Here is a 55154-nt window from a genome sequence, read left to right as displayed (position 1 = left end):
AGATGACGCTCGTGCTCAGAACCACCGACCACACCACCGAGCCGGCACCCGTCCTGCCCGCCCTCCTGGCCGGTACCGACCCCCTGCTGCACCTCCAGAACGAGACAGAGCCGGCCGACGGCCCCGGCGCGACCCGCTGCCTCAGCCACCCGCACGAGCTGGCCCTCGGCGGCATCCCCGCGATGTGCCCGGGCTGTCAGGCCCGACGCGACTGGCTGCTCATCAATCACGGCCGCAACGTCTGGGTCTGCTGCCGGTGTGGCGACCAGTGGCTCGAACCCGAGATCAGCCGCGTCGGGTGCTCTTCGGCAGTCCGCCCCGGAAGTCGCATCCGGGGCACTCGTCCTCACCTTGGATGTGGCCCTCGTACCAGCCGTGGACCGTCGCATCCCGTTCAGGACCCGGCGGTCGACGAGCCGCTTCCGCCCCCGTAACGGCTCGGGCAGCAACGGCCGGACGCACTCCCACTCGGCATCGGACAGTTCATGGCGACGTATCACCCCACCGTGATCTACCAGGCAAGATCATGTGAAGACACCGCCTAGCGGCGCTGTCCGGCGACGTTTTGGGAGACGCCGAGGGGTTTCTGGAGCATCTCCAGGGAGACGGCGTACATGTCCGGATGAAAGCGCTCAGTTTTCCGTGCGGTTGAGCGTGTTGCCGATCTTGCGTGGTGCGGCGAGTGCTCCGTAGGCCGCTCCGAGGGCGAGTGTGAGAAGCAGGACTGAGGCGATAGCCGTCCAGTCCATGACGACGGGAATACTGCCCGGCCAGTTCCTCGCGGCGGTCAGTCCCCAGCCTGCTGCGATGCCGAGGACGGCGGCGAGGGCGGCGACGGTGACCGACTGCCAGATGACTACGTTGCGCAAGGATCCCGGGGACAGGCCGATGCGGTGGAGGCGTACGAGGTCGGGCCGTAGCTCGCTGGCGGACGCTGTGATGGTGATGCCGAGGACGGTTACGACGGCTGCGAGCGCAAGGCCGAGCATCAGGTACCACAGCGAGGGCGGGGTGAGTTCGGGGCCGGTCTCGATGCGGACGTCTGCCATCACGATGTCTGCGGCTTCCAGAGCTTTGGTGAGCCGCTCTGTCGTGCCGGGGTCCATGCTGGTGGTGGGGGAGGCGATGACCGAGTAGTCGACAGTTTTCGCGCCGAGGGAGTGCGCCGTCCTGGTCGTGAGGTAGGCGGAAGCGCGGGTGAGCGTGGTGGCGTCGACCGGGTCGGAGCGGACGGCGCCCCCGACAGCCCAGCGGGTTTCGGACTGGTCGGTGCTGGTGGGAAGGCCGTTGGGCTTGGAGAGGATGACGCGGTCGCCCCTGATGTATTCGGGGTCCAGGACCAGAATGCGGCCGTCTTCCAGGGCCTTGCGTTCCTGCTCGGACCAGGTGCGGCCGGTGAGCGACTTGAACGTCTTCTCGTCGTCGACGACCTGGATCGTCTGCTTCCGGTTGTCGGTCTGGCTGCCTGCCAGCCAGGCGATGCTCCAGGAAGGCGTCAGCGCGGGGGAAGGGGATGCCTTCAGGAGCTTTTCGTCGACCGGGTACGTGCCTTTGACGATCGGTGTTCCTGCGGGCAGGACGCTGGCCAGGGCCTGCTCCACGGTGCGCGGGTCGCTTCCGCTGTAGAGGAGTGCTTCCACCTGATCGAGGTGGCGGTTACCCACGTAGGTGGCACGGTCCTGAGCGGTGACGCTGGACAGCGTGCCGAGGATGCCGACTGTCAGGGCGAGAGAGACGGATCCGATGACGATCGCGGAGACCGGGCGGCGGGGGTCTCGGGCGAATGCCCGCAGCGCGATGCGTGCGCTGAGGCTCCTGTCGGCCAGGCGTGCCATGTGTTGCAGAACGTCCGCGATTCGGGTGAGTGCGGCCGCGGCCAAGGACACGATCGCCGTGACGGCGGCGATGGAGGAGATGAGTTCGTCGTCCTGGAAGGCCATGGCGACGGCGATGCCGACGGCGGCCAGGCCGCAGAGCACCGGAGTCCACAGGCGGGCCCGCTTGTCGCTGCGGGCGGGCGTGCGTGCGCGTTCGCGTGCGGGCACGCCCGCCGGGTAACGCGTGGTCAGCACTGCGGCGAGCGATGCCGCGGCGACCGAGAGCAGGATGGTGAGAGCGCCGCCGACCAGGAGCGGGTCGTAGGGGGCGTTGTCCTTGTCGGTGATGCTCGGCAGGATCGGGCGTGCGGCGATGACGAGCAGGCTTCCGGCGAGCCAGCCAGCGGGGACGGCGATGATGCTGGCCCATACCGCGCCGGAGATTGCCGCGTACCTCAGGTCGCGGTCGGGCAGGCCAATGCCGGCGAGAATCGCGAACTCGGCCCGGGTGCGCCGCATGCGCAGGGCGAACGCGCCGGCGGCGATGACGCCCAGGATGAGGATGCCGGGCGCCAGCAGCAGCGCGGGTTCCCGTTCAATCATGGTCCGGGAGCTGGCGATGCCCGTTTTCGTCAGAAGCTGCAGTCCCTTGGTGCCTGCGACCTCCTGTGCCGCGCCGATCTGCTCGGGGTTACCTGCGAGGAGGAGGCCGAATGAGGAGGGCAGGACGTTGGTCGTGTCGGTTCCGGTCTTCGGCCAGGCACGCAGCTGCCCCGGGGCGGCAAGGTAGTCGTAGGCGGCGTGGGCCTGGGGGCTCTCGATCAGGCCGACGATCTGAGCGGGCGCGTCACGCTTCCATCGGTAGGGAAGGCTGTCACCGAGTTTCAGGCCCTCGGCGTCGGCCAGGGCCCGGCTCACCGCGATCTCTCCCAGGTCCGAGGGGAAGCGCCCCTCCAGCACCCGGTACCGGCCCTCCAGCAGGGGTGAGGACCAGTCGGTGTCTACGTAGCGCACTGTGACCGTGCGGTCTTTCGACCAGACGGGGAACTGGCTGTTCTCATCGGCCGGCAGCACTGTCATTCCCGGTGCCCGCTGCTTCAGCTCGGCTGCGAGCTTGTCGGTCAGCAAGGGGTCGGACTGCGAGATGTACCCATCAGCGCCGCGGCCGATGGTGCTGGTGCCTCGTTGCTCGGCCGAAGGAGCCGCGGAGGAGAACAGGCCGGCCGCGAGGGTGGCGAGCAAGACGGGCAGGGCCAGCAGGATTAGGAGGCCGGTGCGCCTTCTTCCGCGTCCGACGACCGTGCGCCTGCCGATGAGGTGGGCGTATCCCTTGCTCACGCTGCGTCTCCCCCGGCGGTGTCGAAGGAGAGGAGTGTGCCGTCGTGCAGTACCGCGACCAGGTCGGCGTGGGAGAGGTTGGCCGGGTTGTGTGTGCTGAGGACGACGGTGACGCCCTCGTCGCGCAACTGGCCCAGTACGTCCATGATCTCGGAGCCCGTCTTGGAGTCGAGGGAGCCCGTGGGTTCGTCCGCCAGAACCAGCGTGCGATCACCGACGATGGCCCGGGCGATCGCGGCTCGTTGCTGCTGCCCTCCGGAGACTTCGGCGGGGAAACGCTCTTCCAGGCCCTTCAGCCCTACCCGTGCCATCGCCTCGGTCGCTGCTTTCATCGCCTCGCGGCGTGACGTCCCGGTGGCTTCGAGGGGAAGGCGGACGTTCTCCGCGAGGGTGAGGTCTGCGAGAAGACTGAAGTCCTGATGGACGAAACCGATCTCCCGCAGCCGCAGCGCGGCCAGTTCGGCCGGACCGCAGTCGTGCACCTGGTGACCCAGCACGTTCAGGTTCCCGGAGTCGACACGCTCCAGGCCGGCGATCAGGTGGAGCAGCGTGCTTTTGCCTGAGCCGCTGGGTCCGGTGAGTGCGGTCAGTGTGCCGGCGGGCAGGGACAGTGAGACGTCCCGCAGGGCCGTCACGGTCTGTTTGCCCATGGCAAAAGTCTTGCCGATCCGGGTAGCGACGATCGCCGCGCTGTTGCCCATGTGAGTGGTTGTTCCTCTCGTACGCGAAGGGGCGGCCGAAAATGCCGGCCGCCCCTGGGGTTATCTCACGTCTGCTGTCAGCACGCGGTGGCGCTGGTGAACTTCTTCGCAGAACTGGCCTCGTCGGAGTCCTGGAAGCTGAAGCTGTGGTTGTTGCTGTTCTGGTTGATGCAGACGCGGCGGCCGTTGTAGCTGTTGTCGGTCCACCAGGCGGCGTCGTAGCCGTAGTTGCTCCAGTACGAGTCGGCCTGGTCGTTGAAGCCGTAGGAGCCCAGGATCGGTATGGCGGTGGTGCTGTTGTCCAGGGTGACCTGGCCGCCCGCGTAGTCGTCGCTGCGGTAGAGGCAGACCCAGCCTCCAGTGGTGCAGCCGGACGGTGCCGCGCTCGCGACGCCGGTGCCACCGATGATCACTGCCGCTCCGAAGAGCGCTGCCCCCAGCAGGTTCCGCTTCATTTCAGATCCCCTCCTCATAGGCGAAGTCATGGCCTTCGCGCATGGCGGATCGGGGCATGAAAAAGGCCGCGAAAGCGTAGAACGCCCTCCCCCGATACGCGGTTCAACGGTTAACGAACCTATCCGTGGGACGGCGTGCATTTTCCTTCGGCATGAAGGATGGCCAGAACCCTGCACAGGCAAAGCGCAACAACAATCACGATCCGTTCAATAGTGGACATTAATAGACTCTGTTCAGGCCACAAGAATGTCAGGTCTGAATGTAGAGATGACAGGCGGTCACAGCAGTCGGTAACCCCCGTAAACCCCACCACAGGCTGACGGCCGTCCGCCGCGTCTGCCGCCAACGACCCTCTGAGTCGCCACCTGCACGATCACGAGCGTCGACAGGTCAGCCAGCTTGACGTGCCGGACGAAGACCAAGATCGCCCGCGAGCGACTCGACGGGCCGACGGGGCGATTCCCGGAGTCGGCGAAGGACAGCACGATCGGTCGCGGAGTCCTGTGACCGACTGATCAGCACAGCGCTGATGGCGCCGGCCGCGACGGTGAGCAAGGCGGCGGCGCAAAGGGCGAAGTTGTCCTGGGCAGCGGCGACGGCGGCAGTGGCCGCGCCAGCGGCGGTGACCGCGAAGGTTCCGGTGAGAAGGTGCTTCATGGTGCTTCCGGAGCGGAGTGTGAGGCTGGGGAGCCGGTGTGTTGCGCAGGTCGCTGCGGAAGCCCCGGCCGACCGGCTGCCATCCATGGAACGTGGCTGGCTTCCAGCGCGGCCGGTCCGGCACGGTTGTGTCGTCGGGAGCGGGCAGGCTGCCCCGGCTATTGCGGCTGCGGGCGGCCTGGACGCTGATGCCCAGGTGGGCGGCGACCTCCGAGTACCCCCAGAGCGGCTGTTCGGCCACGATGTCCTCCTTGTTCGTCGGGGATGAGCGTACGCACGCGCGGGCGGGACGGTATGACGAAGCCGCCCCTGCCTGGTCGGCGAGAGGCGGCCTGGTGCGCTTGTCGGTCAGACCTCGGCGAGGCGGTTCGAGAGGTCGAGGGCGTCGGTCGCGAGGGTGAGGGCGGCGCAGAGGCCGGTCACCTCGTGGAGGGTCGGGCGGACCAGGTGCGGCCAGTCGTCCGGGGCGGCGGGCCAGGAGGCGAGGTGCACCTCCGCGGTGGCCAGGCCCAGGTAGGCGCTGACGTTCCAGCCGGCGCGGGAAGCGGGCTCCCAGTGGAGACGGATGCGGCCGAGGGGGAGCTTCGGGGCGTCGGCGGGGAGCCAGGTGACGTCGAGAGGGCCGTCGTACCGGGGAGAGACGCGCTGAATGAGCGCGCCGCAGACACCGCCCGGCATGGGGCGGTCGGCGAGGCCGTGCAGCGGGTGTATGTGCGGCGAGATGGAAGTCTCCGGGGCGTAGGGGAAGAGGAGGTCAGGACCAGGCGAGGGCGTCGCGGACCGACGGGGTGAGGTAGCCCTCCTGGCCGTCGTCGACGATGAACGCCTTGCCGTCCCGGACGGTGACCTCGGCCGCCAGGTAGTGGGCGAAGGGCCAGTCGGGGTTGACGGCGAGGCGGATCGGCAGGGTGGGGTCGAGGTCCTGGAGCTGGCGGAGCAGATGGCCGACGGTCAGGTACTGGGGCATGGAAGCCTCCGGGAGGGGCGGGGCGGACGGGCGGGAGCGTCAGGAGGCGTCGAGACGGAGCAGGTCCCGGAGGATCTTCGGCCCCTGGGTGTGACTGGCGAGGTGCCGCTTGCGGCATTCGGCGACGTAGCCCTTGCCGCGCTGCTTCATCTCCCAGCCGCACGAGCAGACGGCCTGGGTGTATGCGCGGCCTGAACAGTCGTCGTGAAGCGGCTTGCCGGAACTGGTGTGCTTGTGGCCCGCCGGGCACAGGGTGCCGTCGGCGTGGTGGTTGGTGAGCGGGGCACGGAAGACCATGGTGAAGCCCTTGTGTTGAGGTGGAGGCCGGGAGCTTGCTCATGCGAAGAGGCTGTGCTGCCATCGGCGTTGTTCGGCTCGGCGGGCGACCCGGCGGCGAAGACGCCTGGCCCGGCGGCCGTACTGGCCGGGGAGTTAGTAGCAGGTGCAGCGCCGGGCGAAGGCGCACTTGCGGCGGTAGCCGGGACGCGTGGCCAGCAACATGCGTGCGATCGGGACCTCCTGTTGAGCCGGTGGGAGCGGAGAGGCCGGGCGGCTTTGAGCAGGCGACGTCAGAGGGCCAGCCGGTAGGAACGGACATCAGAGGACCGGCCCCCCTTGGGGGCGACCAGGCCGTCGGAGATCAGATTCCGGAGGGAGCTGACAACGCGTGCCTCGCGGAGGCCGGTGGCGGCGCTGATCGCGGGGAGAGACGCGTCGGGGTTGTTCGCGAGGTAAGCGACGACCCGACCGTCGCGACGGCGGAGGCGGTCCTGGAAGAGACCCGCGGTGTAGGCCAGTCCCACCCCGCAGCAGGCGAGGGGAAGGCCGAGCAAGGCCGAGCCGGGACCGGTGAAAGAGTCGTAGCCCGCGAGCACGCTGGCTCCCATGCCCGTGATGACGCCGGAGGCTCGGACGAGGTCGTCTGAAGAAATAGACATCTTTGGTGCCTTTCGTTCGTGAACGGGGATCGTGCGGATCCCGGGTGTGGGCTTGGACGGATCCCGGTGGTCGGCGCGGGGGGGGGGGGGGGCGCCCCCCCCCCCCCCCCCCGACCACCGGTTCAGCGGGAGGAGTGGGCGACGAGAGCCGAGATGAACCCGGCCACCGCTTCGGCGGGGGTGTGGGTGCCGAACTCCTGGACCCACGCGTCGCCTTCGGTAGGCAGTACCTGGACCCGCCAGACGATGTCGCGCGTCCAGGCGGAGGGGTCCTCGGGGAGCCAGCCGACGTAGACGCGGCCGTCCGGGCTCGTCGCGTGAACGTTGGCCTCCGGGGTCGAGACGACCACCCAGTCGAGGCTGGCGAGGAGTTCGAGGACCGGAGTGGCGCAGTGGTCCGAGGAGAGCCAGCGGCGGTCCTCCACGGAGGGGCGGACGACGGCGGGCAGGAGGGTGGCGGAGACGTTCACGGCTAGACGATCCCTTCGTTGACCTGCGGTTTTTCCCAACATCCGTACGTTGACATGTGTCATGCCGAAGTCCGTAGTCGTTTCCGGGGACGGTCCGTCTGCCGTGGGCGAACTGGCCGAGGACGGACCGCCAGGACGCCGTCGGCGGGAATGGAACGGCGGCCGGGGGTGTCGTAACCGAGTTACGGCGGTGAGCCGTACCGAGCCGGAGGGGGAGCAGGGATGACGGAGCCGAGCAGACACTGGTACGGGGCCGGGCGGGAGAGCAAGAGCAGGGCGGCCGGGCGGCCGTGGACGGTCGGCGACATCGCGATGGTCGCCGACGGTCAGTGGGGCGTCGGAGCGCAGTCCGACCGGTGGCCGGACGAGGAGATGGTGGTGGAGCACCGGGTCGCGGACGGCCGGAGCGTCGAGCTGACGGTGGAGGAGTTGGCCCGCGCGGTGGGCGTCCGTACCGAGGACGCCGACCGCGACGAGGACCTCGCCTGACTGGTCAGCGACGCGGCCCCGAGGCGGGCGCCGACGGCCCGACGGCAGCCGCAGGAACGGGCTGGTCGGGCAGCCGGCCCGGGGCGTGCGGGGCGAGCCCCGAGCGGGCGATGGCGGCCCGGGACAGGCTCGCTGCCGGGCCACGGTCCGCCGTCGAGGAGGCTTCACGTGCCTCGACCACGCGCCGGATCGCCTGCACGTGCGCACCGCTCTCCGCGAGCGCGACGCGAAGGTCGGCCGCCGAGCTGACGACCCGGTCCAGCTCGTAGTACGCCGGCACGTACCCGGGCCGGGTCAGGGCGTGCAGACGGTCCTGGTGGACGGCCGCCGCGTTGTCGGTGATGGCCAGGGCCGTACGGATGTGCATGGCAGAGCGCAGGAGCGGGTCCTCGCAGGGGCGGCGGACCGCGAGGACCTCCAGGACTTCGATGGGCTGTGCCCAGGCTTTCTCGATCATGGAGGTGGCCTGGTCGAGCGCGGTGGTGTCGGGCATGAGAGGACTCCTGGCGTACGGAGGGGCGAAGGGGCGTCTGGGTGGGGCCGGGCGGGAGTCAGCGGCTGTGCCGGCGCGGCGGCGAAGCGACCGGCGGCCGGGCTGCGGCGGCGGGCGCAAGGGTGGAGGACCGCATGCGGGCCGAGGACGTGGTACGGCTCTGAGCCGCCATCACGCGGAGGTCGGCGGCTGTCCGCGGAGCGCGCGCGGCACGGCGGACGGCCTCGGTGACGGCGGTACGTCGCACGTCGAGCGGGGTCGGGGCACGAGAGCCCTGAGGAGCGGCAGCCGGGGTGACCGGGGTCAGCGTGACCAGGTGTTCCACTTCGCGGTGGATCATGTGCCGCTCGCGGACCACCGGGGCCGAACTCGCCATGACGGCGGCCGTCGCGGCGATCAGATGGGACGGGGTACGGGCGGTGAACACCGCCTCCGCCCGCGTGCCCCAGCCCCGAGGGCCGGCCCACAGGGTGACGGCCTCGTCGTCCCAGGGAGGGAGGTCGTTTCGGATCAGGGCGCCTGCTTGGCCGTCGGGAGCCCTGACGCTGACGGTTCCGTGCATGGCCGGCTCAAGGCGCCAGCTGGCGTCGAGCAGCGGCCGGACGGCGTCGGCCCGGTAGAGCGAAGGGTCCGCCAGGAAGCGCCCGTTGTTCTCGTACGGGTCGGACGCGGCGTAGTCCTGGGCCAGGGCAGTGGTGAGGCCGGCGACGATCTCGGCGGGGGTGACGTGGTTGAAGGTTGCCGTCCAGCGGGGCGGGGCGACGGCGTCCTCGGCGGCGGTGATTTTCCACAGGTCGAAGTCGTCGCCGAACCAGCCAATCCGGATGCGCTGGTCGGGCGAGGTGACGAGGAGCTGGCAGGGGCCGTCGTCGAGGTGGTGGTGCGGCCAGTGGGCCACGGGGGCGAAGCCGGCGTCACCGGCCCCGTTGGAGCCGGCAAGGTACAGGGGACTGACCAGTACCTCTTCATTGCGGGACGGGTCGGAAGAGGGGGACATGTTCGAAGCTCCAGGCGTGGAGGGAGAAGGGGAGGGGCCCGCGCGCGCAGCGAGTTGGACGGCAGGAGCGCGCGGACGCCGTGTCGACGGAGGGGCGCCGCGGTTCTCGGCACCACCCGGCTCACCGTGACCGCCCCGGAGTGGACTGGGTGGTCACGTAGGACGGCACCCGCGGTTGCGGCTGGGGGGCGTGGCTGAACAGGGAGGCCGGCACAGCGGTGCTCCGGCGCAGGGCCGCTGCGGTCCGGGCACCGTCCGCCCCCAACGGGACGCCGGGGTGGGTTCGCTGGGTTGCTGCGACGGGGCGGGAGGCGGCGGGGTCCATCGCGTGGGCAGGGCGGCGCTCCAGTGGTCGACGACCGCGTAGACGGGGCCCAGTGCCCGGCCTGCTTCGGTCAGGACGTAGGGGGCGCCGTGGCGCGGGTCCGTGCGGGTGACCAGGCCGTCGGCCTGGAGTCGGAGCAGGCGCTGCTGGGTGTGGCTGTAGTCCAGGCCGGTCTGCTCGGCGACGTGGACGAACCGCATCGGGCCGTTCACGTCGAGAGCCTGGACCATGGCGGTGGTGTGCCGCAGCCGTAGGCGCTGTACGGCGTTCTCGACGCGCTCGGCTTCGGCCATGGCGCCGGGTGGCAGGTAGGCGCGGGACCAGTCGGCCAGGGTGCGGTAGACCGGCGTCAGGGACTCGCCGAGCGCGCTGAGCCGGTACGGGGCTCCACGACGTTCGTCGGCCCGGACGACCAGTCCGTCGGAGTGCATCGTGGCCAGCCGCCTGCCGACGTACTGCTCGCTGATGAAGGGGAGCCGGGCGGCGGCATCCCGTACACGCAGGGGGCTGCGCTCCTGGGCCAGGGTCATCACCATCCAGGTGGTCCAGTTCGGCCCCATCAGGGCGAGTGCGTCCTCGACGCGCTGCGCGTCGATCGATTCGAAGGAGAAGGTGGGGGGCTGAGCGGGGTTGGGCATGGAAGCGTCCTGTCGGGATGGAGTCAGCGGGAGCGGGAGGCCGTGTTGGCCGTCCCGGCGACGGGCGCGGCGGTCGAGTCGGCGACGGGACCGGGGCCGGCCGGGGCGTTGCTGCGGATGAGGGCGGCGTTCACGCGCGGTGCCGCCGTACGCGCTTCCCGCAGGGCGACTTCGCCTCGCGGAGTGAGTGAGAGGAGCTGTCCGGGCCGGTACAGGCTCTCGCTGGTGTCCTGGTGCAGCAGTCCGTCGGCGACCAGCCGCTGAACGGTCTCGGGCCAGACCTGAGGGGCGGCGCTCGGGCGTCGGCTGTCCGAGAGGTAGGCGTAGCCGTAGAGCGCGCTCTGGTGGAATCGGAGGCCGCCGGCCTCGGCGGCTTCGAGAGCCCTGAGCCGGCGATCACCCACGATGGCCCAGTCGTCGTCCCGGGCGGGATCCTGCTCCTGGTCCGCCTCACGGGCCTTCGCCGTCGAGTGCTCGGTGCTGGCCTCGGGCAGAAGACGCCGGTATGCGGAGACGGCCTCGACGAGACGGTCGTAGGCCCGATCCTGCTGAGTGAGGAGGTCTCCGAGCTTCGGGATCGAACTCCGCAGGATCGCGTACGAGACGCGTGCACCGCCGAGCTTGCCGTCCCCGACGGGTCCGAGCAGCCGGAGAGCGTCCTTGGCAGCGTCCGTCACCTGGTCGTGCCGGGCATCAAGTTCGTACGCGGCCCCGATCACCCGTGTCGCAGCCTGGTACAGCGGACTGCCGGGGCGGTACGTGGTGTTGAGCGCGGTGACTTCCGAGACGCCGAGCGTCTCGGCGACGAGGTGAAGACCGGGCTGCTCGTTCGGGTCGTAGGAGTTCACCGGGCCGTCTCCATCCGGGCGAGCAGGGAACGGACCAGGGTGGGCAGGTTGTTCGGTCCGTCGTCGGTCCGGACGTGGTCGCTCGCCTCGTCCAGGACGTACGCGGCGTCTTCGAGCAGTCCGCTGGAGATCTCCATGCAGGCGTCGGTGATCCGGGAGGCGGCGAGCAGCGACTGGGAGAGGACCTCGACGTAGTCGTTCGGTGAGAGGCCGGCGGCCTCGGCGGCGGTCCGGATCGCCGCCAGCTCCAGCGCGTTGAACGCGAGATCGAACTCGCCGTCCTGGCCGGCATCGCCGGACAGGGTGAAGGCCGGGTCCCGGGGCTCGGAGGGGATGCCCACGCGGGTGCAGATCTGGTCGACCGAGGCGGTCAGCTCGGTGAAGGACTCGGTGAGCCAGCCCAGCGCGGCAGCGTAGGAGGCGAGAGTGAACAGGCCCGCCGGCGTGGCCGGGCGGGGCACGGCGGCCACCAGCCCTTCGAGCCGGTCGTTCAGCTCGCCGACCACCCGGGGTCCGGCGGACAGCGGGCCCAGCACGGGGTGCAGGTAGGAGCGGCTGGCGGCCGTCGGGTACTCGGCGGCCACGATGCCCGAGACGCTCTGCGCGGCCTCGGTGAGAAGGCCCGCGAGTTCGGTACGGGACAGGGGGGCGCGGTCGTCGGTCATCGCGAGGGGGCCTTTCGGGAGGCGGCGGCCTTGGTGGGGACTGCCGGGACGGAAGTTGCCGGGGTGGCCGGCGGGCGGCCGGAGGTGAGGGAGGAGCGGGACCGGGCAGCCTGGACGCGGGCCTCGGCGGCGGAGGCCGCCGCGGTGTCCTGCGTCGGGGCGGTGCGCAGGTGGGCCGTGCGGTAGACCGCGTAGTCCTTCCGGCTCCCGGCGGCGACCAGGTAGATCTCGCGCTTGTGGTTCGAGGCCGGAGGGGCCGGGCGGAACTGGATGACCAGCCGGTAGGACACGGACGGGTCGACGTAGACCTTGTGGTAGCCGGCGAGGCGGTCCTTCAACGGCAGGCAGTCGTCGCTTCCGTGGACCAGGTTCTGCAGTTCCAGCAGCGCCAGGTCGCGGATGTTGTCCGGGAGTTCGCGCAGGTCCGCGATGGCGTCGGGGTGCGCGGCGAAGGCGAAGCGGGCCCGGCTCACAGCAGCCGTCCTTGGGCCGGGCGGCGGCCTGCTGCGGCTGGCGGTGTGCGGGGGGCGTTGACACCGGCCTTCGGTATCGCGGGGATGCCGGCCGACCGGGAGAGGGCGGCGCGGGCCCGGAGTACGGCGCCGTCTGCGTAGCGGTACTCCGGTGGCTCGGGCAGCGGGCCGTCTCGGTCGTCCAGCCAGGCGTGGGCGGCGTCCTCGTCTGCGAACGCGCCCTCGCGCATCGTGTACGTGCCGGCGGCGTGGTCCCACATTTCGTGGAAGACCCGGATCGGCGCCTCGGAAGGCTGGGTGTCCCGGGTCAGTGTCCACGTCTCGCTTGGGTCGAAGTCCGAGGTGTGGGTGTCAAGGACCTCGTACCGGGTGCCCGATCCCCGGATCTGTTGCTCGACCTGGAGAGTGAGATCGTCGGCGGGCTCCAGGAGGCCGTCGCGGATCTTGGCGATCTTCTCGGGCGGACAGCCGCGCTCGACCAGCCACGCCTGGGCGAAGGACACCGTGGCGTGGTAGCTCGTCTCCAGGGTGAACGTGAACCTGCTCAGGTCTCGCGCGACCGCGATCGCCATGATCTGTGGCTCGCCGGGCACCCCCCACGTAACGGACTGATCGTGGGCGACGACGAAGCTGTGGGAGCCGTTGGGCGTGGTGTGGTGCTGGGACAGCGCCCTCAGGTCGCCGGACCAGAATCGCTCCACTGCGTCCGCGGAGGCGGGATCGGCGGGGGCGAGTTCGTCGAGATCGAAGTCGAAGTCGTCGTTCACGCCGCCACCTCCGCGTACTCGGGGGCGGGAGTGGACAGGACCCGGTGGTTGGGCCGGGTCGGGCTCGTCGTGCACGCGGCGAACGGACCGTCCGGGGCGCGCAGGTGCACCAGGGCCTGGTCCAGGTGGTCGCGGTGCCACGTGGAGGGGCCCGCCAGACCGGCCTGCTTGTCGGTGAGCTGCTGCCATGCGAGCCAGAGCGCGTGGAGGCGGGCGACGGCCTCGGGGTGGTCGTGCCACTGCGCGCACCACGGGCGCGTTGTGCTGATCTCCCGGCCGTACACCGGCAGGAGGAGGTGGTTCACCCAGTTGCTGAGGGCGGCGAGTTCGACGGCGTACGCCTCGCCGCCCAGGGCGACGATGAACACCGAGGCAGGGCCGTCGGTCTGTTCCGGGTCGTCCGCCCCGGCTTCCGCAGCCCCGTCCTCCTGCTGGTCGGCAGGAGGCAAGGGGTCGGGTTCGGAGCCGAGGCGGTCGAGGATGACGCCGTGCCGCTTGACCTCCGCGATGGTCTTGGCGAGGGCGCTGGCGAGGTCGTCGAGGTCTTCATCGGAGACCCGGAACGGCACGGGGCCGGGGGTGGAGGCGGTCGGGCTTGTGTCGGACATCGGGGCGTGCTCCATCTGTGAGACGGCGACATGCCCGACAGGATCCGGAGAAACCGCGGTTTGACCCGGCCGGAAAAACCCGGTAGGAGAGCGCTACCCGGCCACGCAGCGTGGACAGCGCGGGAACGGTGGCGCGAGCAACTGCAGAGCCCGAGAAGCTTGTTGGGGGACGACGCCGTTGCCGAGGGCGGTGAGCTGCGCAGGTCGGCCGAGACCCGGGGTGGCGGTGACCCAGCCGGCGTCGAGGCCCTGCATCCACTCGACGAAGTCGGCGCGCAGCCGACCGGCCGTGTCGGTGGGCGCCGGCGCGGGGCGGGTGAGCCTCTCCCATCGGGTGATGGCGGCGGCGTACGGTCCCCACTGCCCGTCTCCGCCCCGGCTTCCGGTCCCGTCTCCGCCCACAGCGGCAGGGCCGTCGCCGGCAGGGGAGGGTGCCGATCCCTGCCCGAGCGGGTGCTCGCGTTTCCGGTCCGCCGGGCGGGGGAGAGCGAGGCCGCCGCACTGGGCAGGGTCATGTCCCCGTTGCCGTGCCGCTGGTTGGGCGAGCCCTTGATGCCGTCCGTCGCCTTCGGGGTTGGCAGGAGCCACTCGACCTCGTCGGCCAGGTTCGGCCCGTGGCCCCCGCTCTTCCTCTTGGCCGGGTGCTGCGAGCCGCCGTTCTTCCCGATGTTGCTGGTCGGCGTCTTGAGCAGGGTCTCCGGCGGGCCAGGCCGCCAGGAAGGTCCGCTCGCGACGGTGCGGGGCTCCGACGTCGGAGGCGCGAAGCACGAGCCATCGCGCGTCGTACCGGAGGTCGGCCAGGGATCCGAGTACGGCACCGAGTGCCCGCAGAGGAGGCTGACCTGCGGTGTCTCCCAGACACCACGGGCAGGGTTCCACGTCGCCAGGGGAGCCGGCGGGGGAGGTGAGGAGGCCGCGCACATTCTCGATCACTACCAGGCAGGGTCGGAGGGCTTCGACCGCACGGGCGACGTGCAGCCACAGCCCCGAGCGGGTGTGGGAGTTGAGTCCGGCCCGGCGGCCGGCGACCGAGACGTCTTTGACAGGGGAAGCCGGCCGTCAGGACGCACACCCGGGGGACGGCGGACCAGTCGACGGTCGTGATGTCGCCCAGGTTGGGGACGCCGGGCCAGTGGCGGGCCAGAATGCGCGAGGCGTTCGGATCGACCTCCGCGTGCCAGGCCAGGGTGCCGCCGAGAGCGGCCTGCACCCCCAGGTCGAGGCCGCCGTACCCGGAGCAGAGCGACCCGACCAGCGGAGGACGGGAGACGGTGATGGCCACGTCACCGACCTCGTGTCATCCGGTTTTGAGGTCCCGCCGCCGAGACGGCAGCGGGAGGAAGGGAGCGAGGAGGAGACGCCGCTGCCACGGACCGGAGGAGAGCAGCCTGGGTGCGCAGGGACGGGAGGGAGACCGTCGCCGCCGCGACGCGCAGGGACTCGGCGGTCTCACGCAGAGACCCCCTCGCGATGCCGAGTGCGCTGTCGAGGAGCGGCCTTTCCGCCGCGCGCCTGTCCTTGGCTCCGAGCGGGCCGTGAAGGTGCTCTTCCTGGTCCAGGACGGAGAGCCGGAGGGCTACGGCACCGAGAGCGGACGCCGCTTCGCACGCGGGCCGGATGGCGGCGGCGAAGCCCACGGTGGCAGGGACGGAGCGTCCTTCGAGGCCGTGCTCGGCGGACCGCAGGAGCACCTCGTCGGCCAGGTCGGTGATCAGCGCGCTGAGTTCCGTGAGGCGGCGGGCGATGGTGACGGCGTCGGGTGAGGGGTGATGGGGGTCGGTGGACGGGAGGTTGTCTCGCAGGGCGTCGAAGCCCAGTGCTGAGGCACGGAGGGCCAATGCGTCGGAGACGGAGGTGTCGGTCAAGGCGAACTCCGGAGAGGAAGACGTGAGGGAGGACCGGTACAGGGGTGGAGTCAGCGGTGGCTGCGAGAGGGCGTCCGACCGGTGTGCGGTGGGGAGCTGGGACCCGCCCGAGGCAGGGGCGATGGCGTCTCGCGTGTGGTGCTGCGGTTGAGAGCCGCGTGCACCCTCGCCGGTGGCGGCCCGTCCGGAGAAGACGTAGGGGCCGGTGCCGGATAGGCCGTCCGGCCGTGCGCGGTCTGCCAGCGGGCGCGGACCTCGTCGAGCGGACCGAGCGCGTGCAGGGCGTGGTTGATCAGCCGCCCCGGAGCCAGGGCCTCGTCCTCGGCCAGCGCACGGACGGCGCGTGCGGAGACGGCGGCGGCCCGGGTGAGCGAGGAGCGCATTACCTGCTGGCCGAGCCATTCGGCGTTGCCGGCCCCCACGCCGTCGCAGATGAGGGCGAACCGGTCCTTCGACAGCGTGCCGTCGGCCAGCAGGCCGCGCCGCTGGGCCTCCCACAGCAGGGTGATCCGGTCGAGGGGCTCACCCCGGTGGTGCAGCGCCCCGAGGCACCGGTAGAGCTGTCCGTGGACCGGGTCGGCGAAGTCCCCCGGCCGCAGCCAGTCGACCACCTCGCCCATCGCGCCCGGCCGCTCGACGAGGAGGGCCAGGAGGAACACCTCGTCCTCGGCCACCTGATCGGCCTGCGCCGACGGAACGGCGGACGGGGTGACGGCTGGCGGAACGGCGGGCGCGACCGGTCGCGGTTCGGTGCCCCACCGCCGGGCGAGATCCGTGAGCACCCCCGCCAGGACGTCCGCGTAGTGCAGCGTCCCCTCGACCTCGTCGCGCAGCGCACCCGTGCGCGCCTCCTGGTGAAGCCGGATCGCATGCTCGGTGACGGTGCGATGGATCGCCCCTTCCAGCACCATGCGGCCGTACACCGGAGCGTGCCCGGGACGCGGACAGGCCGAGATCAGGACATGGGCGTACGAGGCGGTCAGCCCCCGTACGTGGAGGCCGGCCTCGGCCACCGCATCGGTCACCCACGACAGCGGCACCGGCCGTTCGCCCTCGGCCGCGGGGTGGCCGTCGCCCCGGAGCTTGCGCAGCGCGCCGAACAGGGCCTGGTGGACCGGCCGGTAGAAGTGATCCGGCGCGAGCCACTCCAGGTCCGCGAGCTGCCCCGGGTCGAGCAGTACCGCGCCGAGGAGGGCCTGCTCGGCGTCCATCAGCGGGTTCACCGCCGGCCTCCCGTACGGGGGACGGACGTGGCGGACGGCTCATCCGGTCGGGCACGCAGAGCGGCGACCGTCCGGTCGGCGGCGGACAGCGCCTCGGCGAAGCCGTTCAGCACGGTGATGAACGCGGGGTCGGAGAGCGGAACCGACCCGGCATCACCGACCAGCCACCACCGGCCTGCGCGCAGGACGGCCGGCGACTGCGCCAGCTGCGCGGAGGACGGCGTGGGCGCGTTCATGCCGACAGCCCGAAGTCGTCGTGGCCGGTGGTCTTCGCCAGGGCCCGCTCGGTGATGGCCTTCGTGGCGCGGGCGGAGGCAGGTCCGACCATCTTGGCGGAGGGTTCCTTGTACCAGGGCCGGATGTTGAGCATGGTGATCCGCAGTCCGGTGGCCAGGAGCAGCACCTTGCCCTTGGGTAGGGCACGGATGGCGTCGGGCGGAAGGATCCGCTCGGTGCGCATGCTGACCGAGGTGGACTTGCTGCCCTCGCTCGTGGAGACCGAGACGGTCTGGACGTCGTGTTCGCCGACCTGTCGGCTGAGGCGGTCGGCGAAGTCGGCGTCGTCGATGCCCGATCCGACGATCTTGACGGTGGCGGCGGACCAGAGGGCGTCCATCCCGGCCTCGCCCCAGCAGCGCTGGCCCTGCCGGTAGGACTGCAGGATCGTCATCGGGATGACGCCCCGGCTGCCCAGGTGGGAGTACAGGTCCGGGAGGTCGCTGATGCGGCAGACGTTGGCGGCCTCGTCGAGGACGCACAGGGCGGGCGGGTCGAGCCGTCCGCCGGAGCGCTCGGCGACGATCACGGCCGCGCGCATCACGGCGTCGGCCGCCGCCGCGATGATCGCGGACGCGCTGCCGCCGCCGTCCTTGCTCAGCAGGTACAGCGTGTCGCGGGAGGTGGCGAAGACGAGGGGCTTGAACTCGGGGAGGTCCTCGTTCGGGGTGACCCAGGCGGCGACGTCCGGGTCGAGCAGGCAGCTCGCGTACTGCCTCGCCGTCTCGTAGATGCCGTCGCGGGTTTCGGTCGCGCCGGAGACGGTGCCCTGGAGCTGGGCGGCGACCGCGTCGTGGCCGGCGTCGGTGAGCAGGTCGACCGGGGTCCGGTCGGCGGGGGAGGCGAGCCAGGCCAGCACGTCGGTGATCGGCCGCCGGTGGCTTGCGGCGGCGAGGAACAGGGCGCCGAGCGTGTTGGAGGCGGCGGTGGACCAGAAGTCGGAGCCGCTCGACTCGTCCACGCTCGCCGCGACGAAGTGCCCGGCCAGCCGCTTCGCCCCGGCCAGGTCGCGGGCGTCGGCCAGGATGTCCCACCACATCTCGCGCGGATGGTGGGCGATTTGCTGGGGGTCGAGGGTCCAGACCGTGCCGACCTCGGCGCGGGCGTCCACCGTCGCGGTGAACGCGTCGTTCGCGGCCTTGTTACTGGTGAGCAGGACCGGGCCGGGGGCTGCGAGGATCGCGGGAATCGCCAGGCCGGACGTCTTGCCGGAACGCGGGGCCATGATCGCGACGATCACGTCCTCCCACGAGGCCCGGACCTCGGCACGGCCCGGGTCGAGGGTGCCGAGCAGGATGCCGCGGTCGGCGGGAGCGACCTCCTTGTCGTCCCGGTCGCCGAGGGACGGGCGCAGGCTCTTGGCCTTGGCGGTGATCTCCTTGTCAAGCAGCGGCGCCAGATCGCTCTTGCGGGCGAGACCAGTCCTGGAACCGGCGCGTCGGCGCAGCCAGAGCACCAGGCCGGTGGTGAGCAGGGCCAGGGTGAGCAGGGCGGGAACGACGCGGGCGCCGGTCAGCAGCGCGGTGGTGCTCAGGGCCGGCCACAGCATCTCCGGGTGGAGCAGGGCGTCGATGGCGCGGAACGGGGCCCACGGGCCGCTTCCGACGAGGACGTTGGTGATGTTGCCGGTCAGCCAGGCGAGGGAGCCGAAGGCCATGGCGGCGCCGAGGACGCCGAACAGGAGGTAGAGGAGCGCGTCGGAGCCGGTGGTCGTCGACGGCGCGCTGGTGCGCGGGGAAGGCACGGGCGGTTCCTTGGGGTTGCGAGCGGGCGGGGGCGGGGCGCGCTCGGCTCTCGTGCTCAAGGGGCTACTCCATACGGGTTGAGCAGGAACGTTGCAGCGGGAGCTAGGGGAGGGTGCGGCCCGCGGATGGAGGAGGTGTGGTGGGCGGCGGGGTGCTGGTGCCGGGACGGGCCTTGGCCGCGATTGGTGAGGTCTGGCGGGCGGCGGTCTGACGCCGGGCGTCGGTGTCGACGGTCTCGCCGACGTAGCGGGGTCGCCCGCCAGCGGCAGCACGACCCGCTCGCCGACCTCGCGGAACCAGGTCATCCGGTACAGCCACGGATACGCCAGCCCCGGGACGGCCTCCGGACTTCGAGCGGAAAGGACTCCGCTGGCCGGGGGACAGAGGATCTCGATCGCGTAGGTGGCCGTCGCGCTGGCCAGGGCGTCGGCCGCCCGCATGAGGTACGTGCGCGACAGGCCGGTGGAGGACTCGGTGGAGGAAGGCGCCCCGGTCACCGCCGGGGGCCCGAGAGGTGCGACGGACGGACGGACGGGCGGGGTTCCGCGACATCGTTACCGAAGGCCACGGTGGCGACGTCGGCCTTGGCCACCACGGGCGAGACGGCCAGCACCGCACTCCGGGAGGCAGACGGGTTCGAGGAGCGCGTCGCCGACTCGGCCTCGGACCGGGACGGACCGCCGACACGACGCAGATCGTCCTCCGAGTCGACGAGCTCCGACTGTGCCGAGACGACGAAGTCCGCCGCGAAACCGAACCGGTCGGCCAGCCGGTACGCCTCGTCGTCGAGGTCGTTGATGTGCTCGCCGGCGGCCTCCAGCGCTTCCCGGATGCGCTCCAGGGCTCCGTGCTCGGGGTGGAGGAGCTGGTCGACGGCTCGCCGAAGGCCCTCACCGTTCTCGGCCGACCTGATCTCGTCGGTGATCTGGAGAAGCGCGGCGCCAGCGGCGTAGGGCCCAAGGGGGTTCGCCGGGGGGCTCATCCGGGCCTTGTCCAGGGAGGGAGCGAGATCGACGCCGTAGCGGGCGGCGCGGAGCATGTCGGCGGCGTGGCTGGCGATGGCGACCTGGTCGGCGACCGGCATGGTGGTGGGAAGCCGGTGGCGCCGACCGTGCCAGTCCTGGATCTGCTGGAAGCCGGCGTGCTTGAGGAGCATCGCGGACAGGTCGTCGGAGGCACCCCTGGCCACGACGCTGCCGCTGAACTCGGAGGAGATGGTGATCGAAGGGGTGGGCACACGGGCTCCTGGGCGTGGGGAATCGGATCGACAGGGGAGAGGATCCGCAGAATCCGTGACTTGGCCCGGCCGAGGATCGCTGATAGAGACCGCGAGCCGCACCGGGGCCTCCCTTGGGCGACGGGAAGCGAGAGACCGGTGCCCCGTCGCAGCGGGGCCCCGGACGGCTAGAAGTAAGGGTTCTCGGTGGGGCGGTCGGCGTCGGTGGCAGCCTGGATTAGCTCGGGGAGGTCTTCGGGCTCGAAGGAGCGCTGGTCGATCCACCAGCCGGCGCGGGTGATCGTGCGTGCGGACTCCTCGATGGCCTCCCAGCAGACCTCGCTGGTGTCGCCTTCGACGACCAGGGCGGTGTAGGCGGCGGCCAGGATCTGGTGACGGCAGCGCACACCCCAGGAGACGGCCCGCTCGGTTCCCTCCAGTGGAGGCATCCGGTACTGCTGCGACCAGGCTTCGGACGCGGCATGCTCCTCAGCCCGCTTGGTCTCCAACCAGGCGCGTGGTCGGGGTGCGGGGCGCTCGGGGGCCGCCCGCGGGGCGCGGGTGCACGCCGGTGGGGCACGCCCCCGGGCGCCGCCCGCGCGCCGGGCGGCCGCCCCCCCGGACAGGTCTTGGTCGGAGTGATGGCCGCAGGAGTGATCGATCGGCCAGATGGTCTTCACAGCCATGGGGCATATTCCTTAGGGGAGTTGGGTCAGCGGTTGCGGGAGAAGGCGATGCGCGGATCGACAGGTTGGGCCGCCGTGACGGGGATGGCGGGGGCGGCCACTGGTCGCTTGCCCGGGAGGCCGGCGACGGCTGGGCTGGAGGCGAGCGCGGCGGCGCTGATTGGAGAACGGTGGGCGCCGGCACGCTGGTCGCGGTCGCGGTCGCGGTCGCGGTCTGGGGACGGGTGCGGCGCGGCTGCGCGACGGTTCGCGACCTCCTGGGCGAGGCGAGGGTGCACCGCGACCCGGACATCCGAGCGGTACAGATCCAGCGTGGCGTCGGCGACCTTCCCCAGGGCCTCGTTCCGGCCGGTGGAGGCGGACAGCGTGTAGATGTCCAGGCGGGGGTCGTGCCGCCAGCCGTGGTCGAGGAGGGCGAGTCCGGTGATTCCGGAGGCGCGATCGTCGAGGGCCGCGACGATGCCGAGCTGCGGATGCTCGGCGAAGGCGACCTCGGGCTCGCCGAGCGGGACTCGGCTCGGGGCAGGGCCCGCGCCGGGTGCGAGGGAGGGCTCGAACACGGCGTCCGCATCGACCCTGAAGCCGGCGTTGCGCAGCAGCTCGACGGCCCGGGTTGCGCGGACCTGCCCGTCACGCTGCTGGTCGGTCAGGGCGTACAGGGTGGGCTCGCCCGGGACGGGGCGGAAGTCGAGCCGTTCCAGCATCCAGGTGCCGGCGGGGAGGTTCTTGGGGTTCGCGGCGACGATGCCGTAATCGGGGTGGCGGCCGACGGTGACGTCGGCGAGCAGATCTTCGGCGGAGTTGGGCAACACGGCTGATCCATCCGGTGCGGGCTCGATGACGGGAGAGAGCGAGGGTCGGAACGGTTCTGTTGGTGCGAGGCATACGGCGTGCTCCGAGACGGGAAGAGGTCGGCGACCAGGGGCGGTGGACGAGCGCGAGGGAGTCAGCGCGGCGCGAGGGGGTGATTCCGCCGCCAGAGGTGTGCGGACCGTGCGCGATCCGGCCGACGGGGACGGCGAGAGAGCGGCGCTCACCCTGGGTGGAACGGGGTCGGCGGCGTGCTCCTGTGAGGAGCGGTACTGCTCGCGGCGTGGCGGTACGCCGAGCTGGTCCAGGCGCGTGTCGACGGCGGCGAGCAGGCTTGAGACGCTGCCGCCGTGCCGGGCGTCCGGACCGTCGGGCTCGGAGTCGTAGATCACCTCGTACACCGGGGGTCCGGCCTCCCGGTGGCGGACCACCGTCCAGCTCTCGGGGAAGTCGGGGTTCTCGGACGGCGGTTCCTGCGGCGGTGAGATGATCATCGAACTGCCGTCGGGGAGGGTGACGTCGACGACGTAGTCGCTCAGGCCGTACTCGACGGTGACCTCCAGGCCCCGTCGGCGGAGGGGGCCGGTGAGGTAGCCGTACCCACGATCCTGCTTCGGATCCGCGTCGACGAGGGGCGAGAAGGACGCGGTCCGTGCGGTGACCAGGGGGTGGTCTGGGTTCATGGGTCTTCTCCGTGGTGAGACGTCCCGGCGGCCGACGCCGCGGTGAGCGCAGACCGGACCGCGTGGGGCGGGCGGTGGTCCACGAGGATCTGGTGATCGGGCGGTTTGGTCCGGCCGGGACTTGGTGCTACGGGTGTCAGCGGGAGCGGCCTGGAACCGGTGTGCCGGGTGCCGGCGGCGCTGGGGGAGAGGCGGGCGGGGTTCCGCGAATTCCGGATGCGGAGCGGGCGAGAGCCGCACGCGCCCGCGTCGTGTGCGCGGAGTGCTCGGCGTCCGCCCGGCGGGACAGGTGGTCGGCGGCCCGGACGAGGGCGGGGCCGCGGATGGCCAGTTCGTCGGCGTAGTGCCAGCCGTCGGCGTTCCGTTCCTCCTTCGCCCGGTTTTCGTAGAGCTTCCGGGAGCCGGGCATGGAGGCGTCCATGAGGGCCAGGATCTGGTCCCACTCGTGCTGGAGCTGCCCTGCGTGTTCCAGGGTGGCGTCGATGCCGCGCAGCCAGCGGAGGTCTTCGCTGATGGGCCCCTCGGCGTAGTCGGCGCTCCGGGCGGTCGTGCGGACGCCGGCCAGGACCTCGGGGCCGTGGTCGAGGAAGACCTCGACGTGCTGCCACGCCTCGGCGTCGCGTTTCACTTTCCCGTCCTCGTACCCGTCGTCGTCGACGGGCCAGCCGTCGGTGTCGCAGAAGGAGTCCGAGACCGAGTCCCAGGCGTCGGACGCCTGCCGGATCCCGGCGACGGCAGCAGCCAGCGCCGGGATGTGCCTCCGCCACGCCAGGTCCACACTGGCCGCCGCCGGCTGGTTCTCGGCAGGGGCGGGAGAGCTGGGGGAAACGGACATGATCGTTCCTCCGGCCATGGTCTAGGCCGACATTCGGGCGTCGGTGTCGAAGAGTTCGCGTTCGGCCGGGTGGAGGATGTGCTGCGTGATGAAGGACCGGCCCGCGACCTTCCACAGGCCCCGGCCCTTGGTGAGGGCGGACACCGCCTGGGTCTCGACTCCGGTCAGGCCGAGCAGGGACGCGGCGGCGTCGAGTTGGTCGGGCTCCTGCCGGTAGATGATGCGTGTGGAGCAGTCGGCGAGGAGGCCCTCGGCCAGGACCCGGCCGCGCGAGCCGGCGTCGCCCGCCGAGAGCAGGTCGCTGAGACGGTGGATGACCATCAGGTTCGCGATGCCGAGACCACGGCTCAGCTTCCACTGGGACTGCATCCGCTCCAGCAGGCCGACGTGGCGCATCACCCGCCACGCTTCGTCGTAGATCACCCAGCGCCGGCCGCCGGCGGGGTCGGCGAGGGCGGACTCCATCCACGCGCTCGCGCACGTCATGGCGAGGACCAGTGCGGTGTCGTCGCCGGCGCCGCCGAGGCGGGAGAGGTCGATGGACAGCATCGGCGCGGTCGGGTCGAACGCCACGGTGCTCGGGGCGTCGAACATGCCGCTCAGGTCGCCGTGCACCAGGCGGCGCAGGGCGTGTGCGAGGTCCTGGGCGGCCGTCCCCAGGTGCCCGGAGGAGTTGCCGAGGGCCTGGTCGAGGCGGTCGGGGGAGCCGAGGACGTGCGCGATCTCGCCGAGCCGCGGCACCGTGCCGCGGGCGGCGGCCTCGGCGACGACCAGGTCGAGGGTGAGGTCCAGGGCGGTGTGTTCCATCGGCAGCAGATCGCGCTTGAGGACGGTGCGCGCCAGGCCGGCCAGGAGCAGCAGACGGCGCTTTCGGACCTCGCTCGCCCAGTCGTCCTCGCTGACGGAGACGGGCCGGGCCGGTGCGTCCAGCGGGTTCAGCCGTCCCGGGAGGCCGGGGCCGAGCGCGATGCTGTAGCCGCCGAGGGCCTGCGCGACGCCGGTCCACTCGCCCTTCGGGTCGCAGGGAATGTAGATCCGGTAGCCGTGGGCGATCGACCGGGTGGCGATGGACTTCGCCAGCGCGGACTTGCCCATGCCGATGATCCCCGCGAGGACGGCGTTGGGGTTGGTGAAGCCCTCGATCCGGCCGCTGCCGTACAGCGAGAAGGGATCGAAGCAGAAGGCGGCCTCGGCGTGGACGTCACGGCCGATGAAGACGCCCTCCGCCCCCAGACCCCCCTCGGCGACGAAGGGATAGGCGCCGGAGGCGGTGGCGGTGGTCATCCGGTGGGCGGGCAGCCGGAGCTTGCCGCCTCGGGCCGAAGCCGGTCCGGGCCGCCCGGCTGGCGGGTAGACCGGCCGCAGCTCCGGATCGGCGGTCTCCTGAGCACGGTGCCTCGGTCGCGCTTCGGCGCGGCGGGCCTGCCGGTGGGCGTCGGCGAAACCGGCGCGGGCGGCCCTGCGCTCGGTGCGCGATGCCTTGCGAGGCACGAACAGGTGGGAGGCGCTGGCGCGGGTACGGGGCATGAACGTTTATCCAGGTAGGGAGGAGTGGGTCAGCGGCGGGTAAGGCCGGTGAACGGGGAGTGCAGATGGGCCGGGGTCGTCCGGCGGCGGACCAGGCGCGCGGTGCGCTGATGGCGCTGGCAGACGGTCAGCTCCGGCGCCCCTTCGGGCAGGCCGGCCAGGCACGCCTCGCGCTCGGGCACCTCGCCGGAGTCCGGGCGAGGAGCTGAGTGGTAGGCGGTGTGCAGGTGCTCGGCCGCCTGCCAGATCCGGGTACGGGCGGCACGCAGGTAGTCGCCCTCCGCCGGGAGGAGCCGGCCGACACGTACGGCGTGGGCGTCGAGCAGCCCGTGCAGCGAGACGAGATGGGAGTGAAGGGCATCCAGCTCGGCGCGGGTGGTGACGAGGGGACCGCCGGGGAGGTTGAGCGCGCGGTGGAAGTCGAGCGCGGCGGTGGCGAAGGGAACGAAGTCCTGCGCGGTCGTGCTGGGAGTGCGGGACACGGGAGTGCTCTTTCAGCGATGCGGGGAGTGCCGGGGCTACGCGGCAAGCGCGAGCGGCAGGGCGGCGGCGGTGAACGCCTCGGCCTGCTGCCAGGTCAGCGGCCGGAGGTCGAGTTGGGCGCCGACGGCGGCGGTCTCCACGACCGTGCACGCGGTGCGCAGTTCCTCCTCGGAGTCGGCCGAGACGGTCAGCAGACCGGTCAGGGCGACGTCCGCGTGGCCGGCGATGAGCTGCCGCTCGCGGGACTTGATGTCCTGGTACTCGATCGAGTCCGCCTCGGAGTCGACCTGGCCGCGCCGGGCCCGCTCGGCGGCATCGGCGATCACGCTGGCCTTCTTGCGCTGGACGTCTCGCAGGGCGGCGTCCAGGCCCTTCGGCTCGTAGGACAGCGACAGCGTGCGCCGGACGCCCCCGGTGAACAGGAGCTGGTGCAGGAAGCCGGCCGAGGTTTCGGTCCTGGGCCAGTTCTCCACCCAGTAGGTGGCGTGGACGGCGGAGTCGGTCGCGATGTGGTCCGCCTTCTCGACGACCACCACCGGACCGGCAGCGGCAGGCTCGGCCTCGGGGCGGCCGGTGGCCGACCAGCGGTCCAGGGATGCGAGGGCCTTGGGGTCGTAGGCAGTGCGGACGACGGCGGCGATCTCGCGGGCGGTCAGCCAGCCGGTCGGGTTGAGGCCGGCGGTGCGCGCGGCCTGCTCGAAGGTCGAGGTCAGCTGTGCCAGGACATTGAAGGCCCCGGTCAGGCCGCCGCCGGCCTGGTTGATCAGCCGGCGTGCCGCCTTGGTGTCCAGCGACAGCGCGACGTACGCCTCGTGTGGGGCGGCGGCCGGACCGGCGCTCTGGATCAGCTCGTTGTAGATCGCTCCGGCCACCGGGGTGTCGGGGCGGCCGTGCTCCTCCCAGTAGCGGCGAAGGCTGTCGCCGGAGTCCGGGACGGTGCGCTCGATCACCTGGATGCGGGCGATCTGCCCGGTCCGGGCGAGCGCGGCCAGGGCCCGTCCCCAGCCGGAGACATTGGCGTGCTGGGTGCCCGGGTCGAGCAGGGCGTAGGCGCGGGAGGAGACCTTGACCACGGCGGTCAGCGTGCCGTTGTGCGGGTCGTGGACCGCGCCGTACCGGCCGTCCGGGGCGGTGGCCACGCGCAGGCTGGCGGCGGTGCCGGGCAGGTGGAGCAGTCCCTCGCGGGTCGGCCGGCGCGAGGGGCGGGTGAGCCAGAGGAGCTGGCCGCGCATCCGGCGCAGTGCGTACCGGACGACGATCGGGGTCCAGTCGGCCAGGGCGCGGCCCCGGTGGCGGACGAAGACGAACAGGGCGATGACGGCCCACAGGGGGATGAGCGCGAGGGCCCCGACCACGCCGCGGGCGAGGATCACGGCGAGCAGGAGAAGGCCGGTGAGTCCGGCGGCGAGGAGCTGCGGGGCGGTCAGGCCGAGCAGGACGCCGCGCCTGCTGCGGTGGGGAAACTTCACGGTGGCCGAGGGGACTTCGGCGTGGTGCTTGCCGGACATGCTGATTCCAGACGGTGAGAGCGGGCGGAAGAGGACGGGGTGTGCGGCGTCTTCTGGAGGTCATGGCAGAGCCTTCCTGGTGGTCGGGCGGGGTGGGAGCGGGCTGCGGAGGGGCAGCCCGCCCCCGGGGTGCGGTGGGTCAGGAGCCCTCGGGTGGCTGGGTGGGGAACACCCAGGTCGTCGGCGTCGGTGTAGGTGTCGGCGAGCCGGTGGCTGCCGCCGAGGGCCCGGCGGGCGGCGTGGTGCCGAGGTGGCTCACGCCGCTGCCCGGAGCCGACGTGCTGGTGGGACGACCGGAGCTGCCGCTGACGACCTGGGCACCCGGCTGGGAACCTTCCGCTTCCTCTTCGCCGGGTCGGGTGATGAGCGGCGGGATGCCGGGGCGCTGGATCAGGGCCCGGCCCTTGTCGCCGGTCGCGTTCGGGGCCTCGCCGTAGCGGAAGAGTGTCTGCGGCTTGGGCGGGCCGGCGTCGATGCCCTCCTTGCTGAGGGTGCCGCCGGCAGGATTGATGCCGGAGGCGACACCGTCGGCGCCCGCGCCGGGAACCTGGCTCGGCCCCTGCGGAGCGGGGGTTCCGGTCCCGACCCGCATCGCCAGGCTGCCGGCGGTCTTCGCCGCCCCGGCGGCGACGGCCATGCCCGCGACGCCGGTGCGGTGCAGGTCGTCGTGGCCACCGCCGTCGCTCGCCCAGTGGACGAACTTGTACGTCGCGTACGGGCAGAGCAGCACCAGGACCATGACGACGATGCCGGCCATCGCGTCCGACAGGGCGGACAGGCCGTCGTTGGCGTCGCTCTTGCCCATGGCGGAGACGCCGATCAGGAAGACGATGGTCATCAGGAGTTTCGAGACGATCAGGGTGGCGGTGGCCTCGATCCAGCCCCGGCGCCAGCGCTTGGCGACCTCCCAGCCGCCGCCCGCGCCGGCGAACACGGCGAGGGCGACCATGATCAGGACGCCGACCTTCCGGGCGACCATGACGCCCCAGTACAGGAAGGCGCCGATCGCACACCCGAAGGCGACCAGGGCGGGAACGCCCCAGCCCAGGCCGTACATCGCACCGAGTTGGTTGATCTTCACGACGCGGCGGATCGCGTCGTCGACCGAGGTGTTGGCGGCTTGGAACAGTCCGTCGGACAGGGCGTCGACCACGGTGATGGCGACGGTGGTGAAGGCGATGGCGGAGAAGCTGAACAGGACGCCGGTCATGGTGCCGAACGCGGCCTGGGCCAGGGCCCGCTCGTCGCGCCGCCAGGCCGCGAACATGAGCTGAATGCAGAAGATGCCGACGGTCAGCGCGAGCCCGATGGGCAGCAGAAGCTGGTAGTTGTCCCGGAACCAGCCGGCGTTGAGGTCGATGGCGGTCGTCTCGTTGACGGCCTTGGCGGCGAGGTCCGCCGCGCTGGCCGCCAGCTCTCCTGCCGACTTCGCGATCCACGCGCCGATGCCGTCGGTGACGGCCCCGGCTGGGTTGGTGACGAAGTCGACGGCGGTGCACACCTTGTCCATCATCGGAAGGCCGCAGACGTCCATGGGGGTACCTCCTTTCGTGAACGGGACTCAGGGCGCGACGGACGGCATGACGCCGGCCAGGGTGCAGGGCTGGTTGGGGCGGCACTGGACCGCGAGGGTGGTGGAGCGGCTCTCCGCGCCGCCGGCGGGCGAGCCCTTCCAGGCGATCGTCTGCTTGCCCGAGACCGTGACGGCGTAGATGTACGCCTGGGTGATCGCGCCGGGGTTCTCCTGAAGGGCCCGGGTGAAGGCGTTCGGGAAGTGCCCTTCGTTCACGGTGGCCGTGGCGAACTGGCCGTTGGCGGCCATCTCCTTCCACAGCACCGCCGAGGGGATACCCCGGGCGACGGAGGCCGCGTCGGCGTACTTGGCCTCCGGGGTCAGCCACGCGTGCAGAGCGCGCCGCAGTTCGGCCTGCGGGTACGCCCGGGTGTCGTACGACCACAGCGCCGCTGCGGCCGCCTTCCCGAAGGCGATCGGGTCGGTGGTCCTCGGAGGAACCGGCAGGGCGCGGGGACGGGTGATCACCGTGGGCGGCCCGGACGGCGTGACGGCCGAGGAGGAAGCCGGCGGCGAACTCGGACGCGGGACAGGGGCCTTGGCGGGTGCCCTGCTGTCGCGGGTGAGGTAGGCGGCCAGGCTGGCGAGGGCGAGGAGCACTGCCAGGACGACGGTGCCGAGCAGCGCCCGGCGGCGCACGCGAGATGCGCCGCCGGGGTTGGACGAGTGGGAAGACATCAGCGGACCTGCGTCCCCAGCGTGCTGAAGAACGCCACCACGCCGTTCGCGGCGCCGAGCAGGAGGGCCGCGCCGGCGGACACCAGGACGCCCTTCTTGCCGTTGGCCTCGGCCTGGTGGCCGCCGGAGTGGTGGCCCCAGGCCCACACTCCCGCGCTGACGGCGAGGGCACCGACCACGGCGATGAGCCCGAAGAGGTTGATGGAGCCCATCACCTGCTTGAGGACGTTCAGGCCCGGCAGGCCGCCCTCGTTCGGCTTGATCCCGGGGTCGTAGGCGAGCTGTATGACCTGTTCGGCGAGATACATGGGAACTCCAGTTCGGTAAAGGCGCGCCAAAGCCCGTGAAGGTGGAGCGGCGGTGCGAGAAAGGGGAGAGGGGGAGAGATGCCGGTCAGACGACTCGGCGGACCGCGAGAATCCCGGACTTCCAGGCGGCGACGGTCGTGATGCGGACGACGTCGCCGGTGCGCGGGGCGTGCACGACCAGGCCCTGACCGATGGCCATGCCGACGTGCTCGGGTACGGCGGCCGTTCCCTCGGTGAAGATCAGGTCACCCGGCCGAAGGGCGTCGGCCGAGACCGGCTTGCCCTCCTTGACCTGCGTGTACGTCGTCCGCGTCAGGGTGACCCCGGCGGCCTTGTACGCCTGCTGCATCAGGGAGGAGCAGTCACACCAGCGCATCGCCTTGTCGCCGTGGGAGTCGGTGCAGGTCCCGCCCCACTGGTACGGCGTGCCGAGCTGGCCGAGCGCCCACCGGATCGCCGTCTGGACCTCCTGCGGAGCGGTCGCGGGGATGCTGTACTCCTTGGGGAGCGCGCCGGCCGGGATGGTGCCGAAGTCGGTCCCGTCCCCCTCAGCGGTACAGCCGCCCACCGCACCGAGCGGAGGACCGATGGCACCGTCCTCCGCCGGGGCCGGCGACTCGCCACCACCACCGGCCTTCGGCAGCAGGGGCGCGATGGCCTTCTGCAGAGCGGTGGCCAGCGGTTCCCACTTGGCGTACGCCTCCGGGAAGCCCGAGCGCTGCACGGCCTGGGCGGCCTGCGTGATCGACAGGGACTCCCAGCCCGAGACCTTCTTGAGCCCCTCGTAGAACTTCGTCGAGGCGTGTACGGGGTCGAGGATCTCGTTCGCCGTGCCCCAGCCCATCGACGGACGCTGCTGGAACAGGCCCAGCGAGTCGCGGTCGCCCCAGGTCAGGTTGCGTAGGCCGCTCTCCTGCAGGGCGGTCGCCAGGGCCACGACCTGCCCCCGGGCCGAGACGTTCATCGCGACGCCGGTGGCCTGGATCGTCTTGGCGAAGGGGATCTGCTCGGCCGGATTGTCCAGCCCCGGCACGGAGACCGCCGCCTTGCCGCCGCCTGCCAGGATGGCCTTCACCTGGTCGGCGACCGCCGCGGTGTCCACGGACTGCGCGCCGCCGGTCGGGCAGGAGGCCGAAGCGGTTCCGGCGCCGAAGGCGAGGACCGGCACGACCAACAGCATCGAGCTGGCCGTGAACAGGCCGACGGCACCCTTGGTGGTCCTCTTCATCATCGCCGCCGTTCACCAGGGCGGCGGGGACGACCGGGCGACGGCGACGGGGCGGGGCGTGGAGGTATCAGGGCATGCTGCATCGCAGCGGCTCCTCGGTGCTCGTAGGAGGCGCGGCGCCGGCTTCTCGTGCAAAGCCGCCGGCACCGCGCCGATGTGCATCCGCCTCTTGGGCGGGCCCGGTCAGAGGAGTTGGTAGCTCCTGGACGCCGGTCTCAGGTCATGCGCGGCAGCCGGCCGCGCTCGTAATCTCAGGCGGCGGAACACGAGGGCCTCCGGACGGCATCGGAAAACGCGTGGGCAACGTGCTTTCCGTCTGGCTCGATTGGACGAGACAGCACGGATAAGCGCAGGTCAGCGGGGTGAAGCGAGGCTCGGTTCCGGTGACACGGCGAGACAGTAGACCGGGATTCCGGCCGCACCAAACGAGTCCCGGCGCCCATGTCGGCCCGTTGGGCCCGGCCGGAGAACGCCACTAACCTTCGGCACAACCCCACCCCGGAAGACCGCCGTTGAGTGCTGCCCGGAGCGGGGAGAGACCCGCTACGCTCTGAAAGAGGCCCTCCATGAGCTACACGCTGCACCGAGGCGACGCCCTGACCGTCCTGAAGTCCCTCCCGGACGAGAGCGTCAACGCCGTCATCACCGACCCGCCGTACAACTCCGGCGGCCGTACGAGCTCGGAACGCACCGGACGCACCGCGCGCGCGAAGTACGTCACGAGCAACAGCGCCCACGACCTCGCCAACTTCCCGGGCGAGAACCGCGACCAGCGCTCCTACCGCTCCTGGCTGACTGAACTGCTCACCGAGGCATACCGGGCCTCGACCGAGCACGCGGTGGCCATGGTCTTCACCGACTGGCGTCAGGAACCGACCACGACGGATGCCCTGCAGATGGCCGGGTGGACCTGGAGCGGCACCATCCCGTGGATCAAGCCCGCCAGTCGGCCCCGCAAGGGCGGGCCGAAGCAGGACTCCGAGTTCATCGTCTGGGGCGTCAAGGGATCCCTCGACCACACCCGCGACCTCTACCTGCCCGGCCACTACATCGCCTCCCAGCCCCGCAAGGGCCGGGTCCACATCACCCAGAAGCCCGTCGAGATCATGCAGCAGCTCGTCCAGGTCTGCCCCGAAGGCGGCACAGTCCTCGACCCCTTCACCGGCAGCGGCTCCACCGGCGTCGCCGCCCTCCGAGAAGGCCGGAACTTTGTCGGCGTCGAGCTCTCCCCGCACTACGCCGACGTCGCCGAACAGCGGCTTCGCGACGAACTCGTCCAGGACGACTTCGACCTCGCCGGACCGGAGAGCTGATCATGAGAACGAAGACCCCGGGGCCGGCGGGCAGCAGACGCCGAAGGGCGGCGGGAACATCGAGAAACCGATGCTCCAGCCGCCCTTCTGCCTGTCTCAGGCAGCCTCGAACGCCCGCCGGATCAACGCCGCCGCCTTCTCCAGGTCCGCAGCCGAAGCGATCCGCACCTCCAGATCCCCCGTCCCCAGGTGCCCGACCTCGCGCATGTCCCGGGTGAACCCCTCCTCCAGCACGACCGTGTCCGGGTCGAGTCTGAGATAGACCAGGATCACCTGGTGCTTCGAACGGAAGATCACCGTCGCGATGTTCACCAGCCGCCGGTAGGCGATGTAGTGCTTGAGGGGCACCACCTCGACCTCGCCCCACGCCGTCAGCGCCTCGTCCACCTCCGCGAGCAGATCGCGCAGGCACTTCGGGACGAGGCCGGCACCCGCCGGCGAAGGAACCGCCGGGGCCGCTGGCGAGTCCTCGGCCACCGCGTCCCGCTCACGCCGCCGCCGGGGCGCCGCGCCGGGTACCCCCGGCGAGGAGTCCACCAGCAGCAGGCTCAGCAGCCCGCCCTCGAAGATCCGGTAGCGCACCAGGTCGATCCGCTCGGGCAGTCGTTGCACGGCCACCCGGTCGTGGTGCGAGAAGCCGGCCGCGATACAGACCATCCGCGGACGCCGCCAGTCGATCGACTCGGCGGCCTCCGCCCCAAGCACCTTCCGGACGAGCGCCTCGAACTCGTGCTGCGCCGAACGCAGCCAGGACAGATACGAGACGGCCTGCGACAGTACCCCGCTGTCGGAGCCCCTCTTGAACTCGATCACCACCGGGCTGCCGTTCTCGTCCAGCCCCAACGTGTCGATCCGCCCCCGATGCCACGGCCCGGTCGCATACTCCGACGCCACGAACCGGATCCCGAGCATCTGCTCCAGACCGGCCTCTACCCGCCGCTGCAGCTCGACCTCCAGCGCCACCGTCGAACCGGACAGCTCGACATCCCGCCCGTCCGCGTCTCGCTGGAACAACATCAGCTCGGCCACCAGCGCCCCCTCCCGAGCTCTCGTCAGGAAGGCCAATCACATGGAAGCTCTAGGTATTCCGCATCCGCACACAGACGTGCTCAGTCCCAGCCGGGACCAATGGTCCGGGCTCGCTCCCGTTTCGCGGGGTCATGCAAGGTGCGGTGTGTCCGCTGGCACGCGCGGTGCCAGCACCACGGCGCCTGGCTGTCCGGCCGCAAGCGTCTGGTCGGCAAACTCCCGCACCCGCGCCGCGGCCTCCACCGCCGTGACGGCCTTCGACCACTGTGAGTCGTGCCACCAGCAGGTCAGTTCGAAGTGGTACACGCCTTGGTCAAGTTCGGCGTCCTCGACGTACGGCTCACGCCGACAGCGGCGGGAACGGATGACGTGGCGCTCGGTCGCCTCCAGATGCATCCTCCGGGCGAGGGCGGCGTGGTATCGGGTGGGCAGGGTCCGCCGTTCCAAGCAGCCGCGGCACTCCAACAGGTGCAGCGCGGAGCCCTCCGGGACCCGCAGGAAGGAGTGTGCGGTGCGGTGCTCTTCCCCTCATACGTGTTGCAGCTGGCGCACAGCGGGCCGCGTACGTAGCCGTGGTCGTGGCAGTGGTCCCAGACCGACGCCCGCGTCTCCGCGCACATGCGGCACAGGTATTCGTCGGCGCGGGTGCGGCGCCTGCGAGGCGACTCGTAGAGAACCCCGCGCAGGTGGCCGGTGTACCGCTGGAAGGTGGCTCCCGAGCATGGCGGGCACAGGGTGATGTAGCCGAGCGGGCTCGGCGTGCGCCAAGCGCCCCACCTTGGGCCCTGGGCACGCGAGCGGCTGCAGATCCGGGCCCGGCCGACGAGCCCCTCTGCCGCCTGTTCCCATCGGTTGAGAAGTTCGGCGTAGGCTTTTGGCAGGAAGAGGCCGCTGTCCGAGCGGGGCATCAGCTCCAGCGGCCTGGTGTTGCCGATGGTCCGCCGGCTCTTGCTCGACGCTGAGATGAACTCCTCCCACGTCAGTTCCCCTGGCATCCCGCCGACGCCGATCCGCTGCCAGCTGTCGTCGCGCACTTCGTACGGCCGCTTCAGCTCGTGGGTGTGCCGGGCGTCCCAGTACATCCAGGAGGCGATCCGCTCCCGCCAGTTGGCCCGGCCCGCTCCTCCGGGTCTTGGCCGCTGTGCTCGCGGTAGGGCGGCAGCTGGACCTCTACGACGTCGTCGGTGTCCAGGAGGAAGTCGGCGAACACCTGGGCGGCGCGGCGGATGTCGCGTTCGTCGTACGTCCACTTCGACTTGTACTTGTAGCAGCGGACCGCGATGTCGCCGAGGACGACGTGGCCGTGCTGGCGCAGCCGCGCCATACTCACGAGGTCGTCCAGGGCGAGCGGGATGGCGGAACCGGCGGAGATCTCCGCGAAGTACGTGCGGGCGAGCCTGGGGCTGATCTGGACCATGCTCGGATGGTGACAGCGGGCTCTGACAACGCCAGCTCAGCATTCGCGCACATGTACTGGTCGTCGTGCGACTGTCCGATGCGGGACGGTCGGTGCTTCACGCGTGACGCGGGGGTGCAGCAAAGGTAGACCGACCCTCGTGAAAGACGATCGGCGTCATTGACCAGGCAACGCATCGAAGTCCTGCCGTAATACTAGGCCGACCTCAGAGCTGGCCCAGCAGGATGCGGCGCGCTATGCAGTGGCCTCTTGCAGCGTAGTCACAGCGCTACGGAGACCACGTCGCCAACCCTGGTGAGAACCAGGTAGTGATCCTTGGTTGGCTACGAAGCACGGTGATCCGCCTCATAGGCAACCAGTGCGGGCATATGATCCGTGGGTAATCCGCTTACGGGTGGGGCACTTGAGGCGGTTGTCTGCGCCTGCGCCTGCTCGGGCGCAGGTCCCTGTGACATGGGGGGCCATGTACCTAGCGCGACTGCGCGCCGAGAACTTCAGGATCTTTGGCGCTGCGGCACAAGAGGACGACGGTTCGGGCGAGTCGCTGGATGTGTCGTTCAGTCCGGGGACGAATGTTCTGGTGGGAGAGAACGACAGCGGGAAGACTGCGATCGTCGACGGGATTCGCCTGTGCTTGCAGACCGCGGCGGCGGACTACTACCGGGTATCGAGGGACGACTTCCACGTCGGTGACCGTGGCAGGGCGGAGAGCTTCTCGATCTCCTGTCGGTTCGAGGACCTGTCTACGCAGGAGCAGGGGACCTTCCTGGAGTTGCTGTCGAATAATGGTCGTGGCAACGCTGTCCTGGACGTCACCTTCAAGGCGCAGCTCATGGACCCGCTCCGGAATCGTGTGTCCTGGAGCACGCGCACCGGCGAGGGCGGGAATGGGCCGGCTCTCGATGGGGCGGCGCGTGAGTTCCTGAAAGCCACCTACCTTCGTCCGCTCCGAGACGCCGAAGCAGAGCTCCGCTCGGGGCGAGGGTCCCGGCTGTCGCAGATCCTTGCCAGCTATCCAGCGATGACGGACCAGGACAAGGATGACTTCGACGCGGAGGACGACTCGGCTTCCACGCTCGTAGGCATCCTCAGCCGCGCAGAGCATCACATCGGCCGGAACGCAGCCGTTACCGCGGCCCGGGACGACATCAACACGGCGTACCTGCAGAAGTTCGCGATCGGCGGGGACGTGCTCCGAGGGAAGATCGGGGTCGCGGGTGACGCGTCGCTGGCCCGGGCCCTGGAGAGGCTGGAGCTAACTCTCTTCTCGGCGTCCGACGAATGGACCCGTCGTGGGCTGGGCTACAACAACGCGCTGTTCATGGCCGCAGAGCTCTTGCTTCTCGGGAAGGGCGACATCGCGCCGCTGCTGCTCATCGAGGAGCCGGAGGCTCACCTTCATCCGCAACTTCAGACCCGGATCATGGATCTGCTGCGTGAACGGTCGGAAGAAGCCGAGGAAGCCGCAGCGGCGCCCGTCCAGGTCATCCTGACCACACACAGCCCCAATCTGGCGTCAGCCATGCCGGTCGGGTCCCTCACGATGGTGGCCCGGGGACGTACGTTCAGCCTGGCGCCTGGGCACACCAAGCTCGACGACGGCGACTACGCCTTTCTCTCCCGCTTCCTGGACGTGACCAAGGCCAACCTGTTCTTCGCCCGCGGCGTCGCGGTCGTTGAGGGCGATGCCGAGGCGATCTTCCTTCCCGCTCTCGCCAAGGCCATGGGCCGATCCTTCAGCGAACGCGGCATCAGCGTGGTGAACGTCGGGCACGTCGGGCTGTTCCGTTACAGCAGGATCTTCCAGCGCGACGGCGAGCAGGTCCCCATCCCTGTGGCCTGCATCAGGGACCGAGACCTCGTACCGAAAGACACCTCGGCCAAGATGAGGGGCGAACTGCGCTGCTCGGCGGAGATGACTCCGGCTGAGATCGCCGAACACGTCGCCGGCCTCAAGAAGGAGGACAACGGGCCGGTCAAGACCTTCGTCTCGGATTCCTGGACCCTCGAGTACGACCTCGCGGCGGCTTCCTGGCCCATGGCTACCCTGATGCACCAGGCGGTCCGCGCGGCCCGTTCGTCCGAGAGCTCGTGGCCGGGCGCGGAGAGGCTCAAGAAACTGACTGACGCTGCGCAGGAGGAGGTGGAGACGTGGAAGGCAGACGACGTCCCACTGGAGATTGTCGCTCTCCGTATTTACGAGCCCTTGAAGTTGGGTAACGCCAGCAAGACGATTGCAGCCCAGCACGCGGCTGACCTCCTCGAGGCCACGGAACTTACGGAAGGCGATCTTCCTCCCTATCTGGTTGCTGCGTTCAACCACATCTGCGGCGAGGTGGAGCGGTGAAGCCTCCGTATCTGCCCGATGCCCTGGTGAAGGACAAGGTCGAGGCGCTCGCCCGGATCCTTGGCCTCGACCTGCCCCATGCCGAGCAGTGGGACTTCGTACAAAGCGAGCTCTCCCAGGACCTCCAAGCGGCACCCGGTTCCGGCAAGACCACGCTGATCGGACTCAAGCTGGCCCTGCTCGCCGCCGCATGGACCTCACGGACCCAGGGCATCTGCGTCCTCTCGCACACGAACACCGCGAAGGACGAGATCATCAACCGCCTCACAGCGGTTCCCGACGGACGACGGTTTCTCCAGTACCCGCACTTCATCGGGACGATCCAGTCCTTCACCAACACCTTCCTCGCCCTGCCGGCCATCCGCGCCCTGGGCTACGAAGTGCAGGCTGTGGACGACGACGTCTACGAAGCCGCAGCCCTGCGACTGCTGGAACGCCCCGACTTCGCCACTCTCCGGAGCTTCCTGAGGCGTCGCCGCGACGGGTTCGACACCGTGGCCCAGGCTGTCTTCGTCTGCGAGGCCGGAAAGCTGAAGGTGACCGGCCCCCGCGGCAGCACGCCGGCCGATCCTGATACGACAGTCAGCGGCGGGCAGTTCGTTCGTCTGAAGCGGCAGCTGGCCAAGCAAGGAGTGTTCCGCTATGACGACATGTACGCGATCGCGGAGTGGTACCTCACTCGGAACCCTGAAATTTCCATGGCGGTATCACGGCGCTTCCCGTTCGTGTTGCTCGATGAGATGCAGGACACCAGCGATGTGCAGCAGCACCTGCTGGACCTCGTCTTCTCCTCCGGTGTAGTCGTTCAGCGTGTGGGGGACGTGAACCAGGGGATCTACACGGATGGAATGCCGGCTTCGGCGAGGGCATCAGCGTTTCCAGCCCCGTTGGCCGCCGAGCTGCCCGTCAGCCAGAGATTCGGACCCAAGATCGCGGACATGGCGAGCGCTCTCACCATCCGCCGACAGCAACGGATCAGCGGTGCCGGCCCGGACACCCAGATCGGCCTCCTCCTCTTCGACGATCATTCCGTCCTTGAGGTTGTGCCGGCATTCGAACGCATGGCACATGCGCTCGTCCCGCGTGAAGTGCTGGACCGAAACCCGCCTCGCATACTCGGAGCACGGCTGGCCAAGGGAACATCGCCCAAGTATCCGCAGGCGCTCACCTGCTACCTCCCCGACCACGCTCCAGCAGGACGTGTTGCGGCGCAGGGGATCCTGATCAGCACTGTTCGCGCTGCCGGAGCGCGATGGGCAGCCACCGGCAGTGACCACGAAGCAGTAGCCGAGCTGTGGGAAGGTGTGCGCACGACCATGAGGCCGGCCCTCACCGTGCCCCTCCCGCCTCTGAGCCGCCTGGAACGATCCATGACCACGGCGGGCGGCCGACTGCGGATGGTCCTGCGCGATCTACTCATGGGCCTCGGTGACGCCGATGAAACGGCCTGGAAGTCTACGACCGCACGACTCCTCGAACTCGTTCCCGACCTTGCGCAGGCGCCGCTGCGAGGCAGTGCCGCGCTGGCGGAGAGCCTTAGGTTTGTCCCACGGCCGGAGGGCACTGCCAGCGACGTCACAGCCCACAACGATCAGGACCCGCCGCTGCGTGTGCCTTCCGTCGCAGGGTCCATACAGGGCGCCAAGGGGGAGACCCACGCAGCAACACTTCTCCTTGAATGCCTGGACAGGAGAGGCAGTAAGCACGACATCCAGGAGACGCTCAAGCTCCTGGTCGGAGGCAACGTCCAGCGTGCACAAGTGACCGTGCAGCGCGCTGCACAGCTCATCTTCGTCGGGGCCACCCGCCCCACGCACTTGCTGGTGCTGGCCGCCCATCGGCGGCACGCTGCGCCCTACACGGAGGAACTTGTCGGCCGCGGCTGGAGCATCCACGAGACCAGTGATTAGTGGATCTTCTGGTTCTCCAGCCATTTGAAGACCTCGGTCCTCTTGTACAGGACCTTGGCGTTCTTGCCCCGGCCGAGCTTGTATCCCTTCAAGCCCAGTTTCGACGCTTCCCTGTAGACCCAGCTCGTGGACATGCTGAGCATTGCGGCGACCTCGGAAGTGTCCATAAGGACGGGTTCGACGGGCTGTCGCGTGCGGGGTTGGCTGTTTCCGGAAGGGTGCGGCTGCGGTTCCATGGGAGGTGACGGCTCCTTCAGGCTGGCCTGAGGCTAGGCGCGGCTACGGGCTGGGCTGCGTTTTTGTTCTGGCCGGATTTCGAACTTTTCGGACACTCGTCGTGGCTGCTCCAGATGGACGCCAGGCGAGCCGTGCTCATGGTTGCGAGAGTCGTCGGCTTTGCTGAACCGGGATTCGCTGCTAGGTTCTGTCGTCAAATGTCACGCCCACATCAGCAGTGATGCGAGGGTGACGGCGGCTTCGTAGGACTCGGCGGTCTTGTCGTACCGGGTCGCGATGCCACGCCACTGTTTCAAGCGGTTGAAGCACCGCTCCACCACGTTGCGGTGCTTGTACGCCTCGCGGTCGAAGGCCGGCGGGCGGCCTCCGCGGCTGCCCCGCCGGGCCCGGTTGCGGACCTGGTCGGCCCGCTCGGGGATCGTGTGCGGGATGCCGCGGCGGCGGAGCCAGGCGCGGATCGCCTTCGAGCTGTAGCCCTTGTCACCCAGGACGTGATCGGGCCGGACCCGCGGCCGTCCCGGTCCGAGGCGGGGCACCCGGATCGCCTCCATCACGGCGGTGAACCGGGTGCAGTCGTTGGTGTTGCCGCCCGTGACGACGAACGCGAGCGGTCGGCCCCGCCCGTCACAAGCGAGGTGAATCTTGCTGGTCAGACCGCCTCTGGACCGGCCGAGGGCCGGTTCGCGGAGCCCCCTTTTCGGGCCCCGGCCGCATGCTGGTGAGCGCGGACGACGGTCGAGTCGACCGACACCAGCCACTCGACGTCGCCCGCCGCATCCGCCCTCGCCTGAGCAGCGCGGAGCATCCGGTCGAACGTCCCGTCCGCCGCCCACCTGCGGAAGCGCGTGTGCAGCGTGGCCCACGGGCCGTAGCGCTCGGGCACATCCCGCCAGGCGGTCCCTGTCCGGAACTTCCACACGATCCCGTTCAGCACCCGGCGGTCGTCCAGCCGCTTCCGCCCCCGCAACGACTCGGGCAGCAGGGGCCGGACAAACTCCCACTCTGCATCCGACAGTTCATGGCGACGTATCACGACACCATGATCCACCAGTCAAGATCATTTGAAGACACCGCCTAGGTAGCCGTGCAGCTTCGGTCGTCGCACTATCGGGGTGACGACGATCACGAGGGTTCTTGGAGGGGTGCTGCGTAGGCTTGTGGGGTCGTCGCGGTGGGGCCAGGGAGAGCGGGTGAAGCCTCCCAGCGTTGCCTGACGATGTGTCAGGAAAGTCAGCAAGTGGTCAGCATCAGTCCTGAAAAACCTGGGGACAGCTGCCCGAACCTGCGACTCGTTGTAGGGTGTGGAAACAGCCCTTGACCTGCAAAAATGCAGGCAGGGAGCCTATGTCCAGGAGTACCTCAATGCTTCGAACGATATTCAAGTCCAAGATCCACCGGGCCACCGTCACCCAGGCGGACCTCCACTACGTCGGTTCCGTGACCGTCGACGCCGATCTGCTCGACGCCGCCGATCTGCTGCCCGGTGAGCTCGTGCACATCGTCGACATCACCAACGGTGCCCGGTTGGAGACGTACGTCATCGAGGGGGAGCGGGGGTCCGGGGTCGTCGGGATCAACGGGGCCGCGGCGCACCTGGTGCACCCCGGGGACCTGGTGATCCTCATCAGCTACGCGCAGATGGAGGACGCCGAGGCCCGGGCGTACGTGCCCCGTGTCGTGCACGTCGACGCCGGGAACCGCATCGTGGAGCTGGGCGCCGACGCCTCGGCGCCCGTGCCCGGCAGCGACACCGTGCGTCCGCCGCACGCGGTGCCGGCACAGGTCTGAGCCCAGGGAGCGCTCCACATGGCAGAGCCGCAGGCGGTCGAGCCGGTCATCCGTGACGTGCGGGAGAAGGGGCGGCTGGAGGCGTACGTCGACGACGTCTTCGCCGGCGTGATCGTCTACTTCGCCCTCGACGCGGAGCCGCACGCCCTCGTCGCCGTCCACACGGTCGTCGACGCCGACCACGAGGGCCGGGGGATCGCGGGCGCGCTCGTGCGCGAGTTCTACGCGATCGCCGCCCGCGAGGGCGTGCCCGTGGTGCCGCTCTGCCCCTACGCCGCCAAATGGGCCGCTCGGCACCCCGAAGAGGCCCCGCCGGCCTCCGCCGAGGTGGTGCGCGCGGCCAAACGGCAGCTGGGCGCCACTCCCGGCCTGTGGTGAGCGCGCGCCCGCGCGCGTGACCCGTTCGGAGGCGCGCGCGGGCCGGGGCGGCGGCGCCGGTGCCACCCTGGAGGGGAGGGGGAGCCGCCCAGGGGGACCGTCGACCGGGAGATCCGTCATGACCCATCCGTATCCCGACCCGCTGCCGCCCTCGCCGATCCCGCCGCCGGAGCCGTCGCCCCCGCCGGTGCCGCCGCCCAACCCGGTGCCCGTCCCGCCCGACCCGGCACCGCCCGCGCCGCCGCAGCCCGGCGGGCCCGTACCGCCCCCGGAGCCCCAGCCGCAACCCGGCCCCGCCGGGCTCGGCCGGCCCGCGGGGCCGCCCGGGGCGTCAACAACCCGGTGACGTACGGGACTCCAGCGTCCCGGCGGACTTCCGCGACCGGCTTGTCACACAGCGTGCGACCCCCGTAACTTGGACCGCTGTCGCTGTGTTCTAGGGGGGCCCATGGCCGTACGCGGACGTCACCGCCGCCACCAGCCGAGCCGGATCAACCGCGCCTCGCTCACCGCCACCGTCGGAGGGGCCGGCATCGCGCTGCCGCTCATCGGCGCCGGCGCCGCCGAGGCGGCCTCGCTGGACGTCTGGGAGAAGGTCGCCTCCTGCGAGTCCTCCTCCAACTGGCGCATCAACACCGGCAACGGCTACTTCGGCGGACTCCAGTTCAGCCAGTCCACCTGGGAGGCGTACGGCGGCCGCGAGTTCGCGCCCCGGGCCGACCTGGCCTCCAAGGACCAGCAGATCGCCGTCGCCGAGCGGGTCCTCAAGGGCCAGGGGCCCGGCGCCTGGCCCGCCTGCGGCAGCCGCGCCGGACTCGCCCGCGGCGGGCCCGCGCCGGACACCGGCGGTGCCGGGGGCGGCGGGAACGACGTACGGACGACCTCGCTCCCCGCGCAGCGCGCCTTACCGCAGGCCGCGCCCGAGAAGCCCGGTCCGACGACCGTCCCCACCGTCCGCGAGATGTACACCGTCACCCCCGGCGACTCGCTCTCCGAGATCGCCCGCGACGAACGGGTCCGCGGCGGCTGGCAGCGCCTGTACGAGATCAACCGCAAGGTCGTCGGGGACGACCCCGACCTCATCCACCCCGGCCAGCGCCTCACCCTGAGGATCGCCGCCCCGCCCCGCCCGCCGGCCGGGCCGAGCGCCCGCCCGACGGCCCCGCGGCCCCCCGCCGCCAAGCCCGTCACGCCCCCGAAGCCCCCGGTCGGCGCCACGCCCGCGCCGAGGCCCCCGGCCGCGTCCGCGCCCGCCGCGAAGCCCCCGGCCGTCAAGCCGGCCGCCGACCGGCACACCGCGAAGCCGCAGCCGAAGCCCCCGGTGAAGACGGCCCAGGCCCCGCCGGCCAAGCCGGTCGAGAAGCTCCGGACCACGCCGCGGCCCAAGCCCGAGAACAAGCCGCGGCCGAAGCCGGAGACCAAGCCGAAGCCGGAGAACAAGCCGCAGACCCAGGCCAAGCCGAAGCCCCAGAGCAAGCCGAAGCCGAAGCCGCAGAGCGAGCCCCGCGAGGACCGCTACTCCGCCCCGGTCTCCGCCGACATCGGCACCCGCTACGGCAAGCCCGGCTCGTCCTGGTCCAGCGGCTACCACACCGGCGTCGACTTCCCCGTGCCCACCGGCACCACCGTCAAGGCCGTCTCCGACGGTCGGATCGTCTCCGCCGGCTGGGGCGGTGCGTACGGCTACCAGATCGTCGTCCGCCACGACGACGGCCGCTACAGCCAGTACGCCCACCTCTCCGCCGTCTCCGTCCGCGAGGGACAGCGGGTCACCGGCGGTCAGCGCATCGGGCGCTCAGGATCGACCGGCAACAGCTCGGGACCGCATCTCCACTTCGAGGTGCGGACGGGTCCCGGGTACGGCTCCGACATCGACCCCCTCGCCTACCTCAGGGCCCGCGGGGTCTCCATCTGACGCGGAGGGCCCGTCCCCGCCGGGGCGGGCCAGCCGGTCGAGGGTCAGCTCGACGAGACCGCCCGCCGCGACCGCGCCGCAGACCAGCGCCGCCACGGTGCCCGCCGCCCCGTACCGGAAGCCCTCGCCGAAGAGGGTGAGGCCGACGGTGGCCGCCACCACCGGGTTCACCACGGTCACCGTGGCGAGCGGGGCGGCGAGCCCGGCGCCCCGGTAGGACGCCTGGGACAGCAGCAGTCCGGTGACGGCGAGCGCCGACAGGACCAGCGCGGAGCCCCACTCGGCGAGCGGGGTGTCCGCCGTCCACTCCTCGGCGACCGCCTTGGTGAAGACCGACGCCACCCCGAAGGCCACGCCCGCGGCCGCCGCCAGCGCGACCCCGCGCAGCGCGAAGCGGCCGGCCAGTCGCGCGAGCACGAACAGCGCCGCCACCACGGCGAACGTGGCCCCGGCCAGCAGCCAGCGCTCCCCGCCGTCGGGCGTCCGGCCCTCGCCGCCGTCGGTCACGCTCAGCAGACCGGCCAGCCCGGCCGTCGCCATCAGCGCCCCGTGCCAGGCCCGCCGCCCCGCCCGCCGCCGGACGAACAGGGCGGCCATCGGCAGCGCGAACACGATGGTGAGGGCGCCCAGCGGCTGCACCACGCTGAGCGGCCCGTAGGCGAGGGCCACCACGTGCAGGGCCGCGCCGAGCCCGTTCAGCAGCACGGCGCCCCACCAGACCGGATTGCGCAGCGGCGCGTACGTCAGCCCGGGGGCGTCCGCCGCGACCCGTTCCTGCACGATCGCCGCCCCCGCGTACGCGACCGCGGAGACCAGCGACAGGACGACGGACAGCAGCAGGGGACTCATACCCTCCACCATCGCCCCGCGGACCGTTCCCGTCGTCAGACCAGGGAACCCCTTCACCGGTACCGCCGACGCAGTACGCGGCGGGTCCGTACACCCGCAGGCGTATGTCATCGCAGGTCACATGGTGCGAAACCGGGTCAATCAGGGCTCGGGAAGCGGTACCGGCCGCACCCCGCCGAGCGGGCGGGATCCACATCCCGAGCCAGTCGCCGAGCCGACCGGTCCACTTTGGCCCGCAAGATCCGGAAAGCGATGAAAGCCGCAAAGCAATGAAGGCCGGGAAGCCATGAAAGATCCGGAAGGTCGCAAGGCCCGGCGGGGCGGACCGGCGGCTCCGGGATACGGTGGCGCCGCGCCGCCGGAGCCGTACCGGCGGAACCACCCTGGGGGAGCGATGGCACCGGACGACAGCACGCCCGACCTCGGCGGCTTCTTCGCGCTCCGGACCACCCCGCCGCCCGCCGGCGGCGACCACCGCCCGCTCGCCCGGCTCTACGCGGGCGACGAGGACCCCGCGGGCGACGCACCCCTCCACGCGCGCGTGGACCGGGTCGCCGCCGCGCTCGGCGCGTCCGAGCGGCGCGTCGGCGCCTCCGTCGCCCACCTCGGACTCGCCGCCCGCCTCTGGTCCACGGCGCTCGGGCCGGCCGCCCTGCACGGCCGCTTCCCCGCCCTCGACCCGGCGCGGCTGCACTGGGACCCGGCCCTCGGCGCCCCGGACGACCTGTGGTGGTCCGGCACCGACACCCGCCCCGGCACCGTCGCCGCGCTCCGCGAGGCCGTCCAGGAGGCCCATCTCGTCCCGCTGCACGCCGCCTTCGCCCGCGACGGGCGGATCTCGCCCCGGCTGCTCTGGGGCAACGCCGGATCGGCGCTCGCCGGCGCCCTGCGCGAACTCGTCCGCTGGTCCCGCGCCCACGGCAGGCCTGGGACCGCCGACCGGGCCGCCGTCCTCGTCCAGGGCCTCCTCGACCACCCGGACCTCGCCCGGACCGTCCGCGGCCCGGCACTGCGCCGCACCACCTGCTGCCTCTACTACCGCTCCGCCTCCGGCGGCCTGTGCGGCGACTGTGCGCTGGACCACGCCCCGGGAACGGGTTTGGAGCGGCGGCCCCCCGCTCCGTAAAGTTGACACTTCACACCCCCCGGCGGCATCCCGCCCGCGAGCGATCGAGGAACGACCACGGCCATGACGGTGACTGAAGAAACCCAGGAGTACGGGCCGGGCATCGACCCCGAGCGCCTGGCCGTCTGTCTGAGCGTCCTCGACGAGCTGGAGAAGATCGAGGTCGACCACCCCGACGCGATCGCCGTCCGCCGCGCCACCGCCGGCATCTACCGCATGGTCAAGCAGCGCCGCCGCCAGGAGCGCCGCGCCGCCAAGACCGCGCACGACCGCGCGGTCACCGAGGCCACCGCGACCGGCTCCGCCCAGCGCATCGACGACGAGACCGAGGGCATCCTGCCCTCCTCCGTCACCGAGGAGGGCAAGATCGCGGGCATACTCCAGCGCCCCCGGTCCTGCTACACCTGCAAGACCCGGTACGTCGAGGTCGACTACTTCTACCACCAGCTCTGCCAGGACTGCGCGGCCCTGAACCGGTCCAAGCGGGACATCCGCGCCGACCTCACCGGCAAGCGCGCCCTGCTCACCGGCGGCCGGGCCAAGATCGGCATGTACATCGCGCTGCGGCTGCTCCGCGACGGCGCGCACACCACGATCACCACCCGCTTCCCCAAGGACGCCATCCGCCGCTTCAAGGCGATGGAGGACTCGGCGGAGTGGATCCACCGCCTGGAGGTCGTCGGCATCGACCTGCGCGACCCGGCCCAGGCCGTGGCCCTCGCCGAGCAGGTCTCCGCCGCCGGTCCGCTGGACATCCTGATCAACAACGCCACGCAGACCGTGCGCCGACTGCCCTCCGCCTACGCGGCCCTGGTCGACGGCGAGACCGCGCCGCTGCCCGCCGGCGAGCTGCCCGCCCACCACGTCATCGGTGCCTTCAACTCCGGCGCGGTCGACGGCCTCGCCGCGCTCCCGGTCGGCACCAGCGGCCTCGACGCCCAGAAGGTCGCCGACCTCGCGCTGGTCGCGGGCAACGCCGGCCTGGAGCAGTACCGGGCGGGCACCGCGATCGACGCGGGCGGCCTGCTGCCGGACGTGGTGGAGTCCAACACCTGGGTGCAGACCATCGACCAGATCTCCCCGGTGGAGCTCCTGGAGACCCAGCTCTGCAACTACACCTCGCCGTTCATCCTGATCAGCGCCCTGCGTCCGTCGATGGCCGAGGCCGCCGCCAAGGCCGCGAGCGGTCGCGCGTACGTCGTCAACGTCTCCGCCATGGAGGGCGTCTTCTCCCGCGGCTACAAGGGCGCCGGGCACCCGAACACCAACGCCGCCAAGGCGGCCATGAACATGGTGACCCGGACCAGCGCCCAGGAGATGTTCGAGACCGACAAGATCCTGATGACCTCGGTCGACACCGGCTGGATCACCGACGAGCGCCCGCACTTCGAGAAGCTGCGGCTTGCCGAGGCGGGCTTCCACGCCCCGCTGGACCTGGTCGACGGCGCCGCGCGCGTCTACGACCCGGTGGTGCGCGGCGAGGCCGGCGAGGACCTGTACGGCGTCTTCATGAAGGACTACTTCCCCGGCAAGTGGTAGCCCTGCCCGTCCGTCCCGAAGAGGGGCCCTGCCCGCCGGCGGGGGGGGGGGGGGGGGGGCGGGCGCCCGGGGGGGGGGGGGGGGGGGGGCCGGGGGGGGGCCCCCCCCCCCGCGGGGGGAGCGGGGGGGGAGGATTGTGTGGCTGTTTCATATTGAGTTACGCGCGGGGGGTGGGTCGAGGCCGCGCCGCGGGCCCCGCCGGCGCGCCGGCGCCCCGGGGGCGCCCGCACTTCCGGTCTCCGTCACCCGATCGCGTCACACTTTTGAGCCCGGTAGAGCGCAACCGCGCTCATTTGGTTACTCTGATGCCCACGGTCGGCCACCGGAGCGACACCCGCTCCACGGTCGGCCAGGGGACTGGCCACCCACCTCGGCCGCGGTCCCGCCCGAAGACCGGCGCCACCGCGACCGAACGGCTCTACGTTCCCCTCTGACGCGACACAAAGGAGTGCGCGGTGACACCCGAACTGACGAAGCAGGAATCCCGACCGTCGGAACCCTCCGAACGGCAGCGGCGCAACGGCGAGCTGGGCAGCCTCGAAGTGTGGGCCCGCTCGGCCCCGATCCGCCTGGCGGGCTACGAGGACGACCTCGCCGAGCCCCACATCCTGCCGGGCATCGACTGATCGCTGCCCCGACGCACGGCGTCCCGGCCGGCCCGTACGGCCCCGGTGCCCCCGGCCCCACCCCCACCGGGGGCCACCCCGGGGGGCGCGGAGGCCCCCCCCCCGGGCGCGGGGCGCGGCGCAGGCGCCCCGCGCCCCCCCCGCCCCCCCCCCCCCCCCCCGCCCCCCGCGCGGCCCCCCGCGCCCGGGGCCCCCCGCCCCCCCGGCCCCGGGGCCCCACCGCCGTGTCCGGCTCAGCCCCGCAGCCGGACCGGCGGCAGGTACTCGCGCAGCAGCCGCCGCTGCCACCACGCCCCGGTCGTGCGCAGTTCGCGCCAGGTGGAGAAGCGGTACCGGTAGAGCCGGGCGCGCACGTGGACCGGCGGGGCGTCCGGGAACGGATTGCGCGCGAGCAGCCGCAGGGTGTCCCGGTCCCCCGCGAGCAGCCGCTCGACGAAGGGCCCGAACCACTCGCGCGCGTAGCCCGGGGAGAGCGCCGCGAACCACATCAGCCAGTCGAGCCGCAGGTGGTACGGGGCGAACTGGCGGGGGAGCCGGCGGGGGTCGCCGGGCTTGCCCTTGAAGGCGTACTCACGCCACTCCGTGTCCGGGCCCGGCTCCGGATCGCTCGTCCCCTCGACGACGATCTCGTCGCGGACGCGGCCGACCGTGCCGAAGGCCCCGTAGGTGTTGACCAGGTGGAACGGGTCGTAGGAGCGGTTCATCGCCTGGTGGCGGGAGAGCAGGTTGCGCACCGGGCGGTAGCTGCGGAAGAGGACCAGGGCGGTGAGGGCGAGGACCAGGGCCGCGTACCAGAGCGGCGGGTCCGGGCGGGGGTGGTCGCCGGTGAGGGAGGAGAGGTCGAGGGCGGCGGCCGCGAGGACGATCGTGAGCCAGTTGAGCCAGGCGAAGTTGCCGGAGAGCACCAGCCACAGCTGGGTGACGATCATCAGGCCGGCCGCGACCGTGGCCACCGGCTGCGGGGCGAAGAGCAGGAACGGCACACCGAGCTGGACGACGTGGTTGGCGGCCGCCTCGACGCGGTGCAGCGGGCGGGGGAGCCGGTGGAAGAACCAGCTCAGCGGGCCCGGCATCGGCTGGGTCTCGTGGTGGTGGCAGAGGCACGTCAGATTCCGCCAGCACGCGTCGCCGCGGATCTTGATGAGCCCGGCGCCGAACTCGACGCGGAAGAGCAGCCAGCGGAGCAGCAGCAGGACGAGGAGCGGCGGGGCGATGTCGTCGTTGCCGAGGAAGACCGCGAGGAAGCCGGTCTCCAGGAGCAGCGACTCCCAGCCGAAGGCGTACCAGGTCTGGCCCACGTTCACGATCGACAGGTAGAGGCCCCACAGCAGCAGCCACAGCAGCATGGAGACGGCGAGCGGCACCGCGTCGCCGGCCCCGGCCGCCAGCGCCGCGGCCCCCGCGAAGCCGGTCCAGGCGACCGCCGCGAAGAGCCGGTCCGAGTAGTGCCAGTGGAAGAGCGAGGGCGTGCGGAGAGGGGTGGTCCGGCGCAGGTACTCCGGTACGGGGAGCATGCCGCGCTCGCCGATGAGCGCCCGGAACTGGAGGGCGGCCGACAGGAAGGCCACGCAGTACAGCACGGCCAGGCCGCGCTGGAAGACGGTCCGGCCCAGCCACAGCTCGGGCGCGGTGAACCACTCCATCGTCTCCAGTATCGGCCCGGCGGGGCCGGTGCGGCCCCCTATCCGGCGCCCCCTATCCGGCGGCGATCCGGGCGAGGACGCGGCCGAGCCGCCGGGCGTAGGCGAGCTGGAGGCGGGGGACCACGGGGCCGGCGAGCCGGGTGTACCAGGCGGCGGGGCGGCTGAAGGCGGTGACGGTGAAGCGGACCGTGCCGTCGGGCTCCAGCTCCACCAGGAACGATTCCTCGCCGCACTCGGGGTGGCCGGTGAGCGTGCCGTACGCGAAGCCGGCCCGGTGCTCCTCCTCGGGGACCCAGACCACCCGGCAGGGGGCGCCGAAGGCGAGCGGGCCGATGCCGAGCGCGACCTCCAGGGTGACGCCCGGGGCCGCCCGGCCCGCCGAGGAGCGGACCCGGGCGCCGGTGGCCCGGTGCATCCGCCAGGTGGTGACGGCCTCGGCGGCGGCCCGGAAGGCGTCGGGGCCGTGGCCGACGGGCGCGCTGTGGCGCAGGTGGTGGTAGCCGGCGGGGAGCGCGCCGGGGGTGCGGGTGGCGCCGACCTCGCGGTAGGTGAGGGTGCGGCGCGGGGTCACGTCGCCGAGGATGCGGGTCATGCCGGGAGCTCCGTTCGCGGGAGGGGGGCGGGGCGGTGGTGGCCGGCGGCGCGGAGCCGGCGGTGGGCGAGCAGGGCGCAGACGGCGAAGCCGAGCGCGTTGCCGAGTCCGTGGGTGGCGGCCATCCAGGTCAGGGTGGGATGGGGGAGTCCGGTCGCCTCGCCCAGCGCCCACCAGAGCGCCAGCGCCATGGTGGCGACCAGGACCAGGGCGGAGACCGCGAGCAGGGTCCGGGTGGCGGGGCCGGAGGCGAGTCCGCGCCGCTCGCGCAGGGTGAGGACCGCGACGGCGGCCATGCCCGCGGTGAGGACGACCGCGCCGGCCAGTTCCGCCCAGTCGTCGACGAAGTAGCCGATCAGGACGAGCAGGGTGCCGGCGGGCACGCTGAGCGCGGCGGTCCCGGCCAGGGCGCCCTCGCCGGACGTCCGGCAGAGCAGCCCGGCGACCAGCGCGGCGGCGAAGCCCGCGAAGTGGAAGTGCGGCACGGTCAGCGCCAGGATGTCGAGCTCGAAGCCGAAGAGGGGGTACGCGGCCCGCTCGGCGACGAGCGCCAGTCCGGCCACGGACGGGCAGACCAGGGCCGTGAGGACGGCGATCTCGCCGGGGCGCAGCGAGGTGGTCAGGGCGAGCCGGGCCGGGGCCTGGAGCGCGAGGGCCAGGGTGGCGAGCGCGTAGCAGGCCGCGAGCGCCGTGGCGGTGTCCGAGCGGGGCAGCCAGAGGGAGACGGCTCCCGGCAGGGCGAGCAGGGGCCAGGCCCGCCGCAGCAGGTCCCAGCCGGGCGGCCGGGGCCCCTCGACGAGGCCGAGCCCGGTCGGTACCACCCAGAGCATCCCGAGCGTCACGACCGGGATGACGAAGGCCGACAGTGCGGTCATGGCGGAGCCCCCCTACTTGAACGCGTTCAACGGCCGCGGGGCCGAGCCTAGGGCCTCTCTTGAACGCGTTCAAGTCCGGGGTGGCGCTCCCCTCGCCGCCCGGTCGGCCGCTCTCCGCTTGCACCCCGTCACCGGCTGCGACAGAACAGGAGGAACCCACCCGTGCCGACCGGGAGAAGCAACGTGCGCCCCACGCAGCGCCGGACGCGGAGCAACCCCGCCGCCGTCCGCCCCGCCCCCGGAGCCGCCCGCCACCAGGGCCGCACCGCCGTCGCCGCGACGCTCGGCGCCGCCGCCCTCCTCCTCTCCGGCTGCTCCTCCGCCGACCCCGGCGGCGCCGCCGGACGGGCCGCCCTCGGCGCCGCCCACGAGGTGCACCTCCAGCCGGTCGCCGCCCAGGGACCCGACCCCTTCACCGCCTCCACCGCCCGCGGCGCCGGCCTGCGCGCCCTCCAGGAACCGGACCCCGCGGCCCAGCCCGTCAGCGCCCCCGGCATCCGCGAGGTCACCGGCTCCACCCCCGGCCTCTACGGCGGCACCCGCGCCGAGGCCAGCTGCGACATCGAGCAGCAGGTCTCCTACCTCGCCGCCGAACCCGCCAAGCTCACCGCCTTCGCCGAGGCCGCCGGCATCCCCGAGGGCGGCGTCGCCGACTGGCTGCGCGAGCTCACCCCCGTCCTGCTGCGCGCCGACACCCGCGTCACCAACCACGGCTTCCGGGACGGCCGGGCCTCCGCCTTCCAGTCCGTCCTCCAGGCCGGCACCGCCGTCCTCGTCGACCCCTACGGCGCCCCCCGCGTCCGCTGCGCCTGCGGCAACCCGCTCCGCACGCCCGTCAGCGTCTCCGGGGCCGTCCACCACGGCGACCCCTGGACCGGCTTCGACCCCGACCGCGTGATCATCGTCAAGCCCACCACCACCGTCGTCACCAGCCTGGTCATCGTGAACGTCGCCGACGACAGCTGGATCGAGCGGAAGGCCGGCAGCGACGGCGACGAGGACCGCAAGCCCGACACCGTCCCCGACTGCGACCCCGACACCTGCGCCCTCAGCGACCCCGTCACCCCCGACACGCCCGAGAGCGTCACCCCCGAGCCCCCGACGGAGCGCCCGGCCGAACCCGCCGCCCCCACGACCCCCGACACCCCCGACGTACCGTCCACACCGACGACGCCGGACGTCCCGAGCACCCCCGACACCCCGACCGCCCCCGACGAGCCGGTGGTCCCGGACCCGCCCTCGGAGCCGTACCCCGAGCCGGACGCGCCCGCCGACCCCTCCACGGACCCGTACACCGACCCGTACACCGACCCGTACACGGACCCGTACACCGACCCCTACGCCGACCCGTACCCGGAGCCCGAGGGCGACGATCCGCTCCTGCCGCCCGTCGAGCCCGAGTCCCCCGAGCCCGACACCTTCGCCGGCTGAAAGATCTTTGTGGTGCGCGAGGAACGCGCTGGCCCTAGCGTGGCCCCCATGAGCGTGGGCAGCGGGGGAGCGGACACGGCGGGCCGGCCGGACACGGCACCGGCGGCGGACGGCGCGGCGGCGCCGATCCTCAGCGCGTTCGGAGCCGCCTTCCGCATGGGCGGCTTCGACTGGGACCTGCTCACCGGCACCATGGAGATGGACGAGGCCGCCCTCGACGTCTTCGACTTCGACCCCGAGGAGTACGACGGGCGCCCCGAGACCCTGGGCAGCCGCGTCCTGCCCGACGAGGGCCGCCGGCTCGACACCCTCGTCGCCCAGGCCCTCAAGGACGGCAGCGACCAGTACGGGGCCTACTTCCGCATCCGCCGCCGCGACGGCGCCCACCAGTGGACCCACACCCAGGGCCGCGTCTACCGGGACCCGGACGGCCGCCCCGTACGGATCGTCGGCGTGCTCCGCGACGCCACCCACGAACTCACCGAGTCCGCCGCCCGCCTCGGCCTCGACGAGGGCCGCCGGCAGCGCGCCGGGGTCGTCGAGGGCACCACCGCCGCCCTCGCCTACGCCCGCACCGTCCAGGACGTCATCGACCTCCTCAACGACTCCCACGCCCTGGAGCACTTCGGCGCCGCCAGCCTCGTCATGGGCCTCCTGGAGGCAGGCCGCATCCACCTCGTCGCCGAGGGGCCCGACGGCGCCTTCGTCCCCGGCACCCGGTTCACCCGGGTGGACGAGCCGTACCCGATGAGCGAGGTCATCCGCACCCTGCAACCCCGCTTCATCGACACCGCCGAGGACTTCGCCGCCTCCTTCCCCGTCCTCTGGCCGCACATCAGCGGCCTCGGCATCACCTCCGCCGCCTACCTCCCGCTCATCGCCCAGGCCCGCCCCATCGGCGCCCTCGGCCTGCTCTACAGCGACAAGCGGGGCTTCAGCGAGGACGAGCGGACCCTGCTCGTCGCCCTCGGCAGCAGCATCGCCCAGAGCCTCCAGCGCGCCATGCTCTACGAGCAGGAGCACGACCTCGCCGAAGGGCTCCAGCAGGCGATGCTGCCCCGTCGGATCACCGAGGTGCCGGGCGCCCAGATAGCCGTCCGCTACCGCTCCGCCCGCCTCGGCCGGGACATCGGCGGCGACTGGTACGACGTCATCCCGCTCCCCGGCGGCCGGGTCGGCGCCGTCATCGGCGACGTCCAGGGCCACGACACCCACGCCGCCGCCGTCATGGGCCAGCTGCGGATCGTGCTGCGCGCCTACGCCGCCGAGGGCCACACCCCGGCCACGGTCATGGCCCGCGCTTCCGTCTTCCTCCACGAACTCGACACCGAACGCTTCGCCACCTGCACCTACGCCGAGGCCGACCCCGGCACCGGCGTCGTCCAGGTGGTCCGCGCCGGACACGTCGACCCGCTGGTCCGCGAGGCCGACGGCACCTGCCGCCGGGTCCCCGTCGAAGGCGGGCTGCCGCTCGGCCTCTCCGCCGAGTTCGGCCGGCTCGACTACCCCGTCACCACCCTCGAACTCGACCCCGGCCAGACCCTCATGCTCTACACCGACGGCCTCGTCGAGAAGCCCGGCGCCGACCTCGACGAGGGCCTCGAATGGCTCTCCTCCCTCGTCCGGCACGGCCCCTCCGACCTGCAGGAACTCGCCGACCACCTCTGCGACGTCGTCGCCGACCGCGGCGGCGAGGACGACGTCGCCATCCTGCTGCTGCGCCGCCTCGGCGCGTACACCCCGGCCGGCGGGCGCTTCCGCCAGCACGTCGCCCAGAGCGACCCCGAGGCGCTCAGCGCCGCCCGCCACATGATCCGGGCCGCCGTCCGAGCCTGGGGCGCCGGCTCCCGCGCCGACGAGATCGAGCTCGTCGCCGACGAACTCATGACCAACGCGCTCATGCACACCGACGGCGGCGCCATCATCACCCTGCGGATGCTGCCCGGCGTCGAACGGCGGCTCCGCGTCGAGGTCGAGGACCGCTCCAGCGCCCTGCCCCGCCGTCGCGAGGCCGGCGAGGCCGGCGTCTCCGGCCGCGGCCTCCTCCTCGTCGACCAGCTCTCCGACAACTGGGGCGTCGAGTCCCGGGGCGGCGGCAAATGCGTCTGGTGCGAGTTCGCCGTCCCGGCCCCGCACCCCGGGGACTGACCGGCGCGCGCCCGGCGGTGCCGTACGGCAGGGTGGTGCCATGCCCGAACTGCCCGAGGTCGAAGCCCTCCGCGCGTTCCTCGGCGAGCACCTCGTCGGCAAGGAGTTCGCCCGCGTGCTGCCCGTCGCGATCAGCGTCCTCAAGACGTACGATCCGCCGCTCGCCGCCCTCGACGGCGCCGAGGTCACCGGCGTCGCCCGGCACGGCAAATGGCTCGACATCACCGCCGCCACCCCCGCCGGACCGCTGCACCTCGTCGTCCACCTCGCCCGGGCCGGCTGGCTCCGCTGGCAGGACCCGCTGCCCTCCGGACCGCCCAAGCCCGGCAAGGGACCGCTCGCCCTGCGCGCCGCCCTCACCGGCGGCGACGGCTTCGACCTCACCGAGGCCGGCACCACCAAACGCCTCGCCGTCCACCTCGTCCACGACCCCCAGGAGGTCCCGGGCATCGTCCGCCTCGGCCCCGACCCGCTCGCCGAGGACTTCGGCCCCGGCGACTTCGCCGCCCTCCTCGCCGGCGAACGCCGCCGGATCAAGGGCGCCCTCCGCGACCAGAGCCTCATCGCCGGCATCGGCAACGCCTACAGCGACGAGATCCTGCACGCCGCCAGGATGTCCCCCTTCAAACCCACCGCCACCCTCACCCCCGACGAGACCGCCGCACTCTACGAGGCCCTGCGCACCACCCTCCGGGACGCCGTCGACCGCTCCCACGGCCTCGCCGCCGGCAAGCTCAAGGCCGAGAAGAAGACCGGCCTGCGCGTCCACGGCCGCACCGGCGAACCCTGCCCCGTCTGCGGCGACACCATCCGCGAGGTCAGCTTCGCCGACTCCTCCCTCCAGTACTGCCCCACCTGCCAGACCGGCGGGAGGATCCTCGCCGACCGCCGCATGTCCCGGCTGCTCAAATAGGCACGCCGGGACCGGACCGGCCACCGCCCCCTGAAGTAGGCTCCCGCGCATGCTGCGCGTACTGGCCGTCGACGACGAGGAACCCGCCCTCGGGGAGCTGCTCTACCTGCTGCGCGCCGACCCCCGGGTCCGCACCGCCGAGGGCGCCGGGGACGCGACCGCCGCGCTGCGCCGGATCGGGCGCGCCCTGGACTCCGGGCCGGACGGCGAGGAGACCATCGACGTCGTCTTCCTCGACATCCACATGCCCGGACTCACCGGCCTCGACGTCGCCCGCCTCCTCGCCGGCTTCGCCCGCCCGCCGCTCGTCGTCTTCGTCACCGCCCACGAGGGCTTCGCGCTCACCGCCTTCGACCTCAAGGCCGTCGACTACGTCCTCAAGCCGGTCCGCCGCGAACGGCTCGCCGAGGCCGTCCGCCGCGTCCACGAACTCGTCCACGCCACCGCCGCGCCCCCGGCCGCCGCCGCCCCCGAGCAGATCCCCGTCGAACTCGGCGGCGTCACCCGCTTCGTCGCCGTCGACGACATCGCCTACGTCGAGGCCCACGGCGACTACGCCCGCCTCCACACCGACCACGGCAGCCACCTCGTCCGCATCCCGCTCTCCACCCTGGAGGAGCGCTGGGCCGACCGTGGCTTCGTCCGCATCCACCGCAGCCACCTCGTCGCCCTCGACCGCGTCGAGGAGCTCCGCCTCGACGGCGGCGCCACCTCCGTCCGGGTCGGCGCCACCGACCTCGCCGTCAGCCGCCGGCACGCCCGCCACCTCCGTGACCTGCTGATGCGC

At 71.8% G+C, this 55154-nt stretch carries 56 protein-coding genes and 2 pseudogenes; 14 read left to right on the top strand and 44 right to left on the bottom strand.

The window, feature by feature from the left end; translation table 11 throughout:
- Positions 1 to 632: 632 nt before the first annotated feature.
- The 9 genes from ACFW1I_RS17840 to ACFW1I_RS17800 all read right to left on the bottom strand — a co-directional run bounded on the left by ACFW1I_RS17840 (position 633) and on the right by ACFW1I_RS17800 (position 7344).
- Positions 633 to 3155, bottom strand: a complete 2523-nt coding sequence (locus ACFW1I_RS17840; protein WP_384670650.1) for a hypothetical protein — start codon at positions 3153 to 3155, stop codon at positions 633 to 635.
- The gene (locus ACFW1I_RS17835; protein ID WP_384670649.1) at positions 3152 to 3856 is read right to left on the bottom strand and encodes an ABC transporter ATP-binding protein; all 705 of its coding nucleotides are present in this window, start codon (positions 3854 to 3856) and stop codon (positions 3152 to 3154) included. Before ACFW1I_RS17835 ends, ACFW1I_RS17840 begins: the two co-directional genes overlap by 4 nt.
- A 77-nt stretch (positions 3857 to 3933) precedes the next feature.
- Complete coding sequence (locus ACFW1I_RS17830; RefSeq protein WP_384670648.1) at positions 3934 to 4311, bottom strand: peptidase inhibitor family I36 protein; 378 nt, start codon at positions 4309 to 4311, stop codon at positions 3934 to 3936.
- 391 nt (positions 4312 to 4702) lie between these two features.
- On the bottom strand, positions 4703 to 4969 hold the full coding sequence (locus ACFW1I_RS17825; RefSeq protein ID WP_384670647.1) for a hypothetical protein: 267 nt from the start codon (positions 4967 to 4969) through the stop codon (positions 4703 to 4705).
- 348 nt (positions 4970 to 5317) lie between these two features.
- On the bottom strand, positions 5318 to 5647 hold the full coding sequence (locus ACFW1I_RS17820) for an esterase (protein ID WP_384670646.1): 330 nt from the start codon (positions 5645 to 5647) through the stop codon (positions 5318 to 5320).
- 76 nt (positions 5648 to 5723) lie between these two features.
- Positions 5724 to 5936 carry a hypothetical protein gene (locus tag ACFW1I_RS17815; RefSeq protein ID WP_384670645.1) on the bottom strand — a complete coding sequence of 71 codons (213 nt, stop codon included), beginning with the start codon at positions 5934 to 5936 and terminating at the stop codon, positions 5724 to 5726.
- 39 nt (positions 5937 to 5975) lie between these two features.
- Positions 5976 to 6233, bottom strand: coding sequence for a hypothetical protein (locus ACFW1I_RS17810; RefSeq protein WP_384670644.1), 258 nt, complete (start codon positions 6231 to 6233; stop codon positions 5976 to 5978).
- Between the two features lie 272 nt (positions 6234 to 6505).
- Positions 6506 to 6874, bottom strand: a complete 369-nt coding sequence (locus ACFW1I_RS17805) for a MarR family transcriptional regulator (protein ID WP_384670643.1) — start codon at positions 6872 to 6874, stop codon at positions 6506 to 6508.
- A 122-nt stretch (positions 6875 to 6996) separates the two neighbouring features.
- A complete protein-coding gene (locus ACFW1I_RS17800; RefSeq protein WP_384670642.1) occupies positions 6997 to 7344 on the bottom strand; it encodes a DUF317 domain-containing protein in 348 nt (115 codons plus the stop codon).
- 222 nt (positions 7345 to 7566) lie between these two features.
- On the opposite strand from ACFW1I_RS17800, the gene ACFW1I_RS17795 reads away from it, so the two are divergent.
- Positions 7567 to 7833, top strand: a complete 267-nt coding sequence (locus tag ACFW1I_RS17795) for a hypothetical protein (RefSeq protein ID WP_384670641.1) — start codon at positions 7567 to 7569, stop codon at positions 7831 to 7833.
- A gap of 4 nt (positions 7834 to 7837) precedes the next feature.
- Here ACFW1I_RS17795 and ACFW1I_RS17790 read toward each other — a convergent pair whose 3' ends face one another.
- From ACFW1I_RS17790 to ACFW1I_RS17670, 25 genes and pseudogenes are all read right to left on the bottom strand, one after another.
- Complete coding sequence (locus ACFW1I_RS17790) at positions 7838 to 8326, bottom strand: hypothetical protein (protein ID WP_384670639.1); 489 nt, start codon at positions 8324 to 8326, stop codon at positions 7838 to 7840.
- Positions 8327 to 8384: 58 nt separating this feature from the next.
- On the bottom strand, positions 8385 to 9323 hold the full coding sequence (locus tag ACFW1I_RS17785) for a DUF317 domain-containing protein (RefSeq protein WP_384670637.1): 939 nt from the start codon (positions 9321 to 9323) through the stop codon (positions 8385 to 8387).
- A gap of 153 nt (positions 9324 to 9476) precedes the next feature.
- Complete coding sequence (locus ACFW1I_RS17780; protein WP_384670636.1) at positions 9477 to 10286, bottom strand: winged helix-turn-helix transcriptional regulator; 810 nt, start codon at positions 10284 to 10286, stop codon at positions 9477 to 9479.
- Between the two features lie 23 nt (positions 10287 to 10309).
- Entirely contained in the window at positions 10310 to 11134 is an 825-nt protein-coding gene (locus ACFW1I_RS17775; RefSeq protein ID WP_384670634.1) for a large ATP-binding protein, read from the bottom strand.
- The gene (locus ACFW1I_RS17770; RefSeq protein WP_384670633.1) at positions 11131 to 11799 is read right to left on the bottom strand and encodes a hypothetical protein; all 669 of its coding nucleotides are present in this window, start codon (positions 11797 to 11799) and stop codon (positions 11131 to 11133) included. The genes ACFW1I_RS17775 and ACFW1I_RS17770 overlap by 4 nt, the downstream gene beginning before the upstream one ends.
- Positions 11796 to 12272 carry a hypothetical protein gene (locus ACFW1I_RS17765; protein WP_384670631.1) on the bottom strand — a complete coding sequence of 159 codons (477 nt, stop codon included), beginning with the start codon at positions 12270 to 12272 and terminating at the stop codon, positions 11796 to 11798. Before ACFW1I_RS17765 ends, ACFW1I_RS17770 begins: the two co-directional genes overlap by 4 nt.
- Positions 12269 to 13039 carry a glycosyl hydrolase gene (locus ACFW1I_RS17760; RefSeq protein WP_384670629.1) on the bottom strand — a complete coding sequence of 257 codons (771 nt, stop codon included), beginning with the start codon at positions 13037 to 13039 and terminating at the stop codon, positions 12269 to 12271. The genes ACFW1I_RS17765 and ACFW1I_RS17760 overlap by 4 nt, the downstream gene beginning before the upstream one ends.
- Positions 13036 to 13647 (bottom strand): DUF4913 domain-containing protein, encoded by a 612-nt coding sequence (locus ACFW1I_RS17755; RefSeq protein ID WP_384670628.1) that lies wholly within the window; start codon positions 13645 to 13647, stop codon positions 13036 to 13038. Before ACFW1I_RS17755 ends, ACFW1I_RS17760 begins: the two co-directional genes overlap by 4 nt.
- Before the next feature lie 93 nt (positions 13648 to 13740).
- Positions 13741 to 14634, bottom strand: a pseudogene (locus ACFW1I_RS17750) (DNA cytosine methyltransferase); the annotation flags it as partial.
- A 121-nt stretch (positions 14635 to 14755) separates the two neighbouring features.
- Positions 14756 to 14857 (bottom strand): annotated as a pseudogene (locus tag ACFW1I_RS17745) (DNA methyltransferase); the annotation flags it as partial.
- Positions 14858 to 14930: 73 nt separating this feature from the next.
- Complete coding sequence (locus tag ACFW1I_RS17740) at positions 14931 to 15512, bottom strand: hypothetical protein (protein WP_384670626.1); 582 nt, start codon at positions 15510 to 15512, stop codon at positions 14931 to 14933.
- A 50-nt stretch (positions 15513 to 15562) separates the two neighbouring features.
- Entirely contained in the window at positions 15563 to 16735 is a 1173-nt protein-coding gene (locus ACFW1I_RS17735; protein WP_384670625.1) for a DnaB-like helicase N-terminal domain-containing protein, read from the bottom strand.
- Positions 16732 to 16971, bottom strand: a complete 240-nt coding sequence (locus ACFW1I_RS17730) for a hypothetical protein (RefSeq protein WP_384670623.1) — start codon at positions 16969 to 16971, stop codon at positions 16732 to 16734. The genes ACFW1I_RS17735 and ACFW1I_RS17730 overlap by 4 nt, the downstream gene beginning before the upstream one ends.
- Complete coding sequence (locus tag ACFW1I_RS17725; protein WP_384670621.1) at positions 16968 to 18755, bottom strand: type IV secretory system conjugative DNA transfer family protein; 1788 nt, start codon at positions 18753 to 18755, stop codon at positions 16968 to 16970. Before ACFW1I_RS17725 ends, ACFW1I_RS17730 begins: the two co-directional genes overlap by 4 nt.
- 494 nt (positions 18756 to 19249) lie before the next feature.
- Positions 19250 to 19993 carry a hypothetical protein gene (locus tag ACFW1I_RS17720; protein ID WP_384670620.1) on the bottom strand — a complete coding sequence of 248 codons (744 nt, stop codon included), beginning with the start codon at positions 19991 to 19993 and terminating at the stop codon, positions 19250 to 19252.
- A 167-nt stretch (positions 19994 to 20160) separates the two neighbouring features.
- Entirely contained in the window at positions 20161 to 20658 is a 498-nt protein-coding gene (locus ACFW1I_RS17715) for a hypothetical protein (RefSeq protein ID WP_384670618.1), read from the bottom strand.
- A gap of 26 nt (positions 20659 to 20684) precedes the next feature.
- Entirely contained in the window at positions 20685 to 22151 is a 1467-nt protein-coding gene (locus ACFW1I_RS17710) for a hypothetical protein (RefSeq protein ID WP_384670616.1), read from the bottom strand.
- 136 nt (positions 22152 to 22287) lie between these two features.
- Positions 22288 to 22986 (bottom strand): hypothetical protein, encoded by a 699-nt coding sequence (locus ACFW1I_RS17705; RefSeq protein WP_384670615.1) that lies wholly within the window; start codon positions 22984 to 22986, stop codon positions 22288 to 22290.
- A gap of 21 nt (positions 22987 to 23007) precedes the next feature.
- Positions 23008 to 24513 (bottom strand): ATP-binding protein, encoded by a 1506-nt coding sequence (locus ACFW1I_RS17700; RefSeq protein ID WP_384670613.1) that lies wholly within the window; start codon positions 24511 to 24513, stop codon positions 23008 to 23010.
- Between the two features lie 29 nt (positions 24514 to 24542).
- Positions 24543 to 24995, bottom strand: coding sequence for a DUF6238 family protein (locus ACFW1I_RS17695; RefSeq protein ID WP_384670612.1), 453 nt, complete (start codon positions 24993 to 24995; stop codon positions 24543 to 24545).
- Between the two features lie 36 nt (positions 24996 to 25031).
- Positions 25032 to 26504, bottom strand: a complete 1473-nt coding sequence (locus ACFW1I_RS17690) for an SCO6880 family protein (protein ID WP_384670610.1) — start codon at positions 26502 to 26504, stop codon at positions 25032 to 25034.
- Between the two features lie 139 nt (positions 26505 to 26643).
- On the bottom strand, positions 26644 to 28038 hold the full coding sequence (locus tag ACFW1I_RS17685) for an ATP-binding protein (RefSeq protein WP_384670608.1): 1395 nt from the start codon (positions 28036 to 28038) through the stop codon (positions 26644 to 26646).
- Between the two features lie 27 nt (positions 28039 to 28065).
- On the bottom strand, positions 28066 to 28755 hold the full coding sequence (locus ACFW1I_RS17680) for a hypothetical protein (protein WP_384670607.1): 690 nt from the start codon (positions 28753 to 28755) through the stop codon (positions 28066 to 28068).
- The gene (locus ACFW1I_RS17675; RefSeq protein ID WP_093549354.1) at positions 28755 to 29063 is read right to left on the bottom strand and encodes a DUF6112 family protein; all 309 of its coding nucleotides are present in this window, start codon (positions 29061 to 29063) and stop codon (positions 28755 to 28757) included. Before ACFW1I_RS17675 ends, ACFW1I_RS17680 begins: the two co-directional genes overlap by 1 nt.
- 85 nt (positions 29064 to 29148) lie before the next feature.
- The gene (locus tag ACFW1I_RS17670) at positions 29149 to 30291 is read right to left on the bottom strand and encodes a C40 family peptidase (RefSeq protein ID WP_384670669.1); all 1143 of its coding nucleotides are present in this window, start codon (positions 30289 to 30291) and stop codon (positions 29149 to 29151) included.
- A 566-nt stretch (positions 30292 to 30857) separates the two neighbouring features.
- Between ACFW1I_RS17670 and ACFW1I_RS17665 the strand changes: the two genes are divergently transcribed.
- Positions 30858 to 31604, top strand: coding sequence for a DNA-methyltransferase (locus tag ACFW1I_RS17665; protein WP_384670605.1), 747 nt, complete (start codon positions 30858 to 30860; stop codon positions 31602 to 31604).
- 96 nt (positions 31605 to 31700) lie between these two features.
- On the opposite strand, the gene ACFW1I_RS17660 is transcribed toward ACFW1I_RS17665, so the two are convergent.
- The 4 genes from ACFW1I_RS17660 to ACFW1I_RS17645 all read right to left on the bottom strand — a co-directional run bounded on the left by ACFW1I_RS17660 (position 31701) and on the right by ACFW1I_RS17645 (position 34050).
- Positions 31701 to 32633, bottom strand: coding sequence for a DUF5655 domain-containing protein (locus tag ACFW1I_RS17660; protein ID WP_384670604.1), 933 nt, complete (start codon positions 32631 to 32633; stop codon positions 31701 to 31703).
- 129 nt (positions 32634 to 32762) lie between these two features.
- Positions 32763 to 33029 (bottom strand): hypothetical protein, encoded by a 267-nt coding sequence (locus ACFW1I_RS17655; protein WP_384670670.1) that lies wholly within the window; start codon positions 33027 to 33029, stop codon positions 32763 to 32765.
- Positions 32921 to 33541 carry an endonuclease domain-containing protein gene (locus ACFW1I_RS17650; RefSeq protein ID WP_384670667.1) on the bottom strand — a complete coding sequence of 207 codons (621 nt, stop codon included), beginning with the start codon at positions 33539 to 33541 and terminating at the stop codon, positions 32921 to 32923. The genes ACFW1I_RS17655 and ACFW1I_RS17650 overlap by 109 nt, the downstream gene beginning before the upstream one ends.
- 140 nt (positions 33542 to 33681) lie before the next feature.
- The gene (locus ACFW1I_RS17645) at positions 33682 to 34050 is read right to left on the bottom strand and encodes a hypothetical protein (protein ID WP_384670603.1); all 369 of its coding nucleotides are present in this window, start codon (positions 34048 to 34050) and stop codon (positions 33682 to 33684) included.
- A gap of 463 nt (positions 34051 to 34513) precedes the next feature.
- On the opposite strand from ACFW1I_RS17645, the gene ACFW1I_RS17640 reads away from it, so the two are divergent.
- Both ACFW1I_RS17640 and ACFW1I_RS17635 read left to right on the top strand, forming a co-directional pair.
- Positions 34514 to 36397, top strand: coding sequence for an ATP-dependent endonuclease (locus tag ACFW1I_RS17640; RefSeq protein ID WP_384670602.1), 1884 nt, complete (start codon positions 34514 to 34516; stop codon positions 36395 to 36397).
- The gene (locus tag ACFW1I_RS17635) at positions 36394 to 38307 is read left to right on the top strand and encodes a UvrD-helicase domain-containing protein (protein ID WP_384670600.1); all 1914 of its coding nucleotides are present in this window, start codon (positions 36394 to 36396) and stop codon (positions 38305 to 38307) included. Before ACFW1I_RS17640 ends, ACFW1I_RS17635 begins: the two co-directional genes overlap by 4 nt.
- Here ACFW1I_RS17635 and ACFW1I_RS17630 read toward each other — a convergent pair.
- On the bottom strand, positions 38304 to 38474 hold the full coding sequence (locus tag ACFW1I_RS17630; RefSeq protein ID WP_384670665.1) for a helix-turn-helix domain-containing protein: 171 nt from the start codon (positions 38472 to 38474) through the stop codon (positions 38304 to 38306). The two genes, ACFW1I_RS17635 and ACFW1I_RS17630, sit on opposite strands and share 4 nt — an antisense overlap.
- 270 nt (positions 38475 to 38744) lie before the next feature.
- Positions 38745 to 39574 (bottom strand): IS5 family transposase gene (locus tag ACFW1I_RS17625; RefSeq protein WP_384670664.1). Its coding sequence is split into 2 segments (ribosomal slippage): positions 38745 to 39235 and positions 39235 to 39574, totalling 831 coding nucleotides; the frame shifts between segments, so codons are not numbered across the junction.
- A 332-nt stretch (positions 39575 to 39906) separates the two neighbouring features.
- On the opposite strand from ACFW1I_RS17625, the gene panD reads away from it, so the two are divergent.
- The 3 genes from panD (at position 39907) to ACFW1I_RS17610 (ending at position 42625) form a co-directional block, all read left to right on the top strand.
- A complete protein-coding gene (gene panD / locus ACFW1I_RS17620; RefSeq protein WP_384670599.1) occupies positions 39907 to 40332 on the top strand; it encodes an aspartate 1-decarboxylase in 426 nt (141 codons plus the stop codon).
- Between the two features lie 18 nt (positions 40333 to 40350).
- Positions 40351 to 40710, top strand: coding sequence for a GNAT family N-acetyltransferase (locus ACFW1I_RS17615; protein ID WP_384670598.1), 360 nt, complete (start codon positions 40351 to 40353; stop codon positions 40708 to 40710).
- Between the two features lie 448 nt (positions 40711 to 41158).
- Positions 41159 to 42625 (top strand): transglycosylase family protein, encoded by a 1467-nt coding sequence (locus tag ACFW1I_RS17610; RefSeq protein ID WP_384670597.1) that lies wholly within the window; start codon positions 41159 to 41161, stop codon positions 42623 to 42625.
- Here ACFW1I_RS17610 and ACFW1I_RS17605 read toward each other — a convergent pair.
- A complete protein-coding gene (locus tag ACFW1I_RS17605; RefSeq protein WP_384670596.1) occupies positions 42506 to 43585 on the bottom strand; it encodes a DMT family transporter in 1080 nt (359 codons plus the stop codon). The genes ACFW1I_RS17610 and ACFW1I_RS17605 overlap by 120 nt on opposite strands.
- A 283-nt stretch (positions 43586 to 43868) precedes the next feature.
- Between ACFW1I_RS17605 and ACFW1I_RS17600 the strand changes: the two genes are divergently transcribed.
- The 3 genes from ACFW1I_RS17600 (at position 43869) to ACFW1I_RS17590 (ending at position 46765) form a co-directional block, all read left to right on the top strand.
- On the top strand, positions 43869 to 44600 hold the full coding sequence (locus tag ACFW1I_RS17600) for an IucA/IucC family C-terminal-domain containing protein (RefSeq protein ID WP_384670594.1): 732 nt from the start codon (positions 43869 to 43871) through the stop codon (positions 44598 to 44600).
- A gap of 63 nt (positions 44601 to 44663) precedes the next feature.
- Positions 44664 to 46139, top strand: a complete 1476-nt coding sequence (locus tag ACFW1I_RS17595) for an SDR family NAD(P)-dependent oxidoreductase (protein ID WP_384670593.1) — start codon at positions 44664 to 44666, stop codon at positions 46137 to 46139.
- 455 nt (positions 46140 to 46594) lie between these two features.
- Complete coding sequence (locus ACFW1I_RS17590) at positions 46595 to 46765, top strand: hypothetical protein (RefSeq protein ID WP_384670592.1); 171 nt, start codon at positions 46595 to 46597, stop codon at positions 46763 to 46765.
- A 233-nt stretch (positions 46766 to 46998) separates the two neighbouring features.
- Here the strand turns inward: ACFW1I_RS17590 and ACFW1I_RS17585 are convergent, their stop codons facing one another.
- The 3 genes from ACFW1I_RS17585 to ACFW1I_RS17575 are packed head-to-tail and all read right to left on the bottom strand — an operon-like array spanning position 46999 to position 49875.
- Positions 46999 to 48408, bottom strand: a complete 1410-nt coding sequence (locus ACFW1I_RS17585) for a lipase maturation factor family protein (RefSeq protein WP_384670590.1) — start codon at positions 48406 to 48408, stop codon at positions 46999 to 47001.
- Positions 48409 to 48460: 52 nt separating this feature from the next.
- The gene (locus tag ACFW1I_RS17580; RefSeq protein WP_384670588.1) at positions 48461 to 49000 is read right to left on the bottom strand and encodes a DUF1990 family protein; all 540 of its coding nucleotides are present in this window, start codon (positions 48998 to 49000) and stop codon (positions 48461 to 48463) included.
- Positions 48997 to 49875: a YndJ family protein gene (locus tag ACFW1I_RS17575; RefSeq protein ID WP_384670586.1), complete on the bottom strand. Its 879-nt coding sequence runs from the start codon at positions 49873 to 49875 to the stop codon at positions 48997 to 48999. The genes ACFW1I_RS17580 and ACFW1I_RS17575 overlap by 4 nt, the downstream gene beginning before the upstream one ends.
- Before the next feature lie 162 nt (positions 49876 to 50037).
- Here ACFW1I_RS17575 and ACFW1I_RS17570 point away from each other — a divergent pair, with 162 nt between their 5' ends.
- From ACFW1I_RS17570 to ACFW1I_RS17555, 4 genes are all read left to right on the top strand, one after another.
- Positions 50038 to 51306: a DUF6777 domain-containing protein gene (locus tag ACFW1I_RS17570; protein WP_384670584.1), complete on the top strand. Its 1269-nt coding sequence runs from the start codon at positions 50038 to 50040 to the stop codon at positions 51304 to 51306.
- 48 nt (positions 51307 to 51354) lie between these two features.
- Positions 51355 to 53454 carry a SpoIIE family protein phosphatase gene (locus ACFW1I_RS17565; protein ID WP_384670583.1) on the top strand — a complete coding sequence of 700 codons (2100 nt, stop codon included), beginning with the start codon at positions 51355 to 51357 and terminating at the stop codon, positions 53452 to 53454.
- 40 nt (positions 53455 to 53494) lie between these two features.
- Positions 53495 to 54367 carry an Fpg/Nei family DNA glycosylase gene (locus ACFW1I_RS17560; protein ID WP_384670582.1) on the top strand — a complete coding sequence of 291 codons (873 nt, stop codon included), beginning with the start codon at positions 53495 to 53497 and terminating at the stop codon, positions 54365 to 54367.
- A gap of 49 nt (positions 54368 to 54416) precedes the next feature.
- The coding region (locus tag ACFW1I_RS17555; RefSeq protein WP_384670581.1) for a LytR/AlgR family response regulator transcription factor at positions 54417 to 55154 on the top strand (738 nt) is incomplete at its 3' end.

It is taken from the genome of Streptomyces sp. NPDC058955 (assembly GCF_042741435.1).
GTDB lineage: Bacteria > Actinomycetota > Actinomycetes > Streptomycetales > Streptomycetaceae > Streptomyces.
This window is presented reverse-complemented; position numbering and strand designations above follow the sequence as displayed.

Bases quoted from the DNA above. Each gene is read 5' to 3' on its own strand.
- ACFW1I_RS17835 (WP_384670649.1), bottom strand. From the start codon at position 3,856: ATGGGCAACAGCGCGGCGATCGTCGCTACCCGGATCGGCAAGACTTTT.
- ACFW1I_RS17830 (WP_384670648.1), bottom strand. From the start codon at position 4,311: ATGAAGCGGAACCTGCTGGGGGCAGCGCTCTTCGGAGCGGCAGTGATC.
- ACFW1I_RS17825 (WP_384670647.1), bottom strand. From the start codon at position 4,969: ATGAAGCACCTTCTCACCGGAACCTTCGCGGTCACCGCCGCTGGCGCG.
- ACFW1I_RS17820 (WP_384670646.1), bottom strand. From the start codon at position 5,647: ATGCCGGGCGGTGTCTGCGGCGCGCTCATTCAGCGCGTCTCTCCCCGG.
- ACFW1I_RS17815 (WP_384670645.1), bottom strand. From the start codon at position 5,936: ATGCCCCAGTACCTGACCGTCGGCCATCTGCTCCGCCAGCTCCAGGAC.
- ACFW1I_RS17810 (WP_384670644.1), bottom strand. From the start codon at position 6,233: ATGGTCTTCCGTGCCCCGCTCACCAACCACCACGCCGACGGCACCCTG.
- ACFW1I_RS17805 (WP_384670643.1), bottom strand. From the start codon at position 6,874: ATGTCTATTTCTTCAGACGACCTCGTCCGAGCCTCCGGCGTCATCACG.
- ACFW1I_RS17795 (WP_384670641.1), top strand. From the start codon at position 7,567: ATGACGGAGCCGAGCAGACACTGGTACGGGGCCGGGCGGGAGAGCAAG.
- ACFW1I_RS17790 (WP_384670639.1), bottom strand. From the start codon at position 8,326: ATGCCCGACACCACCGCGCTCGACCAGGCCACCTCCATGATCGAGAAA.
- ACFW1I_RS17785 (WP_384670637.1), bottom strand. From the start codon at position 9,323: ATGTCCCCCTCTTCCGACCCGTCCCGCAATGAAGAGGTACTGGTCAGT.
- ACFW1I_RS17780 (WP_384670636.1), bottom strand. From the start codon at position 10,286: ATGCCCAACCCCGCTCAGCCCCCCACCTTCTCCTTCGAATCGATCGAC.
- ACFW1I_RS17770 (WP_384670633.1), bottom strand. From the start codon at position 11,799: ATGACCGACGACCGCGCCCCCCTGTCCCGTACCGAACTCGCGGGCCTT.
- ACFW1I_RS17755 (WP_384670628.1), bottom strand. From the start codon at position 13,647: ATGTCCGACACAAGCCCGACCGCCTCCACCCCCGGCCCCGTGCCGTTC.
- ACFW1I_RS17730 (WP_384670623.1), bottom strand. From the start codon at position 16,971: ATGAACGCGCCCACGCCGTCCTCCGCGCAGCTGGCGCAGTCGCCGGCC.
- ACFW1I_RS17715 (WP_384670618.1), bottom strand. From the start codon at position 20,658: ATGGCTGTGAAGACCATCTGGCCGATCGATCACTCCTGCGGCCATCAC.
- ACFW1I_RS17710 (WP_384670616.1), bottom strand. From the start codon at position 22,151: ATGAACCCAGACCACCCCCTGGTCACCGCACGGACCGCGTCCTTCTCG.
- ACFW1I_RS17705 (WP_384670615.1), bottom strand. From the start codon at position 22,986: ATGTCCGTTTCCCCCAGCTCTCCCGCCCCTGCCGAGAACCAGCCGGCG.
- ACFW1I_RS17700 (WP_384670613.1), bottom strand. From the start codon at position 24,513: ATGCCCCGTACCCGCGCCAGCGCCTCCCACCTGTTCGTGCCTCGCAAG.
- ACFW1I_RS17690 (WP_384670610.1), bottom strand. From the start codon at position 26,504: ATGTCCGGCAAGCACCACGCCGAAGTCCCCTCGGCCACCGTGAAGTTT.
- ACFW1I_RS17685 (WP_384670608.1), bottom strand. From the start codon at position 28,038: ATGGACGTCTGCGGCCTTCCGATGATGGACAAGGTGTGCACCGCCGTC.
- ACFW1I_RS17680 (WP_384670607.1), bottom strand. From the start codon at position 28,755: ATGTCTTCCCACTCGTCCAACCCCGGCGGCGCATCTCGCGTGCGCCGC.
- ACFW1I_RS17675 (WP_093549354.1), bottom strand. From the start codon at position 29,063: ATGTATCTCGCCGAACAGGTCATACAGCTCGCCTACGACCCCGGGATC.
- ACFW1I_RS17670 (WP_384670669.1), bottom strand. From the start codon at position 30,291: ATGAAGAGGACCACCAAGGGTGCCGTCGGCCTGTTCACGGCCAGCTCG.
- ACFW1I_RS17665 (WP_384670605.1), top strand. From the start codon at position 30,858: ATGAGCTACACGCTGCACCGAGGCGACGCCCTGACCGTCCTGAAGTCC.
- ACFW1I_RS17655 (WP_384670670.1), bottom strand. From the start codon at position 33,029: ATGCATCTGGAGGCGACCGAGCGCCACGTCATCCGTTCCCGCCGCTGT.
- ACFW1I_RS17650 (WP_384670667.1), bottom strand. From the start codon at position 33,541: ATGCCCCGCTCGGACAGCGGCCTCTTCCTGCCAAAAGCCTACGCCGAA.
- ACFW1I_RS17645 (WP_384670603.1), bottom strand. From the start codon at position 34,050: ATGGTCCAGATCAGCCCCAGGCTCGCCCGCACGTACTTCGCGGAGATC.
- ACFW1I_RS17640 (WP_384670602.1), top strand. From the start codon at position 34,514: ATGTACCTAGCGCGACTGCGCGCCGAGAACTTCAGGATCTTTGGCGCT.
- ACFW1I_RS17630 (WP_384670665.1), bottom strand. From the start codon at position 38,474: ATGGACACTTCCGAGGTCGCCGCAATGCTCAGCATGTCCACGAGCTGG.
- panD (WP_384670599.1), top strand. From the start codon at position 39,907: ATGCTTCGAACGATATTCAAGTCCAAGATCCACCGGGCCACCGTCACC.
- ACFW1I_RS17615 (WP_384670598.1), top strand. From the start codon at position 40,351: ATGGCAGAGCCGCAGGCGGTCGAGCCGGTCATCCGTGACGTGCGGGAG.
- ACFW1I_RS17610 (WP_384670597.1), top strand. From the start codon at position 41,159: ATGGCCGTACGCGGACGTCACCGCCGCCACCAGCCGAGCCGGATCAAC.
- ACFW1I_RS17605 (WP_384670596.1), bottom strand. From the start codon at position 43,585: ATGACATACGCCTGCGGGTGTACGGACCCGCCGCGTACTGCGTCGGCG.
- ACFW1I_RS17600 (WP_384670594.1), top strand. From the start codon at position 43,869: ATGGCACCGGACGACAGCACGCCCGACCTCGGCGGCTTCTTCGCGCTC.
- ACFW1I_RS17595 (WP_384670593.1), top strand. From the start codon at position 44,664: ATGACGGTGACTGAAGAAACCCAGGAGTACGGGCCGGGCATCGACCCC.
- ACFW1I_RS17585 (WP_384670590.1), bottom strand. From the start codon at position 48,408: ATGGAGTGGTTCACCGCGCCCGAGCTGTGGCTGGGCCGGACCGTCTTC.
- ACFW1I_RS17580 (WP_384670588.1), bottom strand. From the start codon at position 49,000: ATGACCCGCATCCTCGGCGACGTGACCCCGCGCCGCACCCTCACCTAC.
- ACFW1I_RS17575 (WP_384670586.1), bottom strand. From the start codon at position 49,875: ATGACCGCACTGTCGGCCTTCGTCATCCCGGTCGTGACGCTCGGGATG.
- ACFW1I_RS17565 (WP_384670583.1), top strand. From the start codon at position 51,355: ATGAGCGTGGGCAGCGGGGGAGCGGACACGGCGGGCCGGCCGGACACG.
- ACFW1I_RS17560 (WP_384670582.1), top strand. From the start codon at position 53,495: ATGCCCGAACTGCCCGAGGTCGAAGCCCTCCGCGCGTTCCTCGGCGAG.